This window comes from Bradyrhizobium murdochi, assembly GCF_000472965.1.
Lineage (GTDB): Bacteria > Pseudomonadota > Alphaproteobacteria > Rhizobiales > Xanthobacteraceae > Bradyrhizobium > Bradyrhizobium murdochi.
Map to the genome: position 1 here is coordinate 57,672 of NZ_AXAU01000022.1, position 52,131 is coordinate 109,802.

Annotated in this window: 38 protein-coding genes and 4 pseudogenes (1 of these 42 cut by a window edge); 19 read left to right on the forward strand and 23 right to left on the reverse strand. The window is 58.6% G+C overall.

The features are described from left to right. From nopM to YUO_RS0130650, 5 genes and pseudogenes are all read right to left on the reverse strand, one after another. Positions 1–1,266, reverse strand: the 5' portion of a protein-coding gene (gene nopM, locus YUO_RS0130635; protein ID WP_028350662.1) for a T3SS effector NEL-type E3 ubiquitin ligase NopM. 474 nt of this gene lie to the left of the window's left edge; the window shows 1,266 of its 1,740 coding nt (coding positions 1–1,266); its start codon is at positions 1,264–1,266; the stop codon falls past the left edge of the window. A 251-nt stretch (positions 1,267–1,517) separates the two neighbouring features. After that, positions 1,518–1,745, reverse strand: a complete 228-nt coding sequence (locus YUO_RS46675) for a recombinase family protein (RefSeq protein WP_235782890.1) — start codon at positions 1,743–1,745, stop codon at positions 1,518–1,520. 36 nt (positions 1,746–1,781) lie between these two features. Next, positions 1,782–2,147, reverse strand: a pseudogene (locus YUO_RS49070) (transposase family protein); the annotation flags it as partial. 65 nt (positions 2,148–2,212) lie between these two features. After that, a pseudogene (locus YUO_RS49075) lies at positions 2,213–2,356 on the reverse strand (IS5/IS1182 family transposase); the annotation flags it as partial. A gap of 346 nt (positions 2,357–2,702) precedes the next feature. After that, positions 2,703–3,440 (reverse strand): carbonic anhydrase, encoded by a 738-nt coding sequence (locus YUO_RS0130650; RefSeq protein ID WP_028350663.1) that lies wholly within the window; start codon positions 3,438–3,440, stop codon positions 2,703–2,705. Between the two features lie 436 nt (positions 3,441–3,876). Here YUO_RS0130650 and YUO_RS42295 point away from each other — a divergent pair, with 436 nt between their 5' ends. Further along, positions 3,877–4,161, forward strand: coding sequence for a Mom family adenine methylcarbamoylation protein (locus tag YUO_RS42295; RefSeq protein WP_028350664.1), 285 nt, complete (start codon positions 3,877–3,879; stop codon positions 4,159–4,161). Positions 4,162–5,190: 1,029 nt separating this feature from the next. Here YUO_RS42295 and nodS read toward each other — a convergent pair. Next, positions 5,191–5,787: a nodulation methyltransferase NodS gene (gene nodS, locus YUO_RS0130675; RefSeq protein WP_028350667.1), complete on the reverse strand. Its 597-nt coding sequence runs from the start codon at positions 5,785–5,787 to the stop codon at positions 5,191–5,193. 1,038 nt (positions 5,788–6,825) lie between these two features. Between nodS and YUO_RS0130680 the strand changes: the two genes are divergently transcribed. The 3 genes from YUO_RS0130680 to YUO_RS46680 all read left to right on the forward strand — a co-directional run bounded on the left by YUO_RS0130680 (position 6,826) and on the right by YUO_RS46680 (position 9,945). Next, a complete protein-coding gene (locus tag YUO_RS0130680) occupies positions 6,826–8,010 on the forward strand; it encodes a PLP-dependent cysteine synthase family protein (RefSeq protein WP_235782885.1) in 1,185 nt (394 codons plus the stop codon). A gap of 1,160 nt (positions 8,011–9,170) precedes the next feature. Further along, entirely contained in the window at positions 9,171–9,755 is a 585-nt protein-coding gene (locus tag YUO_RS42300) for a GNAT family N-acetyltransferase (RefSeq protein WP_051379726.1), read from the forward strand. Between the two features lie 46 nt (positions 9,756–9,801). Further along, complete coding sequence (locus tag YUO_RS46680) at positions 9,802–9,945, forward strand: hypothetical protein (RefSeq protein ID WP_156908834.1); 144 nt, start codon at positions 9,802–9,804, stop codon at positions 9,943–9,945. A gap of 321 nt (positions 9,946–10,266) precedes the next feature. Here the strand turns inward: YUO_RS46680 and YUO_RS0130710 are convergent, their stop codons facing one another. The 9 genes from YUO_RS0130710 to YUO_RS0130760 form a co-directional block, all read right to left on the reverse strand. Beyond that, complete coding sequence (locus YUO_RS0130710) at positions 10,267–12,528, reverse strand: hypothetical protein (RefSeq protein ID WP_028350671.1); 2,262 nt, start codon at positions 12,526–12,528, stop codon at positions 10,267–10,269. A 643-nt stretch (positions 12,529–13,171) separates the two neighbouring features. Next, complete coding sequence (locus YUO_RS0130725; RefSeq protein WP_028350672.1) at positions 13,172–14,029, reverse strand: hypothetical protein; 858 nt, start codon at positions 14,027–14,029, stop codon at positions 13,172–13,174. Between the two features lie 146 nt (positions 14,030–14,175). Further along, complete coding sequence (locus YUO_RS0130730; protein WP_028350673.1) at positions 14,176–14,766, reverse strand: tetratricopeptide repeat protein; 591 nt, start codon at positions 14,764–14,766, stop codon at positions 14,176–14,178. Between the two features lie 33 nt (positions 14,767–14,799). Next, a complete protein-coding gene (gene sctV / locus YUO_RS0130735) occupies positions 14,800–16,917 on the reverse strand; it encodes a type III secretion system export apparatus subunit SctV (protein WP_028350674.1) in 2,118 nt (705 codons plus the stop codon). Between the two features lie 11 nt (positions 16,918–16,928). Next, complete coding sequence (locus YUO_RS47335; RefSeq protein ID WP_028350675.1) at positions 16,929–17,357, reverse strand: tetratricopeptide repeat protein; 429 nt, start codon at positions 17,355–17,357, stop codon at positions 16,929–16,931. A 1-nt stretch (position 17,358) separates the two neighbouring features. After that, positions 17,359–17,883: a hypothetical protein gene (locus YUO_RS0130745; RefSeq protein ID WP_028350676.1), complete on the reverse strand. Its 525-nt coding sequence runs from the start codon at positions 17,881–17,883 to the stop codon at positions 17,359–17,361. A 29-nt stretch (positions 17,884–17,912) separates the two neighbouring features. Further along, entirely contained in the window at positions 17,913–18,800 is an 888-nt protein-coding gene (locus YUO_RS0130750; RefSeq protein ID WP_028350677.1) for a SctD/MshK family protein, read from the reverse strand. A 120-nt stretch (positions 18,801–18,920) separates the two neighbouring features. Continuing rightward, positions 18,921–19,127: a hypothetical protein gene (locus tag YUO_RS0130755; protein ID WP_028350678.1), complete on the reverse strand. Its 207-nt coding sequence runs from the start codon at positions 19,125–19,127 to the stop codon at positions 18,921–18,923. A 53-nt stretch (positions 19,128–19,180) separates the two neighbouring features. Next, positions 19,181–19,468 carry a hypothetical protein gene (locus YUO_RS0130760; protein ID WP_028350679.1) on the reverse strand — a complete coding sequence of 96 codons (288 nt, stop codon included), beginning with the start codon at positions 19,466–19,468 and terminating at the stop codon, positions 19,181–19,183. 1,005 nt (positions 19,469–20,473) lie between these two features. Between YUO_RS0130760 and YUO_RS0130765 the strand changes: the two genes are divergently transcribed. After that, positions 20,474–21,901: a DUF1521 domain-containing protein gene (locus tag YUO_RS0130765; protein ID WP_028350680.1), complete on the forward strand. Its 1,428-nt coding sequence runs from the start codon at positions 20,474–20,476 to the stop codon at positions 21,899–21,901. Positions 21,902–22,620: 719 nt separating this feature from the next. Here the strand turns inward: YUO_RS0130765 and YUO_RS0130775 are convergent. Further along, entirely contained in the window at positions 22,621–22,830 is a 210-nt protein-coding gene (locus YUO_RS0130775) for a hypothetical protein (protein WP_028350681.1), read from the reverse strand. Between the two features lie 1,145 nt (positions 22,831–23,975). Between YUO_RS0130775 and YUO_RS0130785 the strand changes: the two genes are divergently transcribed. Further along, a complete protein-coding gene (locus tag YUO_RS0130785; protein ID WP_235782886.1) occupies positions 23,976–25,433 on the forward strand; it encodes a M16 family metallopeptidase in 1,458 nt (485 codons plus the stop codon). After that, the gene (locus YUO_RS42305) at positions 25,430–26,854 is read left to right on the forward strand and encodes a M16 family metallopeptidase (RefSeq protein WP_051379727.1); all 1,425 of its coding nucleotides are present in this window, start codon (positions 25,430–25,432) and stop codon (positions 26,852–26,854) included. The genes YUO_RS0130785 and YUO_RS42305 overlap by 4 nt, the downstream gene beginning before the upstream one ends. A 2,028-nt stretch (positions 26,855–28,882) precedes the next feature. Here YUO_RS42305 and YUO_RS0130805 read toward each other — a convergent pair. Further along, positions 28,883–29,581 (reverse strand): secretin N-terminal domain-containing protein, encoded by a 699-nt coding sequence (locus tag YUO_RS0130805; RefSeq protein WP_028350684.1) that lies wholly within the window; start codon positions 29,579–29,581, stop codon positions 28,883–28,885. Positions 29,582–30,558: 977 nt separating this feature from the next. Here YUO_RS0130805 and YUO_RS44070 point away from each other — a divergent pair. Next, entirely contained in the window at positions 30,559–33,378 is a 2,820-nt protein-coding gene (locus YUO_RS44070) for a hypothetical protein (protein ID WP_156908837.1), read from the forward strand. A 494-nt stretch (positions 33,379–33,872) separates the two neighbouring features. Here YUO_RS44070 and YUO_RS44345 read toward each other — a convergent pair. Continuing rightward, positions 33,873–34,414 (reverse strand): annotated as a pseudogene (locus tag YUO_RS44345) (nodulation protein NolW); the annotation flags it as partial. A 190-nt stretch (positions 34,415–34,604) separates the two neighbouring features. Between YUO_RS44345 and YUO_RS47340 the strand changes: the two are divergent. The 11 genes from YUO_RS47340 to YUO_RS0130875 all read left to right on the forward strand — a co-directional run bounded on the left by YUO_RS47340 (position 34,605) and on the right by YUO_RS0130875 (position 43,020). Beyond that, on the forward strand, positions 34,605–35,114 hold the full coding sequence (locus YUO_RS47340; protein WP_198028128.1) for a nodulation protein NolB: 510 nt from the start codon (positions 34,605–34,607) through the stop codon (positions 35,112–35,114). Between the two features lie 5 nt (positions 35,115–35,119). Further along, positions 35,120–35,986, forward strand: coding sequence for a type III secretion system inner membrane ring lipoprotein SctJ (gene sctJ, locus YUO_RS0130830; protein WP_083754783.1), 867 nt, complete (start codon positions 35,120–35,122; stop codon positions 35,984–35,986). Between the two features lie 10 nt (positions 35,987–35,996). After that, on the forward strand, positions 35,997–36,635 hold the full coding sequence (locus YUO_RS45320; protein ID WP_083754784.1) for a nodulation protein NolU: 639 nt from the start codon (positions 35,997–35,999) through the stop codon (positions 36,633–36,635). Next, the gene (gene sctL / locus YUO_RS0130840) at positions 36,625–37,248 is read left to right on the forward strand and encodes a type III secretion system stator protein SctL (protein WP_028350688.1); all 624 of its coding nucleotides are present in this window, start codon (positions 36,625–36,627) and stop codon (positions 37,246–37,248) included. Before YUO_RS45320 ends, sctL begins: the two co-directional genes overlap by 11 nt. Beyond that, a complete protein-coding gene (gene sctN, locus YUO_RS0130845; RefSeq protein ID WP_028350689.1) occupies positions 37,245–38,594 on the forward strand; it encodes a type III secretion system ATPase SctN in 1,350 nt (449 codons plus the stop codon). Before sctL ends, sctN begins: the two co-directional genes overlap by 4 nt. Further along, positions 38,570–39,100, forward strand: a complete 531-nt coding sequence (locus YUO_RS0130850) for a YscO family type III secretion system apparatus protein (protein ID WP_028350690.1) — start codon at positions 38,570–38,572, stop codon at positions 39,098–39,100. The genes sctN and YUO_RS0130850 overlap by 25 nt, the downstream gene beginning before the upstream one ends. 63 nt (positions 39,101–39,163) lie before the next feature. Further along, positions 39,164–40,219, forward strand: a complete 1,056-nt coding sequence (gene sctQ, locus YUO_RS0130855) for a type III secretion system cytoplasmic ring protein SctQ (RefSeq protein ID WP_035728002.1) — start codon at positions 39,164–39,166, stop codon at positions 40,217–40,219. Continuing rightward, positions 40,212–40,877, forward strand: coding sequence for a type III secretion system export apparatus subunit SctR (sctR, locus tag YUO_RS0130860; protein ID WP_028350692.1), 666 nt, complete (start codon positions 40,212–40,214; stop codon positions 40,875–40,877). The genes sctQ and sctR overlap by 8 nt, the downstream gene beginning before the upstream one ends. Positions 40,878–40,879: 2 nt before the next feature. After that, positions 40,880–41,164, forward strand: a complete 285-nt coding sequence (locus YUO_RS0130865) for an EscS/YscS/HrcS family type III secretion system export apparatus protein (RefSeq protein ID WP_028350693.1) — start codon at positions 40,880–40,882, stop codon at positions 41,162–41,164. After that, complete coding sequence (gene sctT / locus YUO_RS0130870) at positions 41,165–41,986, forward strand: type III secretion system export apparatus subunit SctT (RefSeq protein ID WP_028350694.1); 822 nt, start codon at positions 41,165–41,167, stop codon at positions 41,984–41,986. Beyond that, positions 41,983–43,020: an EscU/YscU/HrcU family type III secretion system export apparatus switch protein gene (locus YUO_RS0130875; RefSeq protein WP_028350695.1), complete on the forward strand. Its 1,038-nt coding sequence runs from the start codon at positions 41,983–41,985 to the stop codon at positions 43,018–43,020. The genes sctT and YUO_RS0130875 overlap by 4 nt, the downstream gene beginning before the upstream one ends. Before the next feature lie 39 nt (positions 43,021–43,059). Here YUO_RS0130875 and YUO_RS0130880 read toward each other — a convergent pair whose 3' ends face one another. The 5 genes and pseudogenes from YUO_RS0130880 to YUO_RS45330 all read right to left on the reverse strand — a co-directional run bounded on the left by YUO_RS0130880 (position 43,060) and on the right by YUO_RS45330 (position 52,038). Beyond that, a complete protein-coding gene (locus tag YUO_RS0130880; RefSeq protein WP_028350696.1) occupies positions 43,060–43,725 on the reverse strand; it encodes a CpaD family pilus assembly lipoprotein in 666 nt (221 codons plus the stop codon). Between the two features lie 10 nt (positions 43,726–43,735). Beyond that, on the reverse strand, positions 43,736–45,151 hold the full coding sequence (locus YUO_RS0130885; RefSeq protein ID WP_235782891.1) for a type II and III secretion system protein family protein: 1,416 nt from the start codon (positions 45,149–45,151) through the stop codon (positions 43,736–43,738). A 73-nt stretch (positions 45,152–45,224) separates the two neighbouring features. After that, the gene (locus YUO_RS0130890) at positions 45,225–45,914 is read right to left on the reverse strand and encodes a response regulator (protein WP_028350698.1); all 690 of its coding nucleotides are present in this window, start codon (positions 45,912–45,914) and stop codon (positions 45,225–45,227) included. Between the two features lie 2,485 nt (positions 45,915–48,399). Continuing rightward, a pseudogene (locus YUO_RS48105) lies at positions 48,400–50,391 on the reverse strand (hypothetical protein); the annotation flags it as partial. 700 nt (positions 50,392–51,091) lie between these two features. Beyond that, positions 51,092–52,038, reverse strand: a protein-coding gene (locus YUO_RS45330; protein ID WP_156908776.1) for an IS630 family transposase whose coding sequence is annotated in 2 segments (ribosomal slippage) — positions 51,092–51,697 and positions 51,700–52,038 — 945 coding nt in all. Because the reading frame shifts where the segments join, the coding sequence is not laid out codon by codon here. Positions 52,039–52,131 lie beyond the last annotated feature (93 nt).

A 52,131-nucleotide genomic window follows, 5' to 3' on the forward strand; every position in this document is an offset into this window, starting at 1 on the left:
CGCGATCTCGTCCAGCGCCTCCAAGCGAAACGCAATACGGCCGCGCTGGATCAGTTCGCCAAGGCGATCGTCATATACCCCGTCCTCGACGTCTGCGTTGAGGCGCGCGGTCTGCATACCGTTCCAGTGCAAGGTAACACGATCCTCGCAGCTCGCGTTGGCCTCGGAAGCTTGTGCAAAAAACTGCTCGCGCAAGCTCGGGTCGGCCGCCGCCTGCCGCAGATTATCAGCCACTGCGTGCCGAAACTCGTCATTGCCGTAGTTCACGGTCCCTCGTAGCCTCTCTAGGAACCGTGCGTAGTCCTGGGCGCCTGGCTCATCCCCAAAGTGCTGCCATTCGGCCAGCGCCGCCGGGTCGTCTGCGAGCCAGTGCGCGGCAGCCTCATATAGAGATTGCTGCGCAAGCTGCGGTGGCGCTTCAGCCCCCGCCAGATTAGCGAGGATGTCGTCCGGCAGCGGGTTATCCCCGAACTCGAGGTTCTCCAGATGCGGGTAGCTAAGACTCGGTAGAAGACCCTCAAGAAGACCCTCAGGCAGGCTGGTCAGCCGGTTACCGCTGAGATTGAGCGATTGGAGCGTGCTCGGAAGGAGGGCGGGGAGGTTAGCCAATTGATTGCTGCTGACATCGAGTTCAATGAGCCCCGATGGGAGGGACTCGGTGAGGTCGGTCAGCTGATTGCCACTAACCGCGAGCGAGGTGAGCCTGCTCGGGAGAGCGTCGGGCAGGCTAATTAGTCGGTTGTCGTTTGCGTTCAGGATCTCGAGCCGAGCCGGAAGGTTGGCCGGCAGACTGATCAAGCTGTTATCGGCCACCTCCAGCCGAGAGAGGGTCGCCGGAAGAGCGTCTGGCAAACTGGTCAACCGGTTATGGCTAATGAGAAGATGCTGGAGACCGGGTGGGAACGTAGCTGGCAGGCTGCTTAGCTCGTTGTGCCTAGCGCGCAGTTCCAGCAATCTTGGCGGCAGGGCGGCGGGCAAAGCGGTCAGCGAGAGGGACGACAAATCCAGCGAGTGCGAGCCTGCGTTGTCCGAATCCCTGATTCGTGTGCGCCCCTGTCGCCGATTCTCGGCTTCGCCCTGCCCCTCTTCGGCAACCCAGTTGTCCAGGATCTGCGCGCGCGCGGAGGCTGGGGTCCGATACCCTGTCAGGGTTTCGACCCAATCCGCCATGGCTCGGCTGAAGCCGCTGAAATAACTTTCCTGCTCCCCCTCTTCGGAAGGGGCCGAGGAAGAACCTGCACTCCACTGTGCCTGTCCCGTGTTCATCAATTTCTCCATTGTCAGAACAAGAATACCCCCCGCTTCTCAAGCTCGCGAAGCAGGTGGTTGCGCAGCGCAATGATCATTCGACAGCCGGTGCACGTGCGCTGCGGCTCCCGCCCGACTCGAGTCGGTACAGGCTCACACGAGCCCAACCGCGGCAAATGGATCGATACTGCTGCGAGCTTCTGCCATTTCGCTGACCAGATAAGCCGTCAACATGGAAGCGTTCTGCCCTTAGCAGGCCTACCTGTCGATTAGCTGACGAGTGTCGCTGCAGAACACGCAGTTCGCTCCACTGTTGCCACCAGCGACCGAAGCAGGTCCACCTTGCGGGTGAGCCGGTCAAGCTTCGCAAAGACCAGCTTGGCACCGATTGCCTTGGCATGTGAGAGGGCCGCCGCGAGCTTGGGGCGGTCGGAGCGCCTGCCGCTCTCGGTTTCCACGTACTCGGCCGCTACCACCGCCCATCCGGGCAAATCCACCAGCCGGAGCGAACTCAGGACTGGGTAAAACCTGGGGGCAAGGTCAACGGCAGCCAAGAAGTTTCTGGCAAGTTTGCCATAGCGAGTTGCGACACGCCTGAAGTCCTTGAGGCCGGCAGAAACAGCGCTCGATAACATTGCGGCCTTTGTAGTGCGTCTACTGAAGCTGTGGAGGGGCACCCTGTTGGATTTGTTTGGAATGACAGGCTTCGCGCCGCGGCTGACGATTTCGGCGCGAAAGCCGTCGCCATCGTCCAAAAGGACGGCCCTGCGGCAATATCGGCGTCTTGGCGTGGAGTGAGATGGAAATGCGCAAGGTTTGCAATCAGGGTCGCTCAGCGCGTGGATTTTTGTGGTCCGGCCACCGCGCGAGCGGCCGATCGCCTGTTCATGCTCTCCCTTTTCTGCCGACTGAAACGATTATAGATCGTCGCGTAAGGACCATAGTCGGACGGGCAGTCGTGTCAGCGCGAGCCTCACTGAAGAATGTGAATGGCGCCGCTGATGATGCGTCGATCGTCATCGCGCGCCGGGCCGGTCTGGTTCGTCGGCAGATGCGGCTGTAGCTGAGCCCAACTGCTGGTCGTCGAGCCGGAACAGCCTTTGCGCATCGAAGTCCTCCGCACCGAATCAGCTCGGCGCGAGGGAATCAGAGTTCGCCAATTAGGTGCAGACCCCTAGGGCGCCTCGTGCATTAATCCTGCTTGGTGCGGCTTACTCGATGTCCGCTTTTCCCGATACGACCAAATACCGCAGCGCAGCGAAATGACGCGATGGGCCCAACAGGCGATACAGCAGGTTGGCTGAGTACGAAAAGCCGCAACTGAGGCTTTGCGGCCCCGAAACGTGTTCAGGACTGCGGAGAGCCAACGACCTTCTGCTCGTGGCCATCTCGCGCGCGGCGCCGCAGGGTTGTGGTCGCCCGCGGCCGCGCGAAACGGCCCGTTGCTGGGAGTGTCAGCTCAGCAGCTCGACGCTGCCGGTGTCGAGCCGATAAAGACCGCCGACGACCTTCAGCTTGTTCTGCTCAACTGCCGCGTTCAGAATCGGGGTTGCCGATTTCAGCTTGTTGACGTTGTCCACCACATTTTGCCGAGTTGCGTTGGCGAGTGCATCCCCGCTTTGCTGCGATGACGCCTTGACCGCGGGCGCAAGTGCGGCGATGAGGGACGGGATGTGCCCCGGCGGCGGCTTGTCGTCTTTCAGCGACTGGATGGTAGCATCGACGGCGCCGCAGCGGTCGTGGCCGAGCACCAGGATCAGCGGCGTATTTAGTACCGCAGCGGCATATTCCATGCTCGCGACCGTGTCATCGTTGGCGAAATTGCCTGCAACGCGGCAGACGAACAGATCGCCAAGTCCGCTGTCGAATGCAAATTCGGGTGCAATACGCGAATCGGCACAGCTCAGGATCGCGGCATGTGGATTTTGCCCACCGATTAAGACCTCGCGTTCGTGCTTGAAACCGTGGCACCGCGAAGCGCCCTGGACATAGCGTGCATTGCCTTCCATGAGCCGCTTCAGTGAAGCGTCCGGCGAGAGCACGTTGTCGGGCTTGGGTGGTGCTTTCGCCTCCTTCGCGTCAGCAATCCTGTCGCCAAGCAGCACGCCAACCGCCGAAGCAGCGAACAACATTAGGGAACGCCGAGACGGCGCGAGCAGGTGAGGTAGATTCGGGGAGCAATTTTCACACATGTTTCCTAGCCTGTGCGGTTTACAACGTCTGCGTCAAGAGCGCTTGAAATGTGCTTGTAAGGTGTATGGATTACGAGAAAACGTCCCGCGTGGCGCGCGGTTAGGTGGGCTTGATGCCCGCACTGGACAGATGAACGCTCAATGGCATCGGCCCCCGTGTTTGCGCAAGAAACGCGCCGCCAGCAGATTGCTTCGAGGCGCCATTCAATTGCCTCCATGGCGCAATGGAAGTCGTATCGAGCAGTTGAGGCGTCCGCCTTGGGTCACACTCGACCGGGTCGAGGCAGCACAAAGGCCGGCAATATCCGTTATGCCACAAAGCGGAAGTGAATTCGGAGCATTGGCGCCACCACGACGGGCCGTTGTGGGTTGATCGCACTGCCGTGACTCCCGAACCGGAGTCTCGAACGATGCGCGACGAACTCAGTGACTGACCATGGGACACGCCAAAGAAATCCGCGTCGCGACGATCGCGAAGAAGGATGCCGAAGCGCGGATCACGCCGTTGCATTACAGCCCCAAGACGGTCAACAAATTCATTCCTGTTTATCGGCGGCCGGCTCGAAGTCGCTATACATCTTGCCCGTCGATGGATAAAAGCCACATCCAAGGGCTGGTGCGCGATACGCCATGGAATGGATTTTTCGAGTTGAACCGGCTGGTGTTCTTGGAAGCATTGCCGCACAATAGCAGGAAGCCGCGCGCTCCGCACTGCGGATGATCAAAAGGCATTATCCGCACACATCGAGTGGGTGATCTCGTTCGCCGATGGGTGCCAGTGCGGCGACCGGACGATCTGTCGTGCGGCTGCCTTCGTGCTGACCGGGATCAAGTTGAACAGGAGCTTGCTGCGATTGCCCAACGGCTCGATCACACACAAGGTGACGCAAGTGAAAGGCAAGAAGCGCGCGGCTCATCTCACCAACACTGGCGGGCTCATGGTCAGGCGGGGGCGTGCCGCTCGACGGCCAACAGATGCGATATATCTACTTTCACAAACCCGAGGCGCGTGCGCAGCTAACCGGCAGAGAAATCCCGTATGCGGAGATCGAGCAGCGTGGCACGGGCATGTATCGCGGTATTGCGCGTGGGCAAGCAGGCGATGGCGAGGTCCCTCGGCACAGCTGCGCGGCAGCGGCGACCGCCACGCCCAGTGAGTTGATCTGGGCAATGCCCGCGCTGAAGTTCTTGGCGATGAATTATGAGAAGACGCCTTCAACCTGGACGTCGCCGCCACCATTGGGTGGAAAACTGGAATTTTGGCGTCGTTCCTCGCGAATGAATCGGCTCAAGGGCCTTAAGACCAACCGGAGTAAGCCTATAAGAAGAGGTAGTTGAAGTACTGCTGCTTGCACGGCGCCTCACTTCTCAGTCGGTCCGGAAGGACCTGCATCACTGATGCCCGGGCGACTTATAAGCCGGAAGAAGTGTGGAACGTGGAGCGCTAAGCATGACGACATCGTCTTCTTGCTCTTGGCCGATTTCCCGTTGCCGCTGCCGGTCCGGGTCCCCCTTCTCATAGTCAAGGTGATCGCTCAGCTCCGCACCAAGCGCCTCAATCAGCGTCTTTCTTCAGCTGCCTTAAAAGCCCGTCCGTACCTGTGAGGTCTTTAGGCTTTTCATAGTTAGCAAGCAGTAGTCCAGTAGTTCAGGGTGTAAACGTCGTGTCGGTCGTCATGTGAGTCTTCTCGGTAAGGTAAACTCACAGAAACCTGCTTACACGTTCTTCTGATATCCTCTTGAGCCGGCATTAATTCGGCCGAAAGCAGGAGATCAAGCAGTCTTCGTTAGCCGACTGACCTTGGCAACTCACTCGCTCGACTTCGACCAACGATTCCTTCAACATGAGAATGCAGGTCTCAGCCCCAGCGGCATGGCCCCAACGCCGGCAATTGGTATCTCGGGCTGACCCAAAAACCAGCTGTCCATCTGGCGCCAGCATCTGCACCAACTTGCGGACAGTCGCACGCATGTCAGCCACGCCATCAAGGTAGTAGAGGACTTCGGCCAGTACGATCAAATCAAACCGCTCGGCGGTCGAAAACTGCTGAACGTCGGAAGCCATCCAGGTTATGTGCGACCACCGTTTCGTCCGCAGGCGAGCTCGAGCAATTGCTTGCGGCATAACGTCGATGACTGTGAGCCGTTTGCAATGAGGTGCTAGTATTTCCGTAAATGCGCCGGCCGCGCACCCGACCTCGAGGGCGTGTGAAATCGCGCCTTGCGAGAGCGATAGCCGAAGAATTTGCGAGTGACGCTCGCGTTCGAATGGATTGCCGTCGAGCCTCCACGGATCGTCGCCGGCTAGTTCCTGCTCTAGCGATTGATGCTTGCTGTCCGAACTCATGATTAGCCTACCAACTGAGAATGCACGATCGGGTGCCCGTGCCGATGCTGTCAAACGAGACCAGCCTCGAAGAACTACGCGAGAGCTGCGCCTCCTTGGATCTGCCGACCACTGAAGAGCCTCCAGTCCAGCTTTTCGCCGATCTCATGAGCACACCTCTTCAGTCCCAATCCAGTACGGCGCACACCAGGACGCAGCTGGGCAAATCATCCGTTCGTGCTTGCCCATCATCCAGCAACTGTGTTGAAACCAACAAGTCGTTTCACACGCATTTTCCTGATTGATGCTTGAGTGAGGCGTCTGACTATGGGGATTGCGGCAAAATTGGCAAAATCTATTGTTTTGATGGAACGTATCCATTCCGATAATGGTCCGCGAAGAACGCGTTCGCGTTAAAGCGCATGATGAGCCGGCCGCCTTGACGTAGCAGCACACGCTGAAAAGCCCCCACGACCTTGGCCCTGCGAAGTTCCTCGCCGGATATCGACTGCCTCGAAAGCTCACGTCAGACGCAGAGCTGGACGCGCATCGAACACTGCTCACGGCGAACGGGATCGAGCCGATGCCACTGCTTGATGAAGGCCAGCGGCGGCTCCTCCGATGATCGCGTCAGTTAACCGCTCGACACAATCCTATATTGGGTAGCCTGAAACGGAGACTCCCATTTAACATGACTAGAGCTAGGTTCAGAATGCTCGCGAGGAATCCGAGTCGTGCAGCGTTTCGGCTGGTGCCGGCCAAAACTAGGCCTGGCATAAGTTATTGGAAGAAGGCGAGGTGATTAAGTCAATTCGTCAGAATTCTGACGTTCGACTGGCGACATGAGCCGGGTGCCCCATGACAACTGCAGGTGATCAGAAAGACGAGAAAAATGCGATGCGTCGTCACGTGTCGTGCCTCGATGAACCCGGAAAGCTATGCGAACTGTCGATGCAACGCTTCGTGGCAGTCTGGAGCCCTCCATGCCGCTCGGAAGCTCGGCGTCGGGCATCAGAGCGACCGCGGCAATACGACTTGATGTGCAAAGCGAATTATTTCATGCTAGACACTATGTCGATCGGGCGCACGTCTTTCCGTCACAATAACTCCAGCTTGCCGAGCTATCGGCGTGGCTGGGTGGACGAGGCCGTGGCTGCGATCGAGGCCGAGCAGTGCCGCACTGCCGATACGCATCTAATTCGGCTGATCGTGCCGGCGCTCGCTGGCATTGACATCTATTTGAAGGACGAGTCGACCCATCCGACCGGCAGCCTGAAGCACCGATTGGCTCGCTCGCTGTTCCTCTACGCGCTCTGCAACGGACAGATTCACGAGGGCACGCCAGTCGTCGAGGCCTCGTCGGGGTCCACGGCGGTGTCAGAGGCCTACTTCGCGCAGATGATCGGCGTACCCTTCTATGCGGTTATGCCGCGGACGACGTCGGCCGAGAAGATCGCTGCGATCGAGCATTATGGCGGCAAGTGCCATCTGATCGACGATGGCCGCGCGCTCTATTCCGAGGCAGCGGCGCTCGCCACCCGTCTCAACGGGCATTACATGGACCAGTTCACTTTCGCGGAGCGGGCGACGGATTGGCGTGGCAACAACAACATCGTCGAGTCGATCTTCACCCAGTTGAAGGGCGAGCCGCACCCTGTGCCGGACTGGATCGTGATGGGCGCCGGCACTGGCGGCACCTCGGCGACCATCGGGCGTTATTTGCGGTATCGTCAGTTTCCAACGCAGCTCTGCATTGCCGATGTCGAGCATTCCGCCTTCTTCGACTGCTTCCGCTATCAGGACCGCTCGCGAACTTGCGAGCGTCCCTCGCTGATCGAAGGCGTCGGCCGGCCGCGCTGTGAGCCATCCTTCGTTCCCACCGTGGTCGACCGCATGATGAAGATCCCGGATGTTGCGACGATCGCGGCTATGAACGTGCTGTCGCGTCGCCTGCGCCGGCCGGTCGGCGGCTCTACCGGCACCAACTTCTTGGCACTGTGCCAGCTGGCTTCGGAGATGTGCAGCGCCGGCCAAGCGGGATCGCTGGTGACGCTGATCTGCGATTCCGGCGAGCGCTATCGGCAGACCTATTACAAGCCGGAGTGGCTAAAGACGCGGGACATCGATCCTACGCCGTATGAGGCCGAGTTGATACTCTTCCTCGAAGCCGGGCATCTGCCCGGCTTCCCGATTGAAGACGTGACGAATCCGTTGAATGCCCGAGGTGCAGCAGGACCACGCTGATCGAAAATTACGCCTCATCTGCACGGCGTCAGATTTTTCAAATCGCATCGGTTTGGTAGGCGAGTGCCCGTTGTTTCGGGACCAATCAAAGTGTGGCGCATCCGACGCAATTCTAACGGGGGCCTCCACCTTGGTGAGTGACGCTCTATAGCTGGGCTAAGTGTGCATCTCGTAGTTCTTGCGCGCATTTGTTGCAAATGTGAAGCGACGAATAACGCTCTCGCAAGTCGTTGAATTACGAGCTCTCACTCTTCTTTGCACCAACTGGTTTGACACGCGCATTCGCGGGGTAAGCGTCTGGGCTCTCATCGCGGAACTCGCATTCCATGACCCGTTAGAATTCGGGCAGGGGGATCTCGTAGAAGACTCGCGATGCATCCTGGGCTTCATAGCTGCGCTTGACCCGCACTTGGAGGCGATCGAGCGTTGATACCCGGGCTCACGAAATGTGCGTCAAGGCCAGTCAGGAGCATGATGGAGGAAAGTGTATCAGTGTTGATGCTTCAAGGACACCGTCCATTTAACGACAACTATCGAGACGAGTTTCCTTTCGGCACCGTCGACGCACATCTCAACTTCAGTAGATCTATCACACCCACGCCAGCGGCCGACCGGAGACAATATCTGGGCCAAGCAAGCATTGGCCGCACCCAGAATGACACAACTTTATCGATTCCTTAGGTTGTGTTTCTTTCTCGACGCAGTCCGAAAGTTCAGAGACGAAAAGGAAATCCGGCAAGTTAATACGTCGACTTCATCCATTGGATGAATGAACCGAATTACGACGGAGATCATGGGGTCGGCATCGCGGCGGCCCTGGAGAGCTTGCCGAGGTTGCTTGGCGCGAGAAGATGAGGCGCGCCGTCCGCTTCGAACAACGGCACCATCCGACTGAGGGCAATAGATATGCGGCTTTCGCTGTTGGCACGTGTTTTGTATGTCGGACTCTACCAGAACAGCTCAATGGGAGACGACTTGATACGTTATAAGATCGTGTGAAAGATCGTTGGTCATCTGCGATCTCAACGTGCGACATTTGCTACCTGGACGCCCAATGCATCCGACGAAAGCCTGTGTCGTGTATCCTTTGCTTTCGTTCAGAGCCATTTGTCCTGCACACTTGTAACTCTGACGCCTAGATTGAGACCTGGAAATCACATATGCCAGCGGAGTCGGACATCAAATGTGCGAACGCAAACAATCGCACAAGCGCCGTCTGGACAATTGTGCTCGGCTTTGCCGCCGATCCGTTGATGCGGTGGAGTTGGCCTGACGCAAGGCGATATATTCAGAGCATGCCTCAGTTCATCAACGCCTGTGGCGGACGAGCATTCGCGCATGGCACAGCGTACGTCACGGGAGGGATTCGCGCCGCGGCCCTATGGCTCCCTCCCGGCGTGCAACAAGATGAGGCGGCGCTGGACGAAATCATGGCGCAATCCCTGAGCCCGGGGATTACCGAGGATATGGCACACCTGCGGCGGGGAATGGCCGAACATCATCCGCCCGAACCACATTGGTATCTGCCTCTCATTGCCACCGATCCCAACTGGGCCGGACAAGGGCTTGGCACATTGCTAATGAAATACGCTCTTCAACGATGTGATGAGGAGGGCATTACCGCGTACCTCGAAAGTTCGAATCCCGAGCACATTCCCTTTTATCAACGCCACGGCTTCAAGGTCATTGGTGAGATACAACATGGCTCTTCGCCGCCGCTCACGCCAATGTTGCGAACGGCTTAGCTAGGTCGAAGCGTTGGCCCAGCGCTGTGGGGTCAGCCGGGAAGCCGTGCTGCGGCCGCTGCTGACGCTCGGTCGCACGACCCTGGCCTTCTATGACAGCAAGCGCGCTGATTTCCAGAAGATCTACACCCAGCTTGAGCACAGAAAGAACCGTTCGAAGGCGGCCCCAAGCATCACCACCTGGCGCTGAGTCAGCTCGGTCCCACGTTTACCCAGCTTATTCCAGGGCTATCACGATTGATACTTCACACTACGCGATGGCGCAGGTCTCTTAAATATGAATGTTACGACCGTTGTTGTAATGGAAAAAGCGGCCTTTGGCATGGCGGGATAAACCGGAATGGCCAAGAAGATTTACTGCATCGATACGAGTGCGCTGATGCCGCATGGTACGAGCGCTATAAACCGAAGCGGAAGCTTTCAGTACCGGGTGCTAAAGGCCCATGACCTGATCACGGCCTGGCTTCGGATTTCGGACGTCAGTAGGCACTCTAGCGCGAGAGGCGCCTAACTATATCGCCTGTCTAGCGGCCTGCGTCGACCGGTGCTCCGCCTCGGCAAGCGGATAGCGTGGGTGGCCGCTAAGCACTGTGCTCAACAAGGACTTACAGAACGCAGGCGTAAGCTTGCCGCGGTGGACCACGACGTTCTCGTGACCCGTCGCAGCCCGGGCGTTCTGCCACTGCCGATTGTAGCCGCGCTGTTCATTGGACTTGACGTGGCAAGCGGCGAACTCGGCGTCATCTAGCGTCGCCAATTGCCGCGCAAGTACCGGCCGGTTCGTATGGATGTGCACCCACATCGGACTCGGCATTGCACCATTGCTCAGCGCCTTGGGTTGCAGCTTGAACTCAAACAGCGTCCCTGGCTCGCCCTTTAATGGGCGCGGTGGATCCGCGGGCGCCAACTCCTCGGCCGCCCGCAAGTATTCAAGGTACTTCTGCGACGGAAAGGCGTAGGTCTTCATGCAATCAATGATAGTCGTGGCCTTTCGCTCGTTCGCAGCCTTGGCCAGCCCCTGCGCCTGGGACAACATCGTGTTGAGCCGGACTATTTTGTCGTGCACTTCGGGCACTTGCGCAGGCGTGAGTAGGCCGCTTCGACGAGGCTCCTCCAACGCGGCCACACAGGCCTGCATCTCGGCGGCCTGCATCTGCAGGCGCTCAACCACGGTGTCTACGACGTGGTCGGCGTCCTCGGGTTTCATCTGGCGTGCTTGCGAGATGGCCCTTTGCTGTCCAGCCAGATCGAATTGCAAAAGTTCGTCCAAGCGCTTGAGTAGTGGCGTCAGTGCCTCAATCGACGGCGGGGCCTGCCAGATAGCTAAGTGTGCCGCCGCCGACGATGACGCCCTTTGCGCCTCCTCCGCGCTCACCAGCTTCTTCGTACCTAAATCCGAGAGCACGAGAACTTTGGCTGTTGGCGCTGTGACGTTGTCGGCCGTAGCGACCTGTGGCTGCATCCTCCCGGCCGCCGAACTCCCGGCGCCCTCGACCGGCGTGCGCTTGCCTTTGCGCTTCCTGCGCGATGTTGTACCCTCAGCCACTACAGCCCTGCCGGTACTGTTGGCCGGTATCGCAGCCCCAGCGTCGGCCGGCGGTGTAACAAAGGCTGGGGTCTTCGGCTGCAGTGACAAGAGGCGCATCACATCATGCGCCGTGACCCACGCGCCTTCCACGATCTGGCCCAACAGTTCCAATGGGAGGTCGGCACCTGTTCCGAGAGCGCTTAGCTTTCCAATGACGTCGTGCAACGCCAACGCAAATTCCGAAAGGCGCTCCATGACGCCTTCCAGAACGGCGCAGGGCTCTGCGTCGAGCGCGCGTCCTCCGCTTTTTAGAACAGCGCCGTACGTCGAGAGGAATGCCGGAAAAAAATCCTCGATGAAGGTTCCCAGCAGACGCGCCCCCCCGTTCTCACCCATGAGGATGTTCCTCACGGCTGGTTCGAACGTGCTCGCCAGCGGCTCAATCATGACCTGCGCGAGAGCGACACGCGATTGCAGATGCATGCACTTCGTATACAGTGCCCAGCCGGTGTGCAGCCGCAGTGCGTCCTCTTGGGCCTGCTGCATCTCGGCCGTTGTACTTGGTAAAGCGGCGGTGGCGGCGCAGACCGACTGCATCCGTTCCGAGCGCAATGACTTCTTTCCCCACCACTCCATGCACGCCTCATAGCGGTTCGCGACACTTAAAACCGCTCGGCGCAGCTGGTCGGGGGAAGCATTGGATTTGAGGATCCAGTCGAGCACGTCGGCCGCACTCTTCCGGCTCTCCTCCAAGGAGGAGATAGTCCCTTTGGCCAGTATGTTGCATTGGTCCGCCGCATCGAGCGCCTCGTCCCGGAGTCGGCGAGCCTGATCGTCGGACAGAATGCTACGCGCTACATGCGGGGGCAGGCTCGCGCGGTATTCCAGAACTTTTGAGCTTGCCTCGACGAGCTGATCGATCAGCTCTTGCGCCTCCGACGAGTTCTGCGCTTGCATAGCCGCCTTGCGGGAAGCGTCAAGTTCCTCAAGCAGGCGGTGCATTTGTCGCTTTGTGGCCTCGATCTCGGCGCCTGTCGAGGAAATGGGAACTGCCATACTGCGCGGCTGGCTGGCTACCGGCGCGCTTCTATCTTGCGGCCCAGAGCGCATCCGCTCCACGACGGAATCGAACCGTTGGCTGCCTTCCCCAGGGGCAAGAATTGACTCCGAGCGCGAACTCCTCAACGTGCTGTCGGCGCCATCAGCCCCAACGTACGATTTGCCAGCTCGGCCAATGCCCGTCATATTCCAACCTCCGATACAGGCGAGATGCGCAGGCTATCTAGGTAGACGGCCTGGCTGACAATTAGCTGACGAAGGGCATTCTCCCGGATGCACAAAGAAAATCCGAATCACCCTGGCTTCCAATTCCATGGAGGATGCCGTGTCGCTAGTATCCCGAGTCACAAGTTCGCATCGTAGCTTCGCGTTGCTGTGCCAAAGATGAGCGCTGGCAACAGCGCGGAGGTCTGATCGCGGTCCAGCCACTTGCGCTCTTGATACAAAGCGATGACGAGCGTGCCGAACTGAAGTCGCTGACAATGTTGCGAAAGAACGCGCTAGCGCTGGCTCTGAGAGCCCGGATCGTGCTGACCTGCGCGGAGGGCGGTCAGAACGAGGAAGCCACCGAACCTGTGGTGAGCTGCCGCGAGACGATTTCGCCGCTGGACCATAGCCGCTCGATTTGCCGGCTCTCGATGAGAATAGCCGGCGCGCTCTTTTGTGCAACCAGCAAAACCAATCGCCTAGCGCGGGTGAGGCCGTATAGGCGATGAGTCTTTCTTGAGCAACCTGAAGTGCATGCATGACGAGACATTACCATAAACGGGTATTGTGACCCACTGGCAGTCCGGTCTCGTGTCGCGTGATCTATCTTCTTCGGACCAGTCTACATGAAGTCATCGTCGTCCCAATCCGGCGTGGTATTTGGAGCACGCTGGGCCGCTCTGGTATCACTGCCGCTACTGTCGGTAGCTTTAAGATACAATGGAGGCTTGTTTTTCCGCTGCCATTCACCATCATCATTCTTCGTCCACTTGTTAGGATGCTTGGTGGGGTCAAGCACCATCATCGAGTCACTCACCTCAACAAAACCCAACGCCCGTGCGCGGGCCTTCGCTTCGTCATTGACAGAATGAGAGAGGAGCAAAGGCCGTTCGCCGTCGAGCCGAAGCTGATGTTCCAACAGAATATCGCCTGCGTTCTCGACGAGGGGATGAGTAACCCGAAAATCTACAGTGGATGTGAGTTCGGTCCGTCCCGGAAACTGTTGCCGCCAGCGCGCGCGTGCCTTTTCCTCTTTGAACACATCACTCATGCTAGCTCCGCCTTCCGTTCGCAGAAGTCCAACACTCTTGTTGCCCAACTGATAGCTGAAATAGCGTGCATTTTCCGAGCCAGATTTCGTGCCGTGGTCATAAGCAACTTGTGCTGTGCGTTCGGCCTTCGAGGATATGGGACGCGAGTATATATGTGGCTTCGCGGCGATATCCTCGATTTCATCGCCATAAAAGTCCCTCACGTGTTCCTCGAATGAAGACTTTGTGATCTCCTCCACAGGAGGTCGGCGAGCGAGGGAATACGAGGGTGCCGAAGACGAACTAGCGCTCGGCGCCGCCATGTGCATCCCAGCAAACATGTCCGAAAAGCGTTCGCTGTCTACATCAGATTGGGCCTGGTTGGTGCCGGAATATCTCATTTCATCAGCATCATAAGCACCGGGGTAGCTGTTGATTCGGCCATACATGGTGATTGGGTTTCCTATCGGTGAAGTGTTCCTGCACTGAGTTCAGGCTCATCGGGCATGGCGAAGTTGATAGTCAGCCTAGCTGACGACGAGCTGACGCGCAGGCGCTGATCGCTTAGGATCCGGCTTTTTACGAGAAAGCTACGTTATGGCGAACCCGCCAGCGCATGCGGCTCGTGCGAAAGCGGTTGTAGGCTCGCATGTCCGGTATTGGCATTTCGAGCAAGTGCGAGCGATAGGCCGAGATTGTTGCGCAACATCTGATTGCCTGGCGCCGCTGCGAGAGCCTCGCGATATAGCGCTTGCGCCTCATCATGGCGCCCCTCGGCGTCGAGGACCACCCCTTTTGCGTTCATGGCACGCAAATCACCAGGAACTGTAAGCAAGATCTTGTCGGCTACCTCAAGTGCTTCGCCTGCGCGTCTCTGTGCCAGAAGTGCCTGCGTAAGCGAGATTGCCGCATCGACATTGTCCGGCTTTTGCTTCAGAGCCTCGCGCAAACTCTCTTCGCCGGAAACTCGGAGGAGGGCGTGTGCAATGCGCTCGCGCATAGCAGGATCGATGTCCTTGGCGCCCAGCAACTCTGGCCGCGGCGTCTCTTGGACGGAGATAGCTTGGTGATCCAAGCTGGCGCAACCACCAAGCGCAAGAGTGGCGAATAAAGCAAGCAGAGTTAAGCCCGAGGGCGGATGGAACGCATACAATCGTGCAGCGAATGTTGTTGTTAGTGAATTCATGCTATCCATCTCATGACCGGATGCTGCACTCTGTTAGCCGTTTGTAGCAAGCCGGTTGCGCTGCTCCACTGTCGGAGCTTTTTCCTTGGGGCCTGTAAGCTTGAGCGAACCCACCGGCTGGACCGTGAAATCGGAGGCGAGATCCTGATAAGACAGAACAGGAAGATCGATCCCGTTGCGGGTGAGAAAGCCGCGGACGAAGCGCCGGATATCCAGCGAGCTCAGGATGACGGGCTGGCTCTGACCTGGTGGCATGCCTGAATGAATCTGGCGCAGTTGCGACAGCAACATCTCGCTATGCCGGTCCTCCAGCGCGAGGTACGGCCCGACGGTAGTCTCTCGAACCGCACTGCGAATTACATCCTCAGTTTCACGTTCTACGATAAAGGCGGGCAGAACACGGTGAGCGTTGGCATGGCGAAAGCAGATTTGCCGTCTTAGGCCGGAGCGGACATATTCGGTGAGCAGGACGGCGTTTTGCTCGCGTTCGCTCCATTCGGCGAACGCCTCCAAGACCAGCCGGGTGTTACGAATCGGGATACCCTCGTCGAGCAGGCGCCGCAGGACATCGGCGATCCGGGGAACTGGAGTCGTGCGTAGCACTTCCTTCACCAGGTCGGCATATTCCTGCTCCATCCGGGCAAGCAATTGTCGCGTCTCTTGAATGCCTACCAATCGCTGCGCATATCGCGTCAGTACGGAACTGACGCGCAGGGCGATGATTTCGCTCGGACGGTGATGCCCGATCCCGGCCGCTTTGAGAGCTGGTGCATGGCTCTGTTCGATCCAGATCCGGTCGGTGTCTGGATCTTGCCGATACGGGATGCCACTCAATTCAATGTTCGCTCGGTCGTCGGTGAGCGCGAGCTGCGTCGGATCGACTCGATCCCGTTCAACCGGTACCCCTTCCACATCTAGCCTGAACTCGGATTGGGCCAAACGTTGATCGACCTGGACTGGAATGCGGGGAATCGTGATGCCAAGATCGGCTGAAACCAGTGCCGAAATGCGAGCGATGTGCTGCTCAACTTCCTCTCTATCAATCGCGTTTGCCAGGTTAGGTGCAAAGAAAACCGCGACCGGAAGCGCCTCCGCAGGTATGGTTTGCCTTTGAGCCTGCGCTGGTGTTGAGGTCGGAACACTAACGTTGGCGCCCGTCTTGGAGCCCGTGTTCGCGCCTTGCACACCGCCTTTGATATAGCTTGCCCCGGCAAAAAGTGCGGCCAGCATGAGAAACGGGGGCAAGGGGAAACCAGGTATCAGCCCCATGAGAAGTAAGACGCCGGCCGCTAGCCGCAATGCCTGGGTACTGGCCGTGAGTTGGTTGATGATATCGGCACCAAGCTTGAGCTTGGAAGGACCATTTACACGTGTGACGATGGTTGCGGCCGTAACCGACAGGAGGAGCGCCGGAATCTGAGAAATCAACGCATCGCCGATGGTGAGCAGCGTATATTGATGCAACGCTTCATCGACGGACATGCCCTTGGAGAGCAGTCCGATGCTGATTCCTCCCAGCATGTTGATGCAGATGACTATGAGGCCGGCAATGGCATCCCCTTTCACGAACTTCATGGCGCCATCCATTGCACCGTGAAGTTGGCTTTCTCGCTCCAGTGAAGCTCGCCGGCTGCGTGCCTCGTGCTGATCGATATGACCGTTGCGTAGCTCCGCGTCGATAGCCATCTGCTTGCCTGGCAGAGCGTCGAGCGTGAATCGTGCTGAGACTTCAGCAACGCGCTCGGCTCCCTTCGCGAGAACCATGAACTGCACCATGGTCACGATCAGAAATATAACAATTCCGACCGCGATGTTCCCTGATATTACGAACTCACCGAAGGTATGAATGATGCTGCCGGCGTCTCCTTCAGCGAGAATCAGCCGCGTTGTCGCGATGGTCAGCGCCAGACGAAAGACGGTAGAGATCAGGATAACGCCGGGCAGGGACGAGAAATCCAGTGGCGTACTGAGATACAGAGCAACCATCAGCAGCAATACGGCAAAGCCCAGATTGAAGCCGATCAGCATGTCGACCACGACGATCGGCATCGGCATGATCATCATTCCGATTGCCAGAAGCAGCATGAACGCGACCATGAAATCCGGGTGGAATGGCGCGCGCACGATAAGCTTACGAAGAAGGTTTGCCATGGAGACGCTTCTTATTGTTGTTGCGTTGGGGCTGTCCTGCCACGCAAGGACACATAGTCTTGGAAGACTGCCCGCGCCTCGTCCATACGGCCGGCCCGTCGTAGCGCGTGACTGCGGAGAAGCGTCAAAGGCAGACGCGAGGAGGGCTCGTCGTCAAGCGTGTCTAGTCTATCAAGCACCGCAAGTGCTTCATCGCCAAAGCCCTCCGAAATGAGAGCATAGGTAAGAATGCGAAGCAGGTCGACGTCTTGCGAATCGTCATGGGCAATGAGCTGCAACAGAGCGAGAGCTCGTGCGCTCTGTCCACACGCAAGGTGGACGAAGGATATTGCGCAGACCAAATCGCGCTCCTGCCCGGAGATTGGCAAGACATCGCCGGTTTTGGAATCATCGGCCGACGGCGGTGGACTGGCGAACTGCGCTCCGCCCGAGTCGATCATGCTAGCTCCCAATCAAGCTGTTCTGGTTCTGCCGGAGCAGGATGAGCCGGCGGAGCTCCTGCTGCAGGGCGTCGGTCCCTTCACGCGCCGAATCCTCCGGTCCGGCCCGTAGCCTATCGGCCAAGCGCTCCAGAAGAACACTATGCTTCTCTGCTCGCAGCACGTCCGGGTCACGCAGGCGTGGTGTCACGAAGGAGAGCAGGCCAGTTGCGAGGTTGCGGCCATAAAGTGAAGCGAGTGCTGCACGGGGATCGATCTCAGCTATCCGTACGCGCCTCTCGTTGAGACTGACACGCGACACGGCATCGATATCGTTGACGTCAAGCGCGGCCTCGATTGGCAGATCCGGCGCCTCGGTATCCGGCCAAACCGACCCGTGCCTCTTCTCGCCACCGCCATCGGTGCCGTGGATCTCTAAATTATGGACTTGCGGCAGGGCCGGCTTGTTCGCTGGCTCATGGTCGTGGGTGTTGAGCCTTTGCGAAGAGGTGCCAAGTCCGACAGGATGCTGGGGCAACTTGGTCATGACGATCTCCTTTCCTCGGCGGTGGAGCTCTAATAGGGGAGAGCAGCAAGCCGTCCATTCCGGCTGAGCAGTACGCGTCCCGCTTCGATTCGATCAACCGTCCATCCATCGTTCAACAGCGCGCCCACGAAGTACTTTTGCCCACCAATAAGAAGATAGGGGTGGGCTCCGCGCCACACCGCCTGGACAGCAATTGAGGAGGGCGGCTTATCCTCCTTCACGGTCACTCCATTTACGAGTGTCAGCGACCCGTTTGTATGCTGATCGAACCATTGCTGAACCTCCTGCCATTTACTGACTGTCGCAGGTGTCACTGTGCCCTCGGCGCTGACCACGCCTGGCCCAGGACCGATTTTGATGTTGAGAAGTCCCGCTTTGTTAACCTCCTCTTGCAGCTGTTCGGCGGCCGCATGGAGGGGGCGATCATCAGGACCATTGAGCGTCAGCTTGGGTGGAAGTGCGGCGACAGGGGGCGCATCGGGGCTCAGCGCACCGGCACTGCCGTCAAAGAGAAAGCTGATTGCAAGAGTGGCGATCCCGACGGAGCCCAACAAGACCAAGGCGGCTGCTATTATCGAGACACGCGACAGGCCGATTGATCCTTGTCCCGAATCCTGTGTGCAGCGAATGGACATCATGCCCGCATGAACGACGGCAGGAAGAGAAATAACAGCCCGTTTGCCTACGGCAATATCTCCGTTTTCTTCTATGCTGACTCCGGCTGCTAGGGCCTCGATCTCCATCGAATCGTGCAGGGGCGTGAGACGGAAGTGATTGGGCTCGAGCCCCTGTTCGACGAAGACGATATCGGCATCAAGGCTACTTCCGATAAGGCTCGTTCCGACGGGCGCTTCACCGGTCACCCCGGAATAGAGCCCTGATAGCACTTCGAAATGAACGGAGGCGGGTTCATTCACGCAGAGTCTCCTGAGCAACGAGAAGCCGTACGGCGTTGCCGTACGGCTGGTTCCGAATTCGTCAGGCTGTAGAGAGCATCCAGCACGCGAAAAGAGCGGCCGCGAGCCCCTCTTGCAGCGCTAACTCACGCGCTCGTCGGCAACCTTCTTTTCGGACGAGAGCTCGGTCGTAATTCTGCGCATCACGATGCTGTTGGCCTGAGCTTGCTTGCTGACTCGCTCGAGCTCGGCGAGCTGCGCCGCGAAATCGCCAGCCCCGGTAGCACCGGTTTGCTGATTCGTCGCGACTTCAGACGCAGCGGGGGAACCACCAACTGGAGAAACCATATCGACTCACCTTTCTGTTTCGAAGTGACTGCTACTGATGACCTGCCTCACGCCTAACCAGCTGGCGTGACGACGGCAGGAAATGAAATCATTACATGCGCGCCTGGTGCGCCATTCAAGAGAGTCAATTCGCCGTTGCCGTGGTTACACTGGGGGGCGCCTCCTGCGGCAGGGCCATTGTCCTTGGCGACCTTGTCAGCATCAGCCTTCTCAGGCTCCAATTTGTGGATAACCTTCTCGAAAGCTTGGTCGAGTGCTCCACCGACAGCGGAACCAATCGCCGCTCCCGACGGTCCACCGAGCCATCCACCGGCCGCGCTTCCGATCATTTCTCCAATCATCGCATTCTCCTGTGTTCATCTCTACTAAGCTCAATCGACGACTCATCGCCTAGAGATCAGCACTCTCATCCTAGGAGGATTACCTTTCGAGAAGCTGACGAGTCTCACAAAGTCCGCGGAATGAGTCGAGGTGGCCCGATTTTTCTCTCGCGGAGAATGTGTCGGTACTCTCGGCTATTTTTTGCCAATGTTGGCGCGCGCACGCAGGTTTGCACCTCAATGTCGAGTGCTCCGAGCAATTGCTGAAGCGCGCCGCGAGAGTGGAGTTGTGCCAGGTGTCGGGCCCAAGGAAGAGCAGTTGACTGCAAGCTGGATCGCCTGGTGCTTCGCAACGCCCTCGGCAACGTCCTCGAAATATCGCCGGTCGCGGCGTATGTCGATATTTGCCGGTCAAAGTAGGCAGGTGGACGGTGTAGCGCCCATTTTCCGTCGAGCAATCAAGCGGATCAACAAAGCGAACCGCGGCGGTTGTGTGCAAGTGCCGGGCCTCCCAACAATTTGAGCGAAACTACTTTGAAGAGGTGTCTGTTCCCGAATATTGGCCGGCCAAGGCGCCTAAAGACCGCCTCGAGCATTCACGCGAGAGGCTCGGCTGGCGTCCTTCAGAGAGCGTGGACGCTCGACGGCCGCGCGTCCGAAGATGTCGTTGTTCCGGCGCTCATCATGAAGAGCCATTCACGCGATCACATGCTCTCAACATTCAGGTGATCGGAAAGCCGATGTGGGCGATTATCTTATCGTCAGCTTTTCGACAGGTACTCCGGATAAACTTCCTGCGACTTGGCTACGCTCGACGTGAGAGGCCCGAATTGCCGCAGGCAAGGGGTAAGAGAATGGTCCGCCGATCAAGGCTGTTGTCACCTGCAACAAGAAACGCGAGGGCGCCTGCTGCTGGTCATGACGTGGGATTGGTTTTTGAACGGCCTCGGCGCAACGTGCCAAGTTGATTGTGTGGGTCGTCCTCGCAGTCTGTCGCTTCCTTCAATGCAATAGGAGTGAATGAAAATGCCGTATTTTCCCGTGGTGGGCGGTTTCAATCCGGCGGTAGGGCTCGTGCCTGAAGGCGTGCCCGCTGTTCCAATGTTCAACGTCGCATTGGGGCAGTACGCCGGCGCTGCCGGCGTCCCGGTGGGGGCCTACCAGTACCTGCCGGTAAATAGTCCGGTCGTTGTCGCTCCCGCCGTACTCAGTCCAGCCTACGTTGCTCCAACCCTTCTCGCCCCGCCGCCGCCTCCCCAGTTCGCGTCGATCGCCCAGAACCAAAGCGCGTCGTCCTCAATTGATCCGGTGTGGACGCATGAGGTCCATGACGGCAAAGCCACGATCCACCTTGGCGATAAGTATACAATTACGACGGACGAGAAGGACGGCACCTGGACCGTTCGCAACAACGAAACCGGCCATGTCTCGAAGATTCATGGCGATCCTCATGTCGATGCTAATGGAGACGGCAAGGACGACTTCGATTTCAAGAAAGGCATGACCCTGCAACTCGATGATGGCACGAAGATCACCGTGGATACGGCCGACTACGGCAACGGCAAGAGCATTTCTTCGAAGCTCACCATCACGAATGGCAGCAACGCCATGGTTGTCGAGGGGCTCGGTGATGATAAGGATGGTGCCAACAATCTTAAGGTGACGCAGTCAAACGCTGGCCTCACTCTCGATGCGCTGACATCAGATGGTTCACAAACGATCCATGAGCAAGGTCAGGGGTGGGTCGACGGCGCCGGGCGCGAGGTGGACCAGGCGAGTATCGATGCTGGTGAAGAGGGGCGCGCCCCGGGCGCCGGCTCTCAGTCCCAGTACACTCCTCAGCCGCTGGCTACTCCATCGTACTACTATACTCCAGTTTTCGTTCCTCCTCCCCCGCCTGTGTCGATGACCCCAGTTGCGGTTAACCAGAGCCCGCCACCGAAAACTAATCCGGTGTGGTCGCATGAGGTCCATGACGGCAAGGCAACGATTCACCTTGGCGATAAGTATACAATCACCGCCGACGAGAAGGACGGCACCTGGACCGTTCGCAACAATGAAACCGGGCATGTCTCGAAGATTCATGGCGATCCTCACTTCGATGCTAACGGAGACGGCAAGGACGACTTTGATTTCAAGAAAGGCATGACCCTGCAACTCGATGATGGCACGAAGATCACCGTGGATACGGTCGACTACGGCAAAGGAAAGACCATTTCGTCCAAGCTCACCATCACGAATGGCGACAACGCTATGGTTGTCGAGGGCCTCGGTGACGACAAGGATGGTGCCAACAATCTGAAGGTGACGCAGTCCAATGCTGGCCAAACCCTCGATCAGCTGACGTCGGATGGTGCACAGACGATATATGAGCAAGGTCAAGGGTGGGTCGATAGATCCGGATGGCAGGTCAATCAGGCGAGCATTGACGCCAACGAGCAGGCCGCCGGGTGAGGCAGATCTGAGCACAGTTCAAAAAAGGGAGCGGGCGCTGTCGCCCGCTTTCCCATGCTCCTCAGCGCGAGCGGGCAGCGCCTCGCTTGGGGTACCCATGTTTCATGCGCGCTTTCACGCTTTCGATGATCTGGCTGTCATATCTCTGCCGGTACATTCTGCAACGAAGGCATGACTGGACGAGGGGGCGTTCTCGACCAGCGAGAGCTGGTCCAACCTCAGGTCGAGGTTGCACAGCTTCTGCCAGTAGTTCCATTGTAAGATCGATTGATTGACAAGAGGGACACGCTTCGGCGGCCGGGTGCGCTATGGCGGCGAGCACCACGCGGCAGGAATGCGCGATGTATCGGGTTTACGGCCAAGGGCGACGCGCCGAGTCGTTAGGCGCGTCCCAGCCGCTACGCAGCGCGCGAGGAGAGAAAATCCTGTTCGGTCTCTCACCCGTATAAGACACCTTATGACGTGCAAGTTTGTAAATGGCGATTGCTGACGCGAGGCGCGTCCGTTCGGTATGTGAGCCAGATGTTTTGGGCGACCAGATACGGATGACCGGAGTGGTCCGGAACGACAAGAAGGACTGTCACGCCGACCTTACCGCAACCGATCTGAACGACCAGCACCATTGAGGTGCGCATCCTCCAGCTGCGGAGAAGCTCCTCTCCTTCCTATCTCCTACCGTTGTTTGGATAAACGGTTCGCCGCTCGTTGGCGGGGCCGATTCAAACATTCTCTTCTGTGTCGTCCATGGCAGAGTCTAGATCGGCCTGCGCATCGCTGACGATTCGCATTGCCATCATGCCAAGAGCCGTTTCGAAAGCTTTGCGTTGTTGCGCGGCTTGTGAGTTGGCTTCTTCGGCCCCCTCGGTTCCATCAAAAGTCGCGCCGTTATTGCTTCCCGTTGCTCCGATATCGGGTGCACCTGCGTTCATGTTCGTAATACCGCCTGTAGATAACCCACTCTCTCATCCTAGCAGCGTTAGCTTTCGAGAAGCTGACGAGGCTCAGGTCGTTTCATGATGAGCCTTGGAGACCGCATCGATGCTTCCGTCAGGTGCGGCGTCGGGGTCTGCCAAAGAAGAGCTAGTGCTGGCCAGAGAAGAGTTTTGAGGTGGGGCAAGACGGTCTCGGTGGACGCTAGCACGGCGGCAATCCGAAAAGCCTGCTTCATTAGAAGAGCTCCTTCAGGACGGCAGCTCTCGGCAGTGGCCGCCAGGAGGGGGCGTCCGACCTGGCTGAGGCGCTCAAGCACCTACGTAAGTTGTGGGGGAAGAAAACGATGGAGGCCGACACGCTGCGTGAACCGGTGGAGCACGGTCGAGCAAAGAATGAGTGGCGCGCTCGTCGTCATTGCCGGGGACAGCCAGTAGGTTTGTGATGCCGAGGAGCCCGAACGTGAAATCCTCGATGCGATGCGAGCACCTGATCTTGCAGGTCGCTGAAGTAGCACTTGAACGGCGCAGCGGCCGGTGCTGGAAGGCGAGCTGATTAAACTCAAGGTGCGGTGCGAGGACCAGGAAAGCGGTGCATCAATTCGCCGGGCCTGAAACCTTCCACATGATCTTCTTGTCGCGTAGCCGCCTAGGACATTTCGGATCAGTGGATCGAGGAAATGGCCAGATCATCAACCTCATGGCGTCGAAGCGCGGCCGGGTACTCCTGGTGCGGCAGCGCCTCGACACGCTTTGTATGTTTCTTGGCGGACGCCGGCGCGGCCACGAACGGCGGAGCAGTGCTCTGGAGCGAGATCAAGGCTTCAGTATGTGGCGTCGCAGGATTTAGGCAAGCGCGAGGCGGCGAGCTGGCGTGCGCGTTCGTGTGCAATGTCGTGTTCGCAACATTTGGCAGATACTAAACAAGTGCGGGCTTTGGCTTTCGGAGAGAAAGAACGCGCGGCGCTTCGTTTTGCGTCCAGCTGCCCGCGCAGCTGTCCGTGCGCGGAAGCATTGGGCGAGTGGCCCGGCTTTTGCTCCCTTATTTGCCAACGGCGTGCGGCTCTCTGCTTTGTCGGGATCGGCCGTTGCAGAATCTGAATCTCGATGTGACCAAAGGCGATGGGATGAAGAATTGGAGTTCCATGACAACCAAGGTGCTAGGAGCGGCCACTGTGGCAATGGCCTTGACGACGCCCACCGCGCTGGCGGTCGAATACAAAGTCGAATACAAAAAGGATAATAGCAGCAATCCTAGCCTCTGGGACGTTCCTGAAAAAAGAAACGTGCTTACCCAGATCACAGTCACATCGGAACGACCAGCAAGCTTCACGCTCGCGAACGGCCTGCAGGTGGTGGTGATCCCCGATCATCGTACGCCGATCGTGACGCAGATGATATGGTATAAGGTCGGCTCCGCCGACGACGCGCCCGGCAAATCGGGGCTTGCGCATTTCTTCGAACACCTGATGTTCAAGGGCACAGCCAAGCATCCGCCCGGCGAATTCTCCCGGACCGTGCTGCGCGTCGGCGGCAAGCAGAACGCCATCACCTCGATGGACTACACCAGCTATTTCCAGCGCGTGCCGCGCGAGCAGCTGGCTAGAATGATGGAACTCGAGGCGGACCGGATGACCGGTCTCATTCTCAAAGACGAGAACGTGCTGTCCGAGCGCGACGTCGTGCTGGAGGAATTCAATAAGAGCGTCGCCAATAATCCCGATAGGCGGTTCACCGAGCAGATCAGGGCGGCGCTTTACCTCAACCACCCCTACGGCCGCCCCAATCTCGGCTGGCGCCAGGAGCTCGAGAAGCTCGACCGCGAGGACGCGCTCGCGTTTTACAAGCGCTTCTACGCGCCGAACAACGCGATCCTGATCATCGCGGGCGACGTCGATCCAAAGGAAATCCGCCCGATGGTGGAAAAGAATTTTGGCGACATTCCTGCGCAGCCCGCGATCCCCGCGAAGCGCGTGCGGCCACAGGAGCCGACGCCCGCGGCACCCCGCACCGTGACGCTCTCCGATCCCCGCGTCGAGCAGCCCACCTGGCGCCGTTCTTATCTCGTGCCATCGTCTTCGACCGCGGCCGCAGGCGAGAGCCCTGCGCTCGACGTGCTCGCCCAAGTGATGGGCGGCGGCACCAACTCCTATCTCTACCGTGTGCTGGTCATCGACAAGCAGCTCGCCATCAGCACTGGCGCGAGCTACCACGGCACCTCGCTCGATCCCTCGCAATTCATGATTTCGGCCACGCCGAAACCCGGCGTCCACTTCGTCGAGATCGAGGACGCCATCGACAAGGTGATCGCCGACCTCGCGCAAAATCCCGCACGCGCCGAGGATCTCGAGCGCGTCAAGACCCAGCTGATTGCGCAAGCGATCTACGCTCAGGACGATCAGGTAATGCTTGCGGTCCTGTACGGCCGCGGGCTCACGACGGGGCTCAGCGTTGACGATATCCGAAGTTGGCCTGACAGCATCCGCGCCGTCACGGCCGAGCAGGTGCGCAAGGCCGCGCAGGGATGGCTCGACAAGAAACGTTCGGTAACGGGCTATCTCATCAAGGAGTCTGCGCCCAAATGCGAGGAGAAGCGTTCGTGACCTATTCCTTCACACGCCGTGCCGTCCTCGGTGGGGCCTCGCTCGCGATAGCCACGCTCGGCTCTGCACCATTGTTTGCCGCGACCAGGATTCAGCGCCTGGTCTCGCCCGGCGGTATCGAAGCCTGGTTCGTGCAGGACGCCACCGTCCCGCTGATCGCGATGGAATATGCCTTCGCCGGCGGAGCGACCCAGGACCCTACCGACAAGCCCGGCGTCGGCCACATGGTTGCCAGCCTGCTCGATGAAGGAGCCGGCGATCTCGACTTCGAGACCTTTCACGAGCGGCTCGACCGCCGCGCCATTAAGCTGAGCTTTACCTCGAGGCACGACCAGTTCCGCGGCTCCTTGCGCATGCTCAAGGACAACAAGGACGAGGCTTTCGATTTGCTGCGGATGGCGCTGACCTCGCCGCATTTTGATGCGCCCGATGTCGAACGGATCCGCGCCGCGGTGCTCGCGAACCTTCGGCGTGACTCCACCAATCCTTCAACGCTCGCCAATCGCAAATTCCTCGAAGTCGCCTTCGACGATCATCCTTATGCCCGCCAGGCCGGAGGCACCGTCGAGAGCGTGCCGAAGATCGACGTCGCCGATTTGAAGGACTACGTCCGCCGCGTGATCGCAAAGGACACGCTCAAGATCGCGGTGGTGGGTGACGTCGATCCAGAGACGCTTGCTAGACTGCTCGACAAGACGTTTGGTAGCCTGCCGGCCAAGGCGGAGTTGACACAGGTAGCCGATGTGATCGCGGTAAAGGCGCCGCAGTGCGTCTTCATTCCGCTCGACGTGCCGCAAACGGTCGTGACCTTCGGCGGTGCTGGCGTCCGCCGCAGCGAGCCGGATTTCATGGCCGCCTATGTCGTCAACCAAATTCTCGGTGGCGGCGGGCTGTCGTCGCGGCTATTCCGCGAAGTCCGCGAGAAGCGCGGGCTAGCCTATTCCGTCCATGAGACGCTCCTGTGGATGGATCATTCCGCCGTGTTTGTCGGCAATACGGGCACCCGGGCCGATCGCGCCAGCGAGACGGTCGAGGAGGTCGAGAAGCAGGTCCGTCGCATGGCTGAGGAAGGCCCGACCGAACAGGAACTCGATAACGCCAAGTCGTACCTGAAGGGCTCGCAGATGCTGGCGCTCGATACCTCGTCAAACCTTGCGCGGGCGCTGCTGCAGTATCAGCTCGACAAGCTGCCGATCGATTATATCGAGAAGCATAGCGCGCTCGTCGATGCGGTGACGCTGGAGGATGCCAGGAAGGCGGCGCAGCGGCTGTGGGGCCAGGGTCTGCTCACCGTCATGGTCGGCCGCTCCCCACTGGCCGCAACCCGGTCGACCACCACGCCATCGCCCACGACGCCGCCGCCAGCGGCAGCACAGCCAGGCGACGCGCCATCAGCCGCAACGCCGGCAACACCAAATTAACTTTGTGTTCGTGAGGTGACATGCGATTTGAGCTTCTTTTTTGGGGGCCGCGATAGCTGCGGTCGTGGCAAGCGGTGCCGTCAATGCAACGGATCTCGGGCCGGCAGTAAAGGTCCGAACGGCACTGTCGGAGCCGGACGAGAGGATATATCGGCGGGCACGTCGGAGCCGGCGACGGCCGGTGATCGTTTAGTGATCCTTATGTCGGTCGATTTACGGTGAGTCGTCGACACCCCTGTGTTCCTGGCTGGAGGTCAGATCGGCCAAAACTGGCAGAGAGAGCACTGCGTTTTTTGGCTCGCATTGGATACCGGGGGCGCTGCCTCGGACGGTACACACCTGTCTTGCCGCTTCCGGCATTGTCGTGAGCGCAAAACTCAAAGCAGTTCCCGACGTCTTCGTCATCGGACCCTGCGTTGGCCCGCACGGCCACACGCTGGCCTGTTTCAAGGGACGGTTGGGTTGGGTCGCGGCGATGTCGTCAATAGCAGCGAATTCTTGCCGTACGCCACACGGGGTCACTCATTTCGACTATGGTCGTGTCGGTGCCACACTCGGCGCATCGAGCAAGTGCTCACGCCGGCATGGTCGGTTAAATTCGAGCCGCCATCTGAGGTTCGAGGGAAAAGCACAGCATGGAACGATGAGGCACGTTCCTGCAGGCCCATACAAGTTAGACCGAAGATGCTCGCTCGTCGCTCTAAGCTTCGCACGGCCGAGACGATACAGTGACGTGGGCACGGATCCTGCGGCTCGGTCGTGGACTCTTGGTATTCCGTTGAGCCGCCAATGCCTGACCAATTCTCTGAAAGGACGCATAACTAATCGATTGAGTACACTCATCTTGGCGGGAGGCCAAGATGGCCAAGATAGTCGACGCTGGCCAGAAAGGACGTCGCCAAGTGCTCCCGCCGTCGGCGACGTCGCGAAGGTCTGCTGGCGGCGCGAGTATGTCCGCTCCGCGGGCTGGGCGATGGAATGCTTACCCGGTGGGCGCGTCGCCCTGCGATTATCCAGGCCAAAGGCCTGCGTCCATCGACGGTTTGATACGAACGAACCCCTCTTGTCGAAATTCGGCTGTGTGGGGCATACCCAGCATGGTGAAAGTTATGGTCCGGGAGGTATTGCTAGGCAAGAGGCCGGCCCTCCTTAGTATGTTGATCTGGGCATCCGAGGCCGTATGGGGAAAGAAGACCCAGTGGTCGGCTATGAGACGCTCGTTTTCGGGAATGAAATTTGTGAGTTCCAACAGCGCAGCCCCGGCGGACGAGGACGGCCCGGCTTGCGAAGGTCCGGCCTGAGACGGTCCAGCTTGCGATGGTCCAGCCTGCGATGGCCCGGTTTCCACATTCTGCCAAATCAGATCAGGATCAAACTCTGGGAGTTCCGCGATGGCTTGAGGAATCGGCTGCTGCGAGCCGGGCTGCGGAGAGCTTTCTCTGGCGGCCACCAATGGCCCGGGGGAGGGCGCAGCCGGCGCATATAGATCATCGTCCCAATCCAACAGTGATGAATAGGGATGCCCCGACTCCAAATATTGCGAATAGGGATGCCCGGCGTCCAGATATGGCGAGTAGGCTTCGCCCTGCTGCACGGGAGACCCCGCAGCAGGTGGCGGAGCACATCTTCGAACTCGCGCAGCTGGTGCTCAAAGCCCGCTGGGCCCGCGGGCGGTGATGGTGAATCGGGCTGCGGGCTTGTGTTCGTTGGGCTGATTGAGTTGAAATCCATCCTGTTCCTCTTTGAAAGTTTGGCTCGAGCCATAGTTCGACGAAGGCCATTTGCATTGCGACCTCCAGAGAACATTTCGAAGGCTCGTGTGGAGTGCAGCCTCCGAGCTGCCGGCAGAGCATCGGGTGCCCGACGTGCATCTCCATTACGATGGATAGGCGGCATCGCCGTTTAGACATCCGCTCTCTCATGCTAAGAGAGTTAGCTTTCGAGAAGCTGACGAGCGTCAAAAGGATTCGCAATGAGCCAATGGAGACGGCATTGACCTCCGCCGAAAGCTGCCGCGCATTCTAAATTTCATCTCTGGCCCGGCGCAGGCTCACGCACGATGCTGTCCTGACGCGGCGCGTCAGAAGAATAGGGGGCTTCCGGTCGTCCGTCGCGAACGACCGTGGTTGAGGAGCCACGAAATAACTTCAGGACCGATTCCCGCGACTGCTTTTCGACGGCAGCGTGCGGCCGCGTCTGCGCCTCCGCTACAAGGCCGTTGAGCGTCTGGTCCAAGAGCGCGACGAAACGTGGTGGACCAGAAACCAGGACGAGGCCATCCCCTGGTGCCGGTCTCACAAGATAGCGCTCGTCGGAGATGTTGAGTGCATCGAGGGCCGCTTTGAATGCATCGAAGCTGATCGGCTTCAACACAAGCAGACGACTTTGCGCCTCGCTTGCAGCAGTTACATACAGCACGAGCCCGTCGTAGTACCATTGAAGATTGTAGAGATTGGTCAAACGGTCGAGGAACTCGCGCGGTGGCAGATCTGGCATGCGCCCGCGAATCCGACCCTTCACTTCGGCGCTGACGCTTACTCTGATACTGAGGTTGTTACCGAATTCCAGCAGTGCGGCAGACAGGTCCTGATCCAGAACCGTGTAGTTATAAGGTGCCGAAGGCAGCGAAAGCTGAGCCCCAAAGGCCGCGAGTGCCCCGGTGGAAAGGAAAACTCCTGCGCTCGCAACTCGGTTCAAAATCTTCAGGATCGTGCGTCGGCTTAGCATTCCCAAGTCCCTTCGGCCTGAGAACAAGTATTAAGGCTTCGCCCAAATTGGAAGCCAAAACGTGATCTTTAAATGGCCTCATGGCTCGCGTGTTCGTCAGCTTACGGTCAGCTGGTCTCTTTACGGTGCTGACCATCAATTCTTATCTCATCGGCGCCATACCAACGACACCATATCATGTTAGGCGCTACGCCGATCTCTCTGAATCCTACCGAAGGTCTGTTTCCGGGCTCTGTCAGCCGGCAATTATCGGCGAGCAGAGCCAGTTTGAGTAGACTTTTGTTCAGGTGGCCTCGCTTCGATTCAAGACGCTGCCTCCTCAGTCGTCGATAGATCGGCATCGATTCTGCCGGTATCGGAAGTTCACCATGCAATAGCACAGGCGAGTGGGCGCGCCCGTCCTCCAGACACTCTCTCTGCAATATATCGGAGCAATACAGGTCCATCTGTCGGCAGTGTGCTCGCCTGGGATGGTTCGGACCGGGTGATACCAGCCAGTTTTGCCCAAACCGCCATCGGCATCGGCGCGCTAATGATGCGCCGATGGTGCCTTCAAGGACGTGACACTTAGTTGGTGCGCCCATTGGTGACGGAGCATGATCGATGAAGCGAGCTGCCGTCACCCGCGCGAGATAATCGCGCATTGGCCCATCGTCGAGTAGGATTGGCTCGTCGCGGGTAAACCGTTCTTTCGCTGTCATGGCTCTTCAGTGCAGACGACGCAGAACCACACAATTGAATCATCCTGAGAACTCGTCAGCTTTTAGAAAGCTAACCATCCTAAAATGAGAACCGGATTCTCGAGGGCGAGGCCGCCTAGCGAGCGCAAATGGAATGAACGTGGCAGCGCGCGGTTCTCCGTGTAGTCGGATGGGCTCGATGTAATCGGAGGATCAGCTTGCAGCTGCGCCAATTTCTTGTTGCTGTTTTCGATTGGACAACGAGCTTTGCTGTTGAAACCTCCCTCGCATTGAGCCGTGCACACGTCCGAGCTGAGCTGGCGGATTTGCGCACAATCGACATTCTCAAGGACGATTAGAGTGGACCGCAACAACATCAACCCATTCAGCCCTGGTGAGTTTCAGGCGTACAACGCCACGCTGCAGCAGCAGGAGCAAGAACCGGGCAATACGAGCCAGCAAGCGAGGTTTGAGCAGCAGCTGAGCGAGCTGCAACACAGTGCGTTTTATGAGAGCTCCGCAGAAGCGGGTTCGCCTGATGGGCAAACCGCAGACGGAGGTGAAGCGATTCGGCGCACTGATGTCGGCGATTCGATGCAGGTGGCGCCCATTCAGGGCCACTCATTCAGCAGCACGCGCCAAAGCGTAGACATATCCCATACTCCCTTCGGCCGTTCGACTGAAGTGCCGTCCAAGCGAAGCCGCGAGAACGATGGCCCGGACGAGGAGCTTTTTTCTAGATTCCGCGAGGCATCAAAGAAAAGCCGAGCCAGCGATGGCACAATCCGCGAGGAAGCCAAGAAAAGCGGACCAAGCGATCGCACGATCCGAAGGGATCTAGAGGTACTGCGCAACTTCAGCGCCTGGCGTCAGGCGAAGCAGAAGCCACCAATCAGCAGCCAACTAGAGAATCTTCAGGCATTGGGTGCCGAGGGGAACGAGTTTGCGGCCAATGATGTTCGCTTGGCCGCTCGTATCGAGGCAGCGTTGACAAGGCTCGAGCAATTCACAGTCGGAGCGCCGGTGACAACGTTGACGCGGGGCGGCCGGCCGGTTGAGGCTCCCGTCACCGCAGTCGGAGCGTCGGTGATGACGTTGCCGCGGGGCGGCCCGCGGGTCGAGGCTCTTGTCCCCGAGGACGAGGCGCTCATCAACGCTGCGTCTGACGATGGCGTTAAGCGCGGCTTTGCGGCGGTAACCATGCAGGAGTACCGTAGGGCTCTTAACAGCTTCGGTAGGTGGCTCAACAAACGCGGGGTGAGCATTACTCAGGCTGGCCCCGAGGAGCGAGACCGCTATATTAACTCTGGGAAGGGCTCGTATCTTAGAGAGTTTCCACGCGCGTGGAATCTTCTTCAGGACTACCGACAACGCGCCAACGCGCCGCAGCCGTTCCCGCCTCAGGAAGTTTCCCCCAGCGCGGATGACGAGGCGCTTTTTCTCGAATTCAACGAGGTGGCCCCGAAAATCGGCGTGAACCTGTGGGCACTTCGCCAGTTCAGCGCCTGGCTTCAGGCGACACAGAAGGCCTCAATCACCGGTCGAGTTGAGAATCTAGAGGCTTTACGTGCCGAGGCCGACGAGTTTGCGGGCGATGACGTTCGCTTGCGCAATCTTCTCAGGACGGCGTTGCCAAGGCTCCGGCAATATCAACAAGCTGTCGAGGCGAACCGAGCGCTGGGGTTGGGTCCACCGGAACAAGCGGGCTCGCTCGCCGGGCAAGGCGCTCCGCAGCCGAGCTCGCTTCAGGAGCTTGCGGCAACGTCCGCTACCCCGAGCGAGGGAGCGTGGGATTGGTTTAGGGAAGTGATGCAAGAACCAGCTCCGTCATCGTCCGCACCACACCGTGGCTTGCAGCCCAGCTCGTATCAGGAGCTTCCGGCAACGCCAGCCACCCCGAGCGCGGGAGCGTGGGATTTGTTTACGGAAGTGATGCAAGAACCCACTCCATCGTCCACACCACACCGTGGCCTGCAGCCCAGCTCGTATCAGGAGCTTCCGGCAACGCCAGCCACCCCGAGCGCGGGAGCGTGGGATTTGTTTACGGAAGTGATGCAAGAACCCACTCCATCGTCCACACCACACCGTGGCCTGCAGCCCAGTTCGTATCAGGAGCTTCCGGCAACGCCGGCTACCCCGAGCACGGGAGCTTGGGATTGGTTCAGAGAGCAGATGCAAGAACCCACTCCGACATCGTCCACGCCGTACCGTGGCTCGCAGCCCAGCTATTGGGACTGGCTTAGGGAACAGGTGCAACAACCCGAGCCATCGTCGTCTGCCAGGGCTGCGCCGTCAAATATCTACGGCGGCCTTGAGCCAGTGCCTGATCCGAATGCGCCCACAGTGTCTGAGTTGCGTGACGATGCGCACTCTGCGCCGGCGCGTGGTATCGCCAGACCACCGTCGTTCATCGGGCCATCATTGCCCCCTCAAGAGCTAGCGGAAATCGGACATATGGTCGACAACTGGAGCCACCGTTCCCAACCTGCCTCGGACGCCCTGATCGACATACTCGGTAACGTCGGTCTCTTGCCGAATCAGTTCGGCCCAACACAGTTCACCATCGAGCGTCAGCTTTACTCGGCCACGTTGGGACCGGGAGGACGCAGCGACGTTCAACTCATCCATCACCCGCGTGCTAGCCAGATGAGTGAAGTCCAAAGATCCCGTCAGCCGCTCCAGGAGCCTGCGTCATCGTCGTCAGCCAGCGCTCCCTCAGACGTTTATGGCAGTGTTGAATCACTGGTTGATCTCAATCCAATCACACGGTCCGAGTTGAGTGACCATGCTCAGCCGGTGCGGGGCGCCGGCTCGTCGTCTCCCGGATCATCAGGGGCCTATCGCTGCCGAGCGGAGTTACCGGATATCGGACCTTTTCTCGGCGACGATTGGAACCACAGGCGCTGGGACAATCAAGGGCGGGGCCGAGAGGTCTCGCACAGCGGCATGTTGTACATACTGAACACGTGGAACCTACTTCCGACCCCGCAGAACCGGCGGATAGAGTTCACCATAAACGGTGAGCTCTACACGGCCGAGTTGAGGAGCAGGCAAAGTAACGCGATCTTGGGATCCGGCCACGTCGTTTATCTCATCTATCACCCTCAAAGTGACTGAAGAACGCGCTTGCGCTGGGGGTCCCCGAGTTCTTCGTTTCGATGCGCCCAACATCCCATGGCAGCGAAACTGCGAATTCCGACGATCTCCCGCGCGTGTACCGACGCGCTGCGGCCTGCGAGATGATTTCGCCACCATTCCGGGATGATCTCGCCGGGCGTGGAGGCGTCTTCTGCGGATGCTTCTGGCTCCGAGCAAGTCGCACGGGATTGGGGCCTGACCTGCCAGCGAATAAGGAACGCCCGGACGGTACTAGACATGAACTCCGCCAGCGCCCCTAGCTCTCGAAGGAGGTACTCTCGGCAGTCTCACGGCATTGAGCAGCTGATCGATATTGCCTCGAAATGCTACGAGGACCGGATCTTTTCTTTGTTCAGGAACGTTAGGCCGCAGAAGTGGCAAAGCCGTTGATTTGCTCTCAGATAGAGACAACAGGGAGCCTACAAGCTGGAAATCCGTAGCATTTTTCTCCGCTGACGCTGGTGCCCAACCGGCTTCTCGGCGCTGAGAGAGCGTGGCCGCGCCTGTCGTTCGGCCACGAGGCCGTTGAGCGTCTGGTCCACTAGCCCCATGAAGCGTGGCGGACCGCTATTCCCGGTGCCGGTCTCTCAACATAGCGCTCGTCGGAGATGTTGAGTGCATCGAGGGCCGCTTTGAACGCATCGAAGCTGATCGGCTTCAACACAAGCAGACGACTTTGCGCCTCGATTGCAGCAGATACGGAAAGCGCGCCCATCATTGTATCATTGAAGATTTTAGAGAGTGGTCAATGGTCGAGGAACTCGCGCGGTGGCAAATCCGGCATGCGCCCGCGAATCCGGCCCTTCACCTCGGTGCAGACGTTTACTCTGATATTGAGGTTGTTACCGAATTCCAGCAGTGCGGCAGACAGGTCCTGATCCAGAACCGTGTAGCTATTAGCTGCCGAAGGCAGCGAGAGCGGAGCCCCAAACGCCGTGAGTATCCCGGTGGAAAGGAAAACTCCTGCGCCCGCAACTCGGTTCAAAATGTTCAGGATCGTGCGTCGGCTTAGCATTCCAAAGTCCCTTCGGCCTGAGAACAAGTATTAAGGCTTCACCTAAATTGGAAGCCAAACGTGATCTTTAAAATGGCCTTATGGCTCGCGTGTTCGTCAGCTTGCGGTCAGCTCGCCTCTTTACGGTATTGACCATCAATTCTTAACAACGGCGACTCTCATCGCCGCCAAACCAATGACACCTTCGATCATGCTAGGCGCTACGCCGATCTCTCTGAACCCTGCCGACGGTCTATCAGGGCTCTGCCAGCCGGCAGTCATCGGCCAGCAGAGCCAGTTTCAGCAGACTCTTTTGCATGTCGCTTCGACATCAGACGCTGCCTCCTCAGTTACAGATAGGGCAGCGTCCGTTCCTGCTGTGTCAGAGGTCCAGCGTGCAACAGTGCAGGCTAGCCCGCCTGGCGAGCGCGTGCTCCAGGCTCTCTCTTCGATGTATCGGGGCAACCCCGTTCCTTCTGTAACGAGCGGCGGTGTGGTGGCCATTTCGAAGGCCGTTCAACCTGGGCCGGCCGCTCAGCCGCTGTCTCGGTCGCAGCTAGTCGGGACGAACCCCGCGGGCAAACCGGAAGGGGTGCTCGACTTCGACGCGATGGTCGCGGGTCTGCGCGACGTTTACAAGGGTGTCGTCGAGGTTTCGCTTGTGTCCAAGAGCACCAGCGCGGTCAGCTCATCTTTGAACAAATTGCTATCGGCGGGCTGAGTTCGTTGACGTCTGGTTTCATCTATGGACAAAACGGCCATGCCCGCCTATCCGGTCGGCGGTTGCGTGTTTTTGCCGTGCTATCGCTTCTCCTCCCCTTGATTGGCTGTAAGGCCGATCTCTACACCAAAGTGCAGGAGCGCGAGGCCAATGAGATGCTTGCTCTCCTGCTTAGCAAGGGCGTCGATGCGGTGCGTGTTACTGCCAAGGACGGGACCAGCACGATCCAGGTCGAGGAGAAGCAGCTAGCCTATTCGATTGAGCTACTAAATCTCGAGGGGTTGCCACGCCACCCTTTCAAGAACCTCGGCGAGGTGTTCAAAGGATCGGGCCTGGTTGCCTCGCCGATCGAGGAGCGCGCCCGCTACGTTTATGCCCTGAGCGAAGAATTGTCGCGCACGATCAGCGATATCGACGGCGTCATATCCGCGCGTGTCCACGTTGTTTTGCCGAAAAATGATCTATTGCGCCAGGACACGATGCCGTCCTCAGCGTCGGTGTTCGTTCGACATAACTCCAATGCAAAGCTCTCGCTCCTGCTACCGCAGATCAAGATGCTGGTCGCCAACAGCATCGAGGGCCTATCCTATGACAAGGTGGCGGTGGTCTTTGTGCCGGTTGAGCGGGCTCCGCTTGAGCAGCCGGTCCCGCCAGCTGCGTCCGCTCGGTCGAAAAAATCCATTTCAGATCCGGTACTTGCGGCCGCTATCGGGGGAGGCGGCGCTGCCGTTGGCCTTCTGTGCTACATATTCCTGGGCTCTCTTATGCGTCAGCGCGCCCAGCCGTCGCGCGCGCGATCCAGATTTGGCATTCGTTCGAACGTGCCCGCTATCCAGCCTCCCAGTAAAAAGATCGCTTCCGACAAGGCATAGGAGTGAGCAAATGCCCATGCCGCTGCCATCCGCCGGTTCTGATACGTGGTCCGAATCGCTCTCTGAGGGCCTGCGCGAGCTTGCTGCCTCCACCCATCTGACCCGATTTGCTGCCCGTCTTGATGGGCGGCTGTCGTCTTCGACTTTAGTGCGGCTACAGAAAAGCTCAAGGCTGCAGATAAGACTTGCTGAAATGCTGCTTGCTAATCAAATGGACTCCAACGGCCGTAACTGGGGAGATGATCTTCTGCTCGGCCATGATCCGAGTAGGGCTGCTTTGCTTGCCGGCAGTATCTGGCATGCTCGCTCGCTCCTAAAGCTCGTCTCAAAGCAGCATCTTGCGATTCTGCTCGACCGTATCGGGGCAGAAGCGCACGCTTTCGGTATCCGGAACTTGGCCAGCGCGGTCGCAATCGCAGCTACCGCTGATCCGGAGCAGCTTTCGCAACAGATTGAACACGATGGCCATGCCTGCCTAGGTGCTTGGCTCGACGAAGCCTCGGCACTTGATCGCACGCGCGTGCTGTTACGCTTGCCCATGGGCACTGCTGCCGAGAATCCAGCGGCCGAACACCGCAATGCCGCGGGCTCAGTGCTTTCCTTGGTGATAGCCCATTTGTTGAGGGAGACGCCACGGCATGACAGCTGATGACCCAGCGCTGCCGGTGGCCCCCGAGATACGGCCGCTCGGGCCTCTCATATCGGCTGCCGAGATCGGGATCTGGTGCGATGCCGTAGAAGCGCGCGCGGCTGCCGAGCGGCATCTGCAACGCGTTCGCGGCTGGGGACTGACAGCTTATAAGCGGGAGCGAGCGCGCGGCCGTGCGGATGGCTTCAAGAGCGGCGCCGAGGAAATGTCTCGGCTGATCGCGCAGGCTACTTCCGCACTTGCGCAGCGAAAAGCCATTCTGGAGCAGGAGTTGCCGCAGCTCGTCATGGAGATCGTGAGCGATCTGCTGGGCACGTTTGATCCAGGCGAGATGTTGGTGAGGACCGTTCGTCACGCGATCGAGCAAAAATATGGTAGCGCGGAAATTTGCCTTCATGTCTCTCCTCTGAAAGCCGATGCGCTGGCGCGCGAGTTCGCTACGTGCGATGGACAGGAGGGCCGGCCGAAAGTGCGGGTTGATCCGGATCCGGCTCTAACGACAGAGCAGTGCGTGTTGTGGAGCGAATTTGGCAATGTGGACATTGGAGTTGCCGCGCAGCTCCGAGCTCTACGCCTTGGCCTGGGTTTGCCTTCAAAGGAAGACGGACCGTGACCACATCATCAACCCATGCGGCGGGAGAGAGGAATCTGCACGCCGCGCTATCGTCTCTGAAATCTACAGCAAAGCATATCGACACGCGTGCTGTACGAGGGCGGATCACACGGGCGGTCGGCACCTTGCTCCATGCCGTCTTGCCAGAGGCCCGTATAGGGGAGCTTTGCCTGTTGCAGGATCCCCGCACCGGATGGTCTCTCGAGGCCGAGGTCATCGGCCTATCGCAAGATGGGGTATTGCTCACTCCTATTGGTGATATGGCGGGCTTATCCAGCCGAGCAGAAGTGGTCGCGACCGGACGAATGCATGAAGTACCGGTCGGCCCCGATTTGCTTGGCCGGGTGATCGACAGCTTCGGCCGGCCAATCGACGGAAAGGGTCCAATCAACGCCGCTCAAACTCGTCCGCTGCGCGGTAAAGCACCCAACCCAATGACAAGGCGCGGTATCGAGCGAACATTCCCACTCGGCGTCCGTGTCTTGGATGGGCTTCTGACATGTGGCGAGGGGCAGCGGATCGGCATCTACGGAGACCCAGGGTGCGGTAAGTCGACGCTCCTGTCGCAGATTGTAAAAGGCGCGGCTGCCGACGCCACCATAGTCGCATTGATCGGTGAGCGCGGTCGTGAAGTGCGGGAATTCATCGAGCAGCACCTTGGTGAGGTAGCGCTTCGCCGAACCGTCGTTGTCGTTGAGACCTCCGACCGCTCGGCAATGGAACGAGCGCAATGCGCTCACATGGCGACGGCACTCGCTGAATATTTTCGTGAAGAAGGACTTCGCGTCGTCCTGATGATGGACTCATTGACGCGCTTTAGCCGCGCCATGCGCGAAATCGGCCTTGCCGCAGGAGAGCCGCCGACGCGGCGCGGCTTTCCGCCATCGGTTTTTGCGATGCTTCCTGGCCTGTTGGAGCGTGCCGGCATGGGCGAGCGCGGCTCAATCACGGCCTTCTATACTGTGCTTGTCGAAGGCGACGGCTCGGGTGATCCAATAGCCGAAGAATCACGAGGCATTCTTGATGGCCACGTTGTTCTCTCACGCCTTTTAGCTGCACGCGAGCATTTTCCAGCTATTGACGTATTGTCAAGCCGCAGCCGCGTGATGAATGCGGTCGTCTCTGGATCGCATCGAAAGGCGGCTTCCTTCTTCCGTGACCTGCTCTCCCGCTACGCCGAGGCCGAGTTCTTGGTGAAGGTTGGCGAATATAAGCAAGGCAGTGATCCTCTGACAGACCGGGCAATCAATTCGATCGAGGAGTTGCGGAAATTCCTGCGTCAGGGCGGAGACGAGGCGTCAAGCTTTGAGGAGACGGTCACATGGATGTCACGTCTGACCGCGTGAATCGTGTCCAGGCCTCGAAATTGCGGCTAGTGAAGGATATGAGACAGCGGAGCGCCCTTCGTGAGGTGTCCAACATGGAGGCCCAGCGCCGCACCGCGCTTCAAGCGGTGGAGCAAGCTGTCCGGGATCTTGCAACGGCCGAAAAAAGCCAAGCGGCGCTCGAAGCGGAGCTTTACCGAGAACTGGCATATTCTGATTCGCTATCTGTCGAAGAGCTCGATCGTCGCTGTCACATCGTCATTGGACGGCTCAAAGCTGAGATCGCAGGAGCACGCCGAACGCTTGAGGAAGCGCGCGCCGCTCAAGAGCGGGCCGAGACGGCGGTCTTCGAGGCGAGGACTATTTTGACCAAGTGCTCAGCTGCGAGTCACAAATGGCAGCAAATTGAAGGCGACGTTCAGCGCGCGAGTGATGCCCATTCAGAGGCGGAAGCCGAGATAGAGGCCGATGATGAGGTTTTGCTTCGGTATGGCAGTGGTTCGCGTACTCACACGGCTGGCGACTGAACTCTGATGGCTTCTTCTCTTATGCCAGGGAAAGCGCCTTGTCTTGTAGACGCGCCTGTGACCATGGCTACGGGTGAACAATCGGGATTTAAACCGGCGCTAACCCTGTCCCCTGCGGTCGTCTCTTGGCTCAACGACATCGCTGCAGCCCGCAAGCCTCTGCAAAGCCGTCTAAGTGATAAGCCGCTATCCCTGCGGATGGAACGGCTTGTTTGGGAGCCGGAGCCGTGTGCGGTATCGATGCTCGACTGCGTTTGGACCATTGGACATGAAACAATCATCTTATCCTTGGCCCGTCCGGTTGTAGAAGGGCTGATCGCGACGGTGCAAAGTGGGCTTGGCCTGCCTGCCGAGCCCACTCGTTCGCTTCTCGTCGAATTTGCACTCGATCCGTTGCTCAATCAACTAGAGGGTCTGACGCAACAGAAGTTGCAGCTGATTTGTTTGAGCGAAGCGACGGCTCGAGGTCCTTATCTGGAGCTCGAAATCACCTACGGCCCATTCAAGGGCAAAGCGCGCCTGTTCCTGTTCTCACCTCTCGATGGTTCAGTTCCACCTGCGTTTCGGGCGTTAGGCGGACTGCTCAGGCAGCTGCCGCGAGAGGATCGCCAGCTTCCCTCAGAATTGCCTGTCATCGTTAAAGGAGAGATCGGCTCGCTCCGTGCGACAGTCGCGTTGCTACGGAAAGCAAATGCAGGAGACGCTCTATTGCCGGACGTAATACCCTTCGCCCGTGGCCAAGCCATCCTCAACACGGGAACCTTATGGGCTCCAGCACACGTTGCAGAGGATCGCTTGATCGTACGGGGGGCATTCCGCCTCCAACTACATCCCCTGGAGTGTGCACATATGATGACCCAATCCGAAAAACCCCGGCCGCCCTCTGAAGGTGATCTCGACAACATCGAGATTACTCTTGTTTTCGAATGCGGCCGCTGGACTGTCGCACTCGGAGCCTTGAGGGATATCAGCGAGGGACATGTGTTCGAACTTGGCCGGCCGCTCGACGGACCGGTTGATATCCTTGCTAACGGCCGCCGCATAGGCCGCGGGGACATCGTAAGCATCGGCGGGGAGCTCGGCGTCAGGTTGCGGGGCAGGTTGGCCGTCAATGACTGACATTCAACCGGGAATTCTTGGTCTTCTTGCGCTCACAGCCGGCCTTGGCCTGCTGGCGTTCCTAGTCGTAACAAGCACAGCGTTCATAAAAGTATCCGTCGTGCTCTTCCTCGTTCGCAACGCGCTCGGGACTCAATCTATCCCACCGAACCTCGTTCTATACGGGGCGGCGCTGATCCTGACAGTTTTCATTAGCGCGCCAGTGATTCAACAGACCTATAATCGCCTTTCTGCGCCACAACTCCGCTACCAAACGGTCGACGATTGGCTGAGCGCCGCAAAGGAGGCGCAGGAGCCGCTGCGCGGTCATCTGAAGAAGTTCACCGCTGACGAGCAGCGCCGTTTCTTCTTGGCTTCAACCGAACAGGTCTGGCCCGAGGATATGCGCGGCAACGTGAGCGCCGATGACCTGGTCATTCTGGTGCCATCGTTCCTAATTTCGGAACTCAAGCGTGGATTCGAAATTGGTTTTCTTCTCTATCTGCCCTTTATCACCATCGATCTGATTGTAACGACCATCTTGATGGCCATGGGTATGTCGATGGTTTCGCCAACGGTGATATCCGTGCCTTTTAAGCTGTTCCTCTTCGTCTCAATCGACGGCTGGTCGCGGCTCATGCACGGGCTGGTGCTCAGCTACACAACACCGGGAGGCTGAGCATGGATGAGGCGAGCATTCTCACTCATATGAGCCGGTCACTTGTGCTCTTCATGATCTGGGTTCTGCCTACGCTTATCGCGGCGGTCGTTGTCGGCTTGGTCGTCGGTATCATCCAAGCGGCAACGCAGCTTCAGGATCAAACGTTGCCACTGACTGTGAAGCTTCTGGTCGTTGTCGCGGTGATCGCTTTGTTCTCTCCAGTGCTCAGCGCCGCGCTGATCAAGGAAGCAGAGCAGGTATTTACCGACTTTCCCGCACTCACAGCAAGTATTAGTCGACGTTAGATGAACGTCCCCTCACTCACCGAAACGCAAACTCTGATCCAGGAGGCGATCGAACTCTTGCTTGCAGCCGGGCTCGCGGCAGCCCGCGCCCTTGGCATTATGTTGGTCCTTCCCGTATTTACGCTGCCGCGCATTAGCGGCCTGATGCGCGGCTGCGTGACCTTTGCGATGGGACTGCCATGCCTGTTGCAGATCAGGCACGGCTTGCAGTCGTTGGATCAGGGCTCACGACTGATCAGTGTCACGCTGCTCGGTTTGAAGGAGGTGTTCGTCGGCCTGCTCATCGGCTTTTTGCTCAGTATTCCGTTATGGAGCATCCAGGCAGTGGGTGAGATCATCGATACCCAACGAGGGATTACGAACCCTGTTGCTTCCGATGATCCAGCCACGCGTGGCCAGGCTTCGGCGACGGCGGTTTTACTCGGTACCACTGCGATTGCGATTTTCGTTCTAGCCGGGGGATTGGAGAATATGATTAGGGGCCTTTATGGCAGCTATTTGATCTGGCCCGTGTATCGGCTGATGCCTAGCTTGACCGTGCAAGGCGCGATGGCATTTCTGGGGCTTGTTGGTCACATCATGTATACGGCGCTACTGGTCTCTGGCCCGGTGTTGGCATTCCTGCTGCTACTCGATGTGTCGGTCATGATACTCGGGCGGTTTGCGCCGCAACTCAAACTGAACGATGTCTCTCCCACCATGAAGAATCTGGCGTATGGGATAATCATGGTAAGTTACGCCACCTTCCTCGTCGAATATATGGGATCGGAAATCAGTCAGTCCAACACCGTGCTCGAGTTGTTCAAGAATCTCCTTAAATGAGTAGCTCGAGCGAAGAGAAGAAGCTCCCTCCCACTCCCAAGAAGTTAAAAGATGCTCGCAAGAAAGGGCAGAGTCCGCGCAGCACCGACTTGGTCAGCGCAGTCAGTGTTTGCGCCGGTTTCGGCTGCCTCTGGTTAAGAGCGGGCCTCATTGAGACCAAGTGGTATGAAACAGTACGGCTAATCGACAAACTGCAGGGGCAGCCGTTCACCAGCGCGGTCCAGCAGGCGCTGGGCGGCTTGATCGAACTGTTTCTTGCGGCCGTTGGTCCATTCCTCGGGGTCGGTGTTGCCGCTGGTATTCTAGCGGGGGTCCTGGCCAATGGTGGATTAAACGTCTCTTTCGAGTCCTTAAAGCCGAAATTCGAGAAATTGGATCCCATGAAGGGGCTCAAGCGGATTGCGTCTAAGCGGTCGCTCATTGAACTCGCGAAGTCGCTTCTTAAGCTGTGCGTTCTCGGCGCAAGCCTGCTACTCACGGTTGTCGCAAGTTGGAAGGCACTGGTATACTTGCCGACCTGCGGTAGGCGGTGTCTCAGCTTCGTGTTCACTGAGATCAAATTGCTGACTGAAATTGCCGCCGGTGCTTTTCTGATCGCCGGATTGGCCGATCTTCTTATCCAGCGCTGGTTGTTTTTACAGGACATGCGCATGACGGAGACCGAGGCCAAGCGCGAGTCCAAAGAACAGCAGGGCAATCCGCAGGTCAAACGAGAACACCGTCGCCTTCGACAGGAGACGGCGAACGAGCCTCCGCTTGGCGTGCATCGCGCTACATTGATAGTGACAGGACAAGCGATCTTGATTGGGCTTCGCTACATTCGTGGCGAGACCGGCGTGCCGATCGTGGTTTGCCGTGGTGAGGGCGAACTTGCCTCACGATTGCTTGCTGAGGCGCAGTCGCTGCGCCTCAGCATTGTTCAGGACCCGGCCCTGGCGCGTCAGCTCATGCGGAATGCCATGCTGGGCAATGCCGTTCCTGGGAAGTGCTTTGAAGGGGTTGCGAGAGCACTCTATTCCGCCGGGCTGGTCTAGACTGCTTATGGCGCAATGATTGCGCCATCGGCGCGTCCGCTATCGAGGCGACTGTATATCCCTCGTCGCCGTTGACCCGGCTTCTGGCGAGGACAAGTTAGTAGTTCCATCTCCCAAGTCACCCTTGTTGCGCCGCCCCATGGACCCATATGTGGCAACAGGAACGGCGGCACGATCGCCTTTTGTTGCCATGACAGCTCTATTGTCCAGCAGGTCGCCCGGATCGTTGACCATGATTCCCAGATTGTTGCGGATTGAGCAGCCTAGCGTCTGGTCGAACGAATTATCGTTGACCGAGGGACCAATGATCGAAAGGGACGGACAGACAGGAGGACGTGCTTCATAGACAATGGCCTCGATTCGCACCGCGAAGCCGACAGGCCGGTCGATGCGAGGGCCGAACAGGCGGACGTTGTAAGGCGCGACGCCCATTGCGCGGGCCTCGCTGGCTATCTGCGCGGCGAGCCGGGGCGAGCCGGTGATATCGAGATGGAGCGCATCAAACCGACCGCGGCTGGCGCCGGCAATGAAATCCCTCAGCCGATGCCGCTCGAGGCCACGAAGGCTCTGCAGCACCAAGACACTGTTCTGCTGCTGCACTATAGTTGCTTGTTCAGCCGGCCCGGTGTTGACCAGAGCAGTGCTTGTGCAGCCGCCGAGGCTCGCCATCAGAATGAACAGATGGGGCAGGGCTCGTAAAGTCATTCGACGATCCTTATTCGATAATAAAGGCGGCGCCGCCTGTCGCGCCTGGTACACTGGTGCGCGGAGCGTCGCGGCCTCGCGGCGGGCTTGCCAACGTGTTCGTCAATGTGCGCCCCAGATCTGAGGGCGGTCCGATGCGGTCGGCGGGGGCGCTCATCCGGTTCGGATTCGATGCTGGCCGGACAATGTAAGGCGTGACAATAATAACGAGCTCCGTCTCCTGCTTTTGAAAGGAAGAAGAGCGAAACAGTGCACCGAGAATGGGAAGGTCGCCTAACCAAGGAAAAGTACTAATATCCGTGCTGAAGTTACGCCTGATTAGCCCGCCTATTGCAAAGCTTTGTCCGCTCCCAAGCTCGATAACCGTCTCCGCACGCCTCGTAGAGAGGGCAGGCACGGCCATACCGTTCACTTTGACCTCACCTTCCTTCGAAATCTCGCTGACCTCAGGTTTCACGCGGACATTGATTTGATTGTTGTTAAGAACGGTCGGGACGAAGTCGAGGCTCACTCCAAAATGACGAAATTGGACCGAAACCTGTCGGTTGTCCTGCATGACCGGAATTGGAAATTCGCCGCCCGCAAGGAAGCTCGCGGACTCACCAGACATTGCGGTGAGATTCGGTTCAGCCAGCACGGAAGCGAGGTGCTCGCTGGCGAGCGCGTCGAGAACAGCGCCGATGTTGATACTACCGGCGCTGAAGCCGATACCTGCCTTGCCGCCGCCGCTAGCCGTGCCGGAACCAGCACCTTTGCCGCTGCTAAAGAAAAAAGTGCCATTCTGGCCCATAGCGGAGAGGTTGATGCCGAGCTCCTTCATGGCGCTGCGTGAGACCTCCGCTACGCGAACGCTCAGATTGACCTGTAACGAGCCGGCGACCTGAATTTTATTGACGACCAGCGCACCCGGACCGAGAAACTGCTCTGTGACCTTCACGGCAGTGGCGACGATATCGGCATTGGGAGCCGTACCGTTAAGGATCGCGCCGCGGGGGGTATAGCTGACTTGGATCGGATAGTCGCCGACCTGGGCCTTCAACATGGCACGCAGATCCTCGATCGGCTGCGTGACGACAACACGCAACTCGGCGAGAGCTTCCCCATTGTCGTTCAAAGCGAACAGGCTGGTCCGTCCGGACTTCTTGCCAAAGACGAAGATGGTTGTATTCGATGGCGCTTGATAATCCGCGATCGTCGGGTCGGCGACAAAGATGCTCGCCGCCGGCCCGGGCAGATGAATTGTCTTGCCGAGCGAGGAGGAAAGGTCGAGCGTCCCGTTGATGCTGCTAAGAGCCGCGCGCGGCGGGCCTCCTCTAGCGTCCCGCGTCGTCTGAGCTGCGGCAGCTAGTGGTGATAGCAAAGCGACCGCGCACAGGAGGTGGGAAAGAGAAGGACAAACGGCAGACCACAGGGCGCTAGCGACGATCGAGCGTCGATCGCTGCCACCCTCATTATCAAGAGCGATCTTCAAGGTAGTCTTTGCTTTCAAGTTCGATCGACTACGCGGCCGATGCCGCGCTATTCAATTCAAGGATATAGCCGATGCCGCGTACGGTCGTGATCCGTAGCGTAGCACCAGACTGATTCAAATGACCGCGCAAGCGATAGATTGCGACTTCAAGCGCATTGGTAGAGACCTCATCGTCAAACGCATAGAGGCTGTCCTCCAGCGAGGCGCGAGGCACGGCGCGGCCTGCGCGGCTGAGCAGAAGCTCGAGAATGCACACTTCGCGTCGTGCAATCTTTTGCGGCCGACCACCAACTGAAACTTGCCGGGCGATCGGATCGAATTTTAGATTGCCAAACACAACGACGGGGGCTGTCATTTGCGTTGATCGCCTCAGAATGGCTCGCATCCGAGCGATGAGTTCATCGGTAGACACGGGCTTCGGCAGAAAATCGTCTGCACCACCATTGAAAATGGCGATCCGCTTACCGAGATCATTGCGGCTGCTCATCACCATGGCAGGCATAAAATGTCCGTCGCGTCTCAACCGCTTCAGCCACTCCAAGCCGTTTCCATCCGGTAGAGCCAACTCGAGCAGGAGAATGTCGTATTTGGCGTAGTCCAGAGCGGTCGCCGCCTCATCCAGAGTGCCCGCCACATCAACCGCGAAGCCGCAATCCGAGAGCGCTCCTTGCACAGCGCGCGCAAGGGCCTCATCATGATCAACCAGTAGCGTTCGCATTTCATTGCCTCTTCATGCCAAAACTACCAAGCAGGTCACCGTCGACCATGAAGTCGGGCGAAATTGAGTTCTCCAGCTTCAATGTAAACGTCGGGAGAAGGTACCGACCAAGAAGAGCAATGTTGCCGACGGCTAGCTCTCACTCCGCCCATTGCCTGCCGACTAGTACTTTCGGCTGTCTGCTGAGGATCGCATACGTCCTCGACAAGGCTCAACGTGGTCTTCATGTCGGCAATCAGGCCAGAATAAGTAAAAGCATTGAGCGCTGTGGCTCGGCCCTCGTACATTTTCGCGCCAATCGCGGCAGTGCTTCTGGTCATCGGCTCGGCGAGCGCATCGCTAGCACGCGCACTCGAAACCAAAGCACAAGAGAGAATGGCTGGATTGGCATGCGAACTGATACGAGACATTTGGAAGGTTCCCATGTTGCCCTGACTCTGCGGTGAGTCTTGCTATGCCATCGACGTGTGAGGTCGTTTGATCACAGCAAATGCAAGCTTGAACGCGTGAAGACGGATCGCACCCCCGCAGCGGGCCGATGCTCTAGATGCCGCTAGCGTGGGACGAACAACCAATGCGCCGCGGGCTATGAAAAGATTGTCTAGGTGGGCGATGACGTGCATCGGGAGCGGGCGAAACCCGGCATTCAGACAGATCCAACGCGCCCGCTAGGCTGCGGCCCATCTGGCACACCGACGAATGACGGGTCCGTCCACGCAGCGGCGTTATCAGGCATGTGGTTCGCGTGGTTCCGCCGCCTGCATTCCACCTCTCGGAACGAACGGCGGCAGATGCCGAACTTGGAGTCAACTTCGTTTCCGCTCCGACAAAGGGAACGCGAAGACAGCGAGTACTGCTCCTCAGTTCATCGTGCTGTTGCCGCCTCAACTTGGCTGGCGCGGGTACCCCCTCCGGCGCGTAGGCGGCGTTGCCAACAGGCCTTCCGGTGGACTGAACGAGAAGCGTGACGGGGTCGGGCGGCGTGGCCCTACGGGTTGGAGACATTCGCAATTCTTGCTGCCTGTCAGGAAGTGTTGCGCGCGACGCATTGTCGCGACTGATGTCGGAAACCTTACAATCTGACGCTACGTGCGATTCAAGTCCCTTCGAGAGCTCGTGGCACGGAATATTTTAATCGCAGGCCTGCTGAGGTAGCCACGCGGAAGATCAATGAAAAGCACCGCGACGCATCAAATAGCAAAGCATCTTACGGGAACTAGAGAGCCTGTTCTGGCCGCGAGACTCTGCCTGTCATGGCGGTTTGAGACATTTCGCGCTTCTTGCTATCTGTCAGCAAGTATTGTCGCGACCTGTGTCGGAAACAGCACAATCTGATGCTGCGTACGATTCGGGTCTTCCGAAAGCTCGTTGCATGAATATAAACGGCCAAACCCCTGACCTCGATTCATAATCTTGTCCGACGTGTTGCCGTCTTTATATCCGGTGACGTCGTGCACCGACGCAAATTGATAAGCCATCGCGCGGGTGAGAGTTGCACCACTTCACCCGCGATAAGCAAGGGGCGCGTCGTTTCCTGACAGATCACCATCAGTTCTGTGCCACATGCGGCGTCACGTTCATCGAGCGCAGCTCGTTGACGAAGTCTTCCACCCGACACGGCGGCTATGCTGTCAGCCAGCGCATCCGCAAGCGGATCGAGGAGGCATTCGGCTGGATCACTAGGCCCGTTCGAGCTGATTTAAGGATCCGGGCTGATTAGGAAGTCGCATGCCAGAGCCTGCCATGAAGGCGAGGCGGCTTCCCAAGACGAGCGGCCAAGGTGCAGCGGTCATCAAGTCATCACAAGGAGCTTCTGGCGAGGGCCGTTACGACGATGGGCGCCACTACGAGCTAGAGTGATACGGAAAGGTCCATCGACACTGGTACAACCACGGCCCAGCCCGCGCATCGCAGTCGCGCGCGTCCCAGCACAGAGATCGGGGGGCAGAGCGAAAAGGCCGCGTTTGCGCCTAAGCCTCCAGTTAGCGCGGAGATGCAGCCCACCTAGTTGCTCAATTCGCGCTCGAGCGAGGGGGCAGGGCACGAGCTGAAACCGAGACTGATGCCATCACGGCAAAGCGATTCGAGGCGATCGACAATTTTTCGTGATAGATCCCCCGCAATTTACCCACCAGATCAGAGGGTTCGGTGAGGTCGCGTGGCAGGCAGGAGCCGCGCGCGGGGGATGTGTGCGATCTCGTAGAAGCCGGATGGAACGAGCCGCTGACGCGCCCGAGCACCGGGCGAGATTCAAGACCCGATGCTCTTAGACTAGACGATCGCGCTATGCGACTGAGAAGGAGATCTGCGGCCGCAGCGCGGAGGACCGTATCAGAGCTCCACAGGATAGTAACTGCTGCGTGTTCCTCGACGGCGCCGATCAGACCGATGCTTGAATGACTCTCGAACCTGATGCGCCGAGCCGAGCTGGATATGCCAAAACTGTGATCACACGGTGGCGGGCTCGGCGAACGGCTCGTTTTACTCATTCGTCGATTGGCGACTGGCGGGCTAGACGATCCACTTCCAACTGTGGGGGTCCATCATCTCGTCGAAGCTCCCCTGGAGAGAACTGCTCTAGATTGAAAGTATACTCTTCTGGATCGATGGAGAACGACTGGGCACGGTGATCGTTCCGTCGGCCGTCAAGCTCGTCATGCAATTCGTTTTCCAGTCGCTGAAGCTCCTCTGAAGGGACGAAACCTGGCGACGGGATGGGTTGATTATCTAGATGATCGAATAGTCGCCGAAGCTCCTCCTGAGAAATCTGCTCTGGATCGAACGCGACCTGCCCTTCGACGAAAGCCGAGGGCGCGGGTTGATCATTCCGCCGTTCCTGAAGTTCGCCTAGTTGCGCAGAGTCATCATCAAGAAGTCGTCGAAGCTCCCCTGGAGAGAACTCCTCTAGATTGAAAGTAAACTCTTCTGGATCGATGGAGAACGACTGGGCAGGGTATTCGTCCCGTCGGCCGTCAGGCTCGTCATGCACATCGTTTTCCAGTCGCTGAAGCTCCTCTGAAGAGACGAAAACTGGCGACGGGATGGGTTGATTATCCAGCACTTGCCGAAGCTCCTCCCGAGAAATCTGCTCTGGATCGAACGCGACACGCCCTTGGACGAAAGCCGATGGGGCGGGTTGATCATCCCGCAGTTCCCGAATCTCTTCGGGCCGACTGGCTTGCTGCAACGCGCTGTGCTGCGCAATGACGTGGTCGAGGCGCCTCGGCTCCATCAATACCGCGCTTTCGGGATGAATGGGAGCCGCGTCCGAGGGGTGAAGATTGCGCTTGGTGTAGGGGAGCACGATCGTCCCTGTCAACCGGAAGGTCCGGAGATGGTTTATTGCCCTAAGGAGTCCGTCGGGATTACGCTTCCCGATGAACCCGGACACGTCACCGCTCAACGACTCACTGTCGAGCTGAGCAACAAGGCTTGGTTTGTTTTTTGCGAAGAGCCAACGGCTAAAGCTACGAAGAGGACTTGCATATTGGCGGGCGGATTCTCTTGGCAACCCGGCCTTGATGAAGGCCTCCTGGAGCCCCGAGATATCGCGAGCATCCTCGAAATAAAGAGGCCGCATGTCCGACCCTGTCACAACCCCACTTGATTGAGCCGGCCGCAGCGCCGAGGACGCGCTAAGCTGCGCAGCGGCGATGTCGAGGCGCCTAGTCCCGGCCTCGATGAGGGCCTTCTCAAGCCACGGGACAACGGGAGCATCCTCGGAAGAAGGAGGCCGCATGTCGTGCCCTCTCACAATCCCCGTCGACTGAGCCGGCTGCGGCGCCGCGCTGTGTTGCGCAACGGCGTTGTCGAGGCGCCTCGGTTCCATCAGTACCGCGCTTTCGGAATGGATGGGGGCCACGTTCGGGGCGGCAGGATTGAGCTTGGCGCGACCGCTCCTTGGGCGTACGACGACTTTGACTTCGCCCGTCGACCGAAAGGTGCGGAGACGGTCTAATGCTGCCAGGAGTCTCGTGGGATTGCCTTTTCCGACGAACTCGCGTACGTCACCGCCATCGCTCAGCGACTTACTGTCCATCCGAGCAACAATGCTCGGTCTGCGTTTTGCGAAGAGCCAACGGCTATAGCTAAGAAGAGCGTTTACATGCTGCTTCGTCCCGCTGGCGGCCATCCCGCCCTTGATGAGGGCCTCCTCAAGCCCCAAGATAGCGGAAGCATCCTCGGAATAAACAGGCTCCCGATTGTCCCACTGATGCCTCCGTATCACAATCCCGGTTGACTGAACCGGCTGCAGCGCCGAGGCGGCCGGCATTTCTCCACCACCTCCTCCTGAACCGGCGATCTCGCTCAGCTGCCGCTCAATCGCAATCCCTTGCGGATTCTCTAGGGTCCTCGGCCTCTTCGCTGTTCTCAACTCATCTGTGTCATGTTCATTGTCGATGAGGACCTCCTTGCTTGGCAGGAGGTTGCTCCTGGCAAACGCACCCATCAGCTCGTCCGGGGACTGCTGGCCGTCGCTAGACACATTTGAAGGGGGACTACGGCTTGGCCATCTGTCGGCCAGCGCATTATCGGCCTGACGCGCCTCGTGCAATTGCTGCTCAAAAACCTCTTGCCCGGGTCGGTCCCCTTGATGTTCTTGCGCAGCGTGTTGCACCCGGGGCCACGTTGTTAAATTCGATGGGTCAAAATTTTGCGGGTCCACGCTAGCCTCACGTCCAAAGACAACTGAGCAGGTCTTCTACTCGGGCAAGCTTTCGAGAACCTGACGTGGCCAAGGTCCCGTAGCCGGGAGGTATTCGCGCCGGCCAATCTTGGAAGAGGCGGCGGCTGGAACCATCGTCTCCTCCACAATCCGAGCCTTATCGTCATTAGAGATCCAACGCCGGCGTCCTTTTTTCGTGACCACTTCCAGTCGGCGCCGTCGCGTCCGACTTAAGCGTAATAGTCAAGAATAAATGCAAGGCGGTCCCTTCAAAGGAAATCGCGAACCTCGCCTATCGCATGCGCCGCGAGAGGGTAGGGGCAAAACGACGTTTACGGATCACCTGATGCTGGGTGATTTTGTCGGGACATACGAGATCTGGACATGTTCTGACCTGCGAGCACAACCACGATCCGCTCGCGCATCGCAAGTCGCGCGGGTCCCACCGCACAGATCTGTGGGTCAGAGCGAAAGGCCGCGTTTGTCCCTAAGGCTCTAGAGCATGATGAGATTAGGTTTGTTCATATCCGGCGTTGGCGAAGTAATTGGCGCACTCGGCCGGTGAGACGGTATCGAGGATCGGAGCGATCGCATCGAAGACGGCCTCGGTGGTTCGCTGTGCGGCTTTGCGCAGCCAATGTTTGAACTTGGCGAAGAACTGCTCGATCGGATTGAGATCGGGCGAGTATTTCGGCAGGTAGAAGAGCCGGGCGCCGGCGGCGCGGATGGCAAGGCGAACGGCCTTAGCCTTGTGCGAGCCCAGATTGTCCATGATCACGATGTCACCGTGCCGCAGCGTCGGAACCAGAACCTTCTCGATGTAAAGAAGGAAGGCTTCGCCGTTGATCGGTCCCTCGATGAACCACGGAGCGGTGATGCGATCGTGGCGCAAAGCGGCGATGAAGGTCATGGTGCGCCAGCGGCCGTGCGGCACCTTGGATGTGATGCGTTGACCGCGCGGCGCCCAGCCCCGCAGGGGCGCCATATTGGTTTTGGTCCAGGTCTCATCGATGAACACCAGGCGAGTGGGATCGATCCGATCCCGATACTTGGTCCACTGCGCCCGCCGACGCGCGACATCGGGACGGTCCTGCTCGGCGGCAATCAGCGTCTTTTTTTGTAACTGAGTTTCTCAGCGTGGACGAACTCCCACATCGTGCGGTAATCGACCTTGAGACCACGCTCGGTGAGCTCGGCCACCAGCCCGCGCACGGTAAAATCCGCCTCCCGGCACCTTTGCATCAGCCATTCGCGGTGCGCTCCCGCAATCTTCTTTGGCCTATAGCCACCGATCTGGTCCGGCTTGACGCTGCCAGTCTCGCGGAAGCGCCGTACCCAGTTGATCGCTGTGCTGACACCCACCCCAAATTGGGCGGCCGCCTGATGCCGCGACAAGCCGCCCTTGATGACGGACCTGACCACCCGCTCGCGAAGATCTTCCGAATAGGCTCGCCCCATCCATGCTGGCCTCCTTCCAGCCAGCATGTTGAATCAGAACCAAGCTGATTTGGGAATCCTCAATCGATTCAAACTAGACCCATCCCGCTCTAG

Bases quoted from the DNA above. Each gene is read 5' to 3' on its own strand.
- YUO_RS0130650 (WP_028350663.1), bottom strand. From the start codon at position 3,440: ATGTGTGAAAATTGCTCCCCGAATCTACCTCACCTGCTCGCGCCGTCT.
- YUO_RS42295 (WP_028350664.1), top strand. From the start codon at position 3,877: ATGGGACACGCCAAAGAAATCCGCGTCGCGACGATCGCGAAGAAGGAT.
- nodS (WP_028350667.1), bottom strand. From the start codon at position 5,787: ATGAGTTCGGACAGCAAGCATCAATCGCTAGAGCAGGAACTAGCCGGC.
- YUO_RS0130680 (WP_235782885.1), top strand. From the start codon at position 6,826: ATGCTAGACACTATGTCGATCGGGCGCACGTCTTTCCGTCACAATAAC.
- YUO_RS42300 (WP_051379726.1), top strand. From the start codon at position 9,171: ATGCCAGCGGAGTCGGACATCAAATGTGCGAACGCAAACAATCGCACA.
- YUO_RS0130710 (WP_028350671.1), bottom strand. From the start codon at position 12,528: ATGACGGGCATTGGCCGAGCTGGCAAATCGTACGTTGGGGCTGATGGC.
- YUO_RS0130725 (WP_028350672.1), bottom strand. From the start codon at position 14,029: ATGTATGGCCGAATCAACAGCTACCCCGGTGCTTATGATGCTGATGAA.
- YUO_RS0130730 (WP_028350673.1), bottom strand. From the start codon at position 14,766: ATGAATTCACTAACAACAACATTCGCTGCACGATTGTATGCGTTCCAT.
- sctV (WP_028350674.1), bottom strand. From the start codon at position 16,917: ATGGCAAACCTTCTTCGTAAGCTTATCGTGCGCGCGCCATTCCACCCG.
- YUO_RS47335 (WP_028350675.1), bottom strand. From the start codon at position 17,357: ATGATCGACTCGGGCGGAGCGCAGTTCGCCAGTCCACCGCCGTCGGCC.
- YUO_RS0130745 (WP_028350676.1), bottom strand. From the start codon at position 17,883: ATGACCAAGTTGCCCCAGCATCCTGTCGGACTTGGCACCTCTTCGCAA.
- YUO_RS0130755 (WP_028350678.1), bottom strand. From the start codon at position 19,127: ATGGTTTCTCCAGTTGGTGGTTCCCCCGCTGCGTCTGAAGTCGCGACG.
- YUO_RS0130760 (WP_028350679.1), bottom strand. From the start codon at position 19,468: ATGATTGGAGAAATGATCGGAAGCGCGGCCGGTGGATGGCTCGGTGGA.
- YUO_RS0130765 (WP_028350680.1), top strand. From the start codon at position 20,474: ATGCCGTATTTTCCCGTGGTGGGCGGTTTCAATCCGGCGGTAGGGCTC.
- YUO_RS0130775 (WP_028350681.1), bottom strand. From the start codon at position 22,830: ATGAACGCAGGTGCACCCGATATCGGAGCAACGGGAAGCAATAACGGC.
- YUO_RS0130785 (WP_235782886.1), top strand. From the start codon at position 23,976: ATGACAACCAAGGTGCTAGGAGCGGCCACTGTGGCAATGGCCTTGACG.
- YUO_RS0130805 (WP_028350684.1), bottom strand. From the start codon at position 29,581: ATGCTAAGCCGACGCACGATCCTGAAGATTTTGAACCGAGTTGCGAGC.
- YUO_RS47340 (WP_198028128.1), top strand. From the start codon at position 34,605: ATGCTAGGCGCTACGCCGATCTCTCTGAACCCTGCCGACGGTCTATCA.
- YUO_RS45320 (WP_083754784.1), top strand. From the start codon at position 35,997: ATGCCCATGCCGCTGCCATCCGCCGGTTCTGATACGTGGTCCGAATCG.
- sctL (WP_028350688.1), top strand. From the start codon at position 36,625: ATGACAGCTGATGACCCAGCGCTGCCGGTGGCCCCCGAGATACGGCCG.
- YUO_RS0130850 (WP_028350690.1), top strand. From the start codon at position 38,570: ATGGATGTCACGTCTGACCGCGTGAATCGTGTCCAGGCCTCGAAATTG.
- sctQ (WP_035728002.1), top strand. From the start codon at position 39,164: ATGGCTACGGGTGAACAATCGGGATTTAAACCGGCGCTAACCCTGTCC.
- sctR (WP_028350692.1), top strand. From the start codon at position 40,212: ATGACTGACATTCAACCGGGAATTCTTGGTCTTCTTGCGCTCACAGCC.
- YUO_RS0130865 (WP_028350693.1), top strand. From the start codon at position 40,880: ATGGATGAGGCGAGCATTCTCACTCATATGAGCCGGTCACTTGTGCTC.
- sctT (WP_028350694.1), top strand. From the start codon at position 41,165: ATGAACGTCCCCTCACTCACCGAAACGCAAACTCTGATCCAGGAGGCG.
- YUO_RS0130875 (WP_028350695.1), top strand. From the start codon at position 41,983: ATGAGTAGCTCGAGCGAAGAGAAGAAGCTCCCTCCCACTCCCAAGAAG.
- YUO_RS0130880 (WP_028350696.1), bottom strand. From the start codon at position 43,725: ATGACTTTACGAGCCCTGCCCCATCTGTTCATTCTGATGGCGAGCCTC.
- YUO_RS0130890 (WP_028350698.1), bottom strand. From the start codon at position 45,914: ATGCGAACGCTACTGGTTGATCATGATGAGGCCCTTGCGCGCGCTGTG.